Here is a 57,671-nt window from a genome sequence, read left to right on the forward strand (position 1 = left end):
GTAAAGAAGAACGCCTCGAGGAATACGCGCACCCAAAGCCTTGTAGCGCGAAGGATCCTTTAAGAAGTCCTTAATCTCCTCAACCTCTTCAACAGCAGCCTGCTCGCCAGCAACATCTGCAAACTTAGTCTTAGGAGTTTGACCTTCAACAAGCTTTCCGCGACCGCGACCGCCGCCCATTCCAAGCATTCCGCCGCCGGCGCCACCAATGCGACTAAACATGAACCAAATCATGCCAAGGAAGAAAAGAATAGGCACAAGCGAAGTTACAAGATAGGAGAAAATTCCGGAAGATTGCAAGTTTGCAGTCCAACCATTAGACGGCTTAGCTTTTTCAACTTCCTGAATAATCGACTTACCTTGAGCAATAGTGTAGTAGAATTGCACATCCTTGCCGTAATCATGCTTCTGCTTATCTCGCTTATTATACTTACTAAACTTTTTGTCGAGAGTAAGCTTCACAAGCTGCTTGTTATCAATAATTTCGGCATAGTTTGCTTTATGCGAGCGCAATAATTCAATACCGTCTTGGGTATCAATAGTTTGCGAACCTGTTTTTGCAAACATTTGGAAGCCGACCACAGCAAGAAGTACTAGCAGAACAATCCACGTCCATGGAGACTGCCAGATTGGGCGACGAGACTTATTGTTGCCATCATTGCCGTCATTGCCGTCATTATTGCCTTTATTGTTGTTACGCTGGCCGTTATTTCGAGAATTCCTAGGATTTAGCGGGGTTAAGAACGGATTATTTCCGTTATTTCCGCGCCCAGGACCACCCATTGGGCCTTGCGGTGTCATAGGAGAAGCGCCCATGTAATAAGGCTCCTTTCAAACTCCCTAATTTCTATAAAAATTCAGGTAAGAATTTTGAATAAAGAATAAAGTAAGCTCTATACACAAAGCTTAATTGCCATAAACAGATGGCTTTAATACTGCAATACTATTGAGATTGCGGTAACGTTCGTCATAGTCCATGCCAAAGCCGACGACGAAAGCATCCGGAATTTCAAATCCCGTGTAGTCGATTTTAACGTCAACTTCGCGGCGAGCTGGTTTGCTTAGCAGCGCAAAAACTTTAACGCTGTTAGCTCCGCGACCCTTCAACTCGTTTACCAACCAATCAAGAGTTCGACCGGAATCAACAATATCTTCAACAATAAGAATATCTTTGCCACGAACATCCGTACTTAAATCTTCACGAACCTTAATCTGCCCGCTAGTTTGAGTACCACTGCCGTAGCTTGACAAACTCATAAAGTCCATTGGCGCATTAACGCTCAGCTCTTGAGAAAAAACAGCAAGCGTATTAACAGCGCCTTTAAGCACTGCTACGAGCAAAATATTACGATTTTTGTAATCTTCGCTCACTTGCTTTGCAACCTCACGAATACGCTTCATAAGGTCTTCGTGGCTGATCAATTCATAGTCAATGTCATCTCGTATATCTGCAACTTGCATGTTCACTATCTTGGCATAAACGAATGACGATGTTACGAGCGTGCCGCAACGCTTCATAATGATTAGGTAACGAAATAGGCTTTTGTCCGTGCCAATTTACGCTAAGTTCGTCGATTGCTTTTATGTGACTTGACGAAAAACGCAGTAAAAGCGCTGTTAAAGCTCTTGCTATAACACGACGGCGAATTGAAGGATGATACTGCGATAATTTTTTTGCATCCAAAACTATTTCTTGAGATTTTTCGTTAGCTTGCAAAATAGTTTCATAAGCTTCGTCGACTTTAGAATTTATGTAGTCAAGATCATCTTGAGCAAAATCGGCGCCTCGGGAAAGTATAGTCACCATATCTGCTTGTAAAAAGCGAGAAATATAAGGCATAAGAGTGTGTCTAATCCTAGAGCGCAAAGGGTAATTTTCGCAAAGTTCAAGATTTTGTGCAGACGTGTCTCCATTAGTAGGATCATCCCACCAAGAAATTCCCAAATCTTCACAAATTCCAGTAGTTTGATTGCGAGTAAGCTCAATAAGCGGACGCGCAAAACGCACGTTTTGGCGCAAAGTTACAGCTTTCATACCAGCGACTGCTTCTAATCCTGCAGAATCTTTTAATCCAATAAGCACTGTTTCTGCTTGATCGTTAGCAGTGTGAGCTAGTAGAACTACGGCTGCTTTCTGAATTTTTGCGACTTCAATAATAGCTTCGTAGCGCGCAAACCTTGCTGCAGATTCTTCACCTTCGCCAGAATCTTTTACTTGAACAGACTTAATAAAAACGTATTTTTCTTTTATTCCAGCCTGAATACAGCGTTTAGCAGCCTCGAGAGCAACTTGGGTTGAATTAGGCTGAATATGGTGGTCAACAATTACTACGCCGCAACGAAGCCCTCGAGACGCGCAAACAATAGAACTAAGCGCTGTAAGAGCAAGAGAATCCCTGCCTCCGGAGCAAGCTACAAGAACTAGAGGAGCATCGAGTGCAGTCTCATGCGTGCCGTGCTCATTAAAACACGAATCCTGGCTTTGAAGCGAAAGCTTGTCGAAGCAACGATTTATTGCGCCGATTCCTGCGCGCATACAAGACGAGTAAACCATATCGTCTAGTTTAGCGCGATTAGTAGCAGAAAATAACCAAGCAAAATATTAAATATTAGAGGTTTGGAAGCTGAGCCATGAACTTGTTAATCGCCACAAAGGCTCCCCAAAAATCGTAGGGTTGATTTGCAACAACAGCGAAAGTTAAAACGCCACCGCTTTTTCGAGATACGTTTCCAGACATGGAACTTACTTCGCTTAAGGAACCGGTTTTTACGCGCAAAAGTCCTGCAGCGGACTCATCCGCCAAACGCTTTCGAGAAGTGCCAACTAAGCCCGGCAATGACAATCCTTCAGAAGAAGCAGCTCCCCCAGAATCTGCCTTAATATTTAGCACCTGAACTTTTGCCAAAGCTGTAACAAGAACATGAGATTTTGGAGATAATCCCGAGCAATCAGACATATGCAATCCGCGCGTGCTGATTTTAAGCTTATGCAAGCCCTCTTCTACAGCCTGAACTGCACCTTCCGGAGAATTGCTTTTATGAGACGCAATAGCAGTTAAACGGCCAAATTCTTCCGCCAACGTGTTATCTGAAAGTCGAAGCATATAAGACATAACTTCATTAAGAGGCGCTGAAGAAACTTGCGCAAGAAGACGCGAATTTTCGGATATTAGCGGGCGCGTTTCGCTTACTTCAATTTCGGGATTTTGAGAATCTTCCGACTTATTTTCATCTTCGGAATTTTTGCTATTATTCGAGGAGTTTTCAGTAGAATTTTCCGCTTTTTTATCTGTTTTCTCGGAATAATTTCGTACTTCAATTCCTTGCTTAATAAGCAACCTTGCAAAAACTTGGCCTACGCTTAAAGCAGGATGAGGATCCGAAAGCGGAAAATCTGTTATTGCATCGGCATCAATACCAAGAATTTGAAGATCACGCTGTCGAGCATCATCAATAGCCATAGACGAAGTTTCGGCATAAAAACGGCGTTCAGTATCCGTTTCATAAACAAGAGCAGGAGCGCGCTTTGCACCAAAAAGCGAATCATCAAGCGAAAGAGAAACTTCGTGAATATTATCGAGCTTTAAGGCGGCTGCAGTTCTTTTAGCTAAAGTTGTTAAACCAGCCCTACCGTTTACGTGAGACCAGTCGTTTTCACCAACCCCAAGAAGCATATCACCATTGCCGCGAAGCACAATTTTACGTAAGTTTGAGCCTGATTTTGAGCCGGAAGATTGCTCAGAATCTTTAGCTGATTTAGGCAGCAAAAATACTTGAGTATCAAGAGTTGAACCCATATCCAAAGTTCTTGAAGCAACGGCTGCAGTTAGGGTTTTAAGAGTTGACGCAGGTTCTCGAGGAGTATTCGCTTCGTGAGAAGCAATCACACTTCCATTAGCATCCATGATTACTACAGAAGTATTATCACTTATTGAAGGATCAGCAATTAAAGCGTCAATAAGCTTCTGAGATTGCTCGCGATTAATAGGCTTTCCGTAAGTTGCACCTTTTGCTAAAGAAGGAACACTAAGCAAAGCGCGCGGAGAAGACACAACAGTTGATTTGTGTTGCAAGCGCAAAGTTAACGGACCTGGCAAAATATCGCATACGTCAAGCGAAACATAAGTAACCATAATCACAAGGCTAAGTATTGCAGACAAACTTGCAATAAGAAAACGCCAACGAGATGGATACTGGCTTCTTAAAACCATAGCAGCATATTTGCTTGGTTTTTTAGAATCGATTTGTTCTAAAGAATCGCTCGATTTTGGTGCACTCGCATTAAGAGTATTTAAGGCATCGTTTGAGCCTTTACTACTTTCCATGCGAGCACACCTTTAAATCGATTGCAAATACCGCGCTTAACTATACATTGCGCTTGCAACAAAGCGTGCGTAAATTACGCAGTAATCGAGGCGAATCTGCGCAAGTTTTCTACAATGCGAATTATGCGCTTATCCATTACTTTGCCACCAAGAATTACGCCAACAACCAGCACAATTGCGCCGTTCACTATGAACATAATGCTTGCAATCCACAAAAGATTCGGGTTAATAGCCAAAAACGCCATAGCTGCAGCAATAGATGGAATCATGCATACTGCAGCAAGAAGCGTAAAACCTATTGGCGCAAAGGATCTAGCGCCTGCAGAACCTTGCGGCCTAGAAAATGGCTTTTCAATTGATGCCACAGGGTACATTGCAATGCACGAAGAAACTGAGCCAATACCTATGGAAGCAAAAGCTACTCCGATTGGTGAAAGAATCTGGAACATAAACGCATTTACACTTTGTTGAATATTTGCTACAAAGAAGAGGAAAACGTAAAATCCTACTCCAAGAAGAACAAAATACACAACACAAATCACGGACCAAACTATTGAATGCGCTAATCGATCGTTCACGCCTTTTACGCCAATAATCGCGTGCATAGTAAAAGCTGTGCCATCGTATGCAATATTGTTTCCAACAACCATGCCAATCATCAAAGCAGCATACATAAGCCAGCCAGATACGCCTAAACCATCTGCCAAACTCTCAAAGCCTATGCCACCAGCAACACTTGCAGTTGGAACTATCAGCATAAAAAGAGGCATAAGAAGCAAAAATAGTTGGCGCATATCTCTTCTCATAACGCTAATAATTCGCGCAATAATCGCACCGACTGTGTTGTCTGGAACTGCTGCAAATAAGCCAATTCCTTTAGTTTTAACAACTGTTTTTTGTTCACTGCGCAGTAGCTTAGGTTCTAATTTTGCACAAAATACAGAGATTGCAAAGCAAGCAGCAATTGTTACAACGCAAATAAGGAAGCGAGTAGCAAGGGCAAGCCAATTTCCATTAATAGCATCGAGCGGCAAAGCCATAGCTGCACTTAATGGCGTAAAAGCAGATACAGAGCACAAACTTGAGCTGATCAAAATTTTATTTGGTGAACTACCATGCCCGTTCATTGATGCAACAAAAATCATGTACGCTATAAAAATAGCAAAGTAAAAAATGTTTCTTGAATGCTTGTTTATTAAAATAGTGTCTAAAAGTTCAATAAGCATTTTGCTTAAAGACACGATTGTTGCAACGTAAAGCGGAGCCGCGATTACGCTTACTAAAACTGGCACAATTCCAAAGCTTCGGTACGCTAAAGACCACAAAACAAGCGCGATTGTGCTGCTTATAGAAAGCGCTCCAAAAAGAGAGCCAAGAAGCATACCAGCTTGCTGCTTTACGTAAGGAATACCGTAAAGCGCAAAACTACGCGACTTTAGTGTTGTGTCACTTCCAAACATAAACAGGTTTATAAAAAGCGTAAAAATTGACACAATAGACGCAACCATTATTGGAAGAGCTTGGAATTCCTGCCAATTTTTAGTATCTGGAAGCATGCCTGGATCAAGATACTTTCCTGCTTCCCAACCTGCAAAACCAAGAGCGCATATAAGCGCAAGTCCAAAAACAATTGCTATGCCAAAGCCGATTTTTTGCCAAATCGACTTTCGCATAACAGAAAAAGTAAGCGCCCAGCGAAGGCGAACCATTGTAAAAATCATAGACATGATTACTTACCGCCTTTCGCTCACGCGTTGTAATTACTTGCGATTGGTGTTGCGCTATTGCCGCCGTTAAGCCAGTCAATGCGCGCAGCAGCGTGGCGTCCGCCAACAAGCTCCATAAAGCGATCTTCAAGATTCTTGCCTTGAGCCACCTCTTCAAGAGTTCCAGCAGCTGCAACATGACCTTCGTTAATAATTGCCACGTGCGAGCACATTTTTTCGACTAATTCCATAACGTGCGAAGAAATAATCACCGTTCCGCCAGTAGAAACATATTCGGCGAGAATATCCTTCAAATTTGCGCTAGAAACAGGGTCCACTGCCTCAAAAGGCTCATCGAGCACAAGCACGCGAGGGCTGTGGATCATAGCTGTTGCAAGGCAAATCTTCTTAGTCATACCAGTTGAATAGTCCGAAACCATAGTGTTTGCGGCTTCTGTTAAGTCGAAAGCAGAAAGCAAGTCGTTTGCACGCTTTACGGATTCCGCGCGACTCATCTCGCGAAGCATGCCAGCGTAAGTTAAAAGCTGAAGACCGGTAATCGTCTTAAAAATCTCATCTGCTTGAGGCATTAAACCGATTGCGCGCTTAGCGCTATTTACGTCACTCCAAACATCGTTGCCAAAAATCGAAGCCGAGCCAGCATCTGGCATAAGCAAGCCCGTAAGCATCTTAATCGTAGTGGTTTTGCCAGCACCATTAGGGCCTACTAATCCGTAGAAGGATCCTGCTGGAATGCTCAACGAAAGATTATCTACAGCAACTTTTTTGCCAAAAGTCTTAACAAATCCGCGAATAGAAACTGCTTGAACTTCTTCGCTGTCAGCGGCGTAAGTGTTTGCGCCAAAAACTGGAATGCTACCAGCAGAAGCACTTTCTGAAGCACTGCCAGCAGGATTTGCATAAGGAACAGAATCTACCATAGAAACCTCGCAAGATACAGATAAACGCACGCATTGCGCCACATTAATTGCGCAATCGCACGTTTACACCAGGGCTTCTATTATCTCACACTCGCAATTTTTGCGCAATCGCGCCACAGCAAGCAAGAAACTCGCGCCACACTAGAGAATTTGATTCTTTCGCTCAGTGACCGGTGTGCTGAATCGGCTTCCACTCGCTCTTGGAGAAAATAGCCTGGAACGCAATAGGCACGTACGAAAGCATAAAAATCGGGAAGCTAAGAGCGTACGCAAACAGCTCCTTATTCGTGGCCCCAAGCTTATCGTGCTCAACTAAAATCGTAAGAGACACGAACACCATCATTCCAAAAACGCTTGTAACAGTAGTGGTTATAAGGTTTAGCGAAGACTCTATTTGACTCGTCCACGTTACAAAGCCGAAGGCAGCAAACACGAATCCCAAAATTAATCGCACAATCGCCAACACCATAAACGGGCAAAGCATAAGAGTAAAATCAACGGACGAAAAATCGCGTTCTCGAATACCGTGGCGAATAAGAGCTGCTCCATAGTAGCGGAAGACTTGCAAAAAGCCTTTACTCCAGCGAAGGCGCTGTCTCCAACTTTGCCTAAACGACACTGGCTGCTCGTCGTAAAGCACAGCAGAACCGCAGTAGCCAACCTTGTCTCCGTGAAGAATTGAATCCATTGTAAACTCAAGATCTTCGGTAAGAAGATGGAATTTCCATCCGCGATTTCTGTGCATAATTTCACGCGAGAACATGAAGCCTGTGCCACCTGCGTGACAGCTTGACCCAAAAAGCATGCGCGAATTGTTAGTAAAGCGCGACTCTCGAATAAACCAAAGCGCAGATCCGGAAGAAACCCAATTGTCGGAAAGATTTACGGAATTTCGGTAGCTGGTTAAAATCTGGTAGCCAGCGTGGAATCCCTTATTCATCTCCTCAAAATAGTGAGGATCTAGCTTATTATCCGCGTCAAAAACAAAATACGCGTCATAAACCTTATCCGCACCAATTTTCATAATGTGGTCAAGCAAATAGCTGAGCGCAAAACCCTTGCCAATATGCTCTTTATCGAAGCGCTCGATTACATTGCAGCCGGCATCTCGCCCAACTTTAGCGGTTTCGTCTGTGCAATTGTCGGCCACAAGCCAAATATCAATTAGATTATGCGGGTAGGTTTGCGTTTGAATACAGTGAATAAGATTTCCTATTACAGCTTCCTCATTTCGGGCAGAAATAAGAACTGCGTAATGCTTATCCATTGGAGCGTCTGGAAAAACAATAGGCTTAGCAAATAGCGACGCCACAGCACACACACCCTGGTATACAACGCTGCTTATGCCGATAATTATTACTAATACGTCAAATATTGATAGAAAAATCATTGCTTCCAACCGCTCCGTGGATTATTTTTTACGTTATTTTTTACGTTTTTAGTATTTTTTTCGCTACTAGCACGCTGCTTACCACTAGCTCGCTGCTGGCTACCAGTTAGTTTCTTGTGATTCACGCGCTTCCTACTATTCAAAGCAACATCTTTATTTACTTGATCTAATATTTCGCGCGAAATCGGCATCGTTTCTAACGCATCAAGCTGATCCGAATCAGAAGAAGTTGCGTTATCGTCATTCACATCTTCCGAATCAGCAACATACGCTTGCTTGTACCAGTACAAAATATCTTCATTCATAGAAACGCGCGAACTTGTGCCCTTCATAACACGCTGAACACTATCGCTTACAGGCTTCATGAAGTTGCGTCTAATAGATTCAAAGCACTTTACCATAATCGACTTATGCTCAGGCTTTGGATCGTCCATAAGAGGCGAAGAAACCAAATGATACTGCTTCGTGCAAACCTTAAAAATCGCCTGCAAACTTGCAGTAACCGGCAAAGCCAAGAACGCTCCAAGAGCACCAAAAACAGCGCCCAATATAAGAACAGAAAGAAACGCAACAGCAGGATTCAAATCCATAGTTTTTTCGGAAATCTTAGGAGAAATCACCATATTTTCAATCTGCTGATAAATCGTAATAAAAATTAACGTTGCAAGAGCTGCACCAAAACCTTTAGAACCCCAAGCAAAAAGAATCGGCAACGCTCCACCAAGATAAGTACCAACAGTTGGTACAAATTGCGAAACAATTCCGCAGAACAAAGACAAAGGCAACCAGTAAGGAACGCCCATTATTACGAGGAAAATTGCGATTCCAGCTGCGTTGATTGCGGCTAAAATAATTCGCGAAAACAGGAAGCTGGAAATCTGCTCCTGCACAACCGACCAAATAAATAGGAATCTGCGCTGAGACTGAGGATTCATCCAGCGGCACATGCTTCTGCGCATTTTAGGGCCGGCTGCAGAAATGTAATAAGTCACCATAAGAATTGTGAGCAAATCAAGCAAGAAGGTAAGCACACCCCAAGTGGTATTCAAAGCTTGACCAGCAAAATCAACAACCCAAGAAGTCTGCACATGCTTCAAAATTTCCATACCAAGCTGCTCAATATTCGGCATTCTAAAACCAGTGGAATGAAGCACAAATCCAGCAAACTGATTGTATAAATCTGGCAAACCCAAAGCCATAGAAACAGCCTGCTGAGCAAACAAATTACCAAACAAGCCCAAAAGTAAGCCAATAATAGCAAGAAGACCTGTTAGCGTAAAACCGGAAGCAACACCACGACGCCAACCATGCCTAACTAATTTGATTACAAGAGGCTCCATTGCGAGCGCTATAAAAATCGAAATAATAACGTCGAAAACAATGAAGGAAATGCTTCCCCATGCAAACCATAAGAAAATAGACACAAAAGCAACAATTGCAACGTAAATAAGCGCGCGGCCCAGCCAGTCTGGCGGACGCCTATCGTCACCTTTTGCAGGGAAAAGCGAAGCTAAATCTAACTTATTCCCGCCATGCTCACTTGGATTATGCATTTCATGCTCACGCGGCGACTGAGATTGCGATTGCGACTGCGGCTCTTGATACGTCATACGCACTATTGTACTTGTGCGAACTGATGAACAGTATTTACGGCATGTAACGGCGCGTACATAAAAACAACAGCATGTAACACAAACGTAACGAGATAGTCGAGTCGCTGAAATCCAAAAATAAATCTAAAGTTCTAAACTCGTTAATGAGTTTTAAGAAAGGAATGTGTTTCCATGACCACTTTGCAAACGAAAGAAGATGCAGCAGCCCTTATTGAAAAGGAAGGCATCGAGTATGTTTCTGTGAGATTTACTGATTTGATTGGCGTGCAGCAGCATTTTACAGTTCCAGCCGACGAGTTCTTGCACAGCGCATTTACTGACGGAATGGCTTTCGACGGCTCCTCAATGCAGGGCTTCCAAGCTATTAACGAATCCGATATGAAGCTTATTCCGGATGTTGATACTGCCTACATTGATCCATTCCGCAAGCATAAGACTTTGAACGTTGCTTTTTCGATTGTCGATCCTGTAACAGACGAGCCTTATTCTAGGGATCCTCGTCAGGTTGCTATTAAAGCTGAAGCTTATTTGAAGGCTACCGGAATTGCAGATACCGCAAGCTTTGCACCGGAAGCAGAGTTCTTTATTTTCGACAAGGTTCGTTTTGCAAACGACATGCAGCGTTCCTTCTACGAGGTGGACTCCAACGAAGCTCCTTGGAATTCGGGAATTGATACCGAAGACGATGGCAGCAACAACATTGGTTTTAAGAATCGCGTAAAGCACGGCTACTTCCCTGTGCCACCAGTAGATCACAATCAGGATTTGCGCGATGACATGGTTTATAACTTGCAAAAGGTCGGTTTGATTCTTGAGCGCTCTCACCACGAAGTTGGCGGCGCAGGTCAGCAGGAAATCAACTACCGTTACAATACGCTTGTTCACGCTGGCGACGATTTGATGAAGTACAAGTACGTTGTTCACGAAACTGCTGCTTTGGCTGGTAAGGCTGCAACCTTTATGCCTAAGCCAATTGCTGGAGATAATGGCACTGGTATGCACTGCCATCAGTCGCTTTGGAAGGACGGCAAGCCATTGTTCTACGCAGAAACCGGCTACGCTCAGCTTTCTGATATTGCACGCTGGTACATTGGCGGCTTGATTAAGCACGCTTCTTCTGTGCTTGCTTTTACTAATCCTTCGCTTAACTCTTACCATCGCCTTGTTCCAGGCTACGAAGCTCCAGTCAACTTGGTTTACTCTGCTCGTAACCGTTCTGCAGCTATTCGTATTCCTCTTGCTGGAGATGCTCCTGCTGCTAAGCGTATTGAGTTCCGCGCTCCGGATCCTTCTTGCAACCCATTCTTGGCATTCTCCGCTCAGCTGATGGCAGGCTTGGATGGCATTATGAACCACATTGAGCCTCCTGCCCCTGTTGATAAGGATTTGTATGAGCTTCCTCCAGAAGAACATGACGGAATTAAGCAGGTTCCTTCTTCGCTTGGTGAGGCTTTGCAGGCTTTGGAAGAAGATCACGACTTCCTTATGCAAGGAGATGTTTTCACAAGCGATTTGATTGATACTTGGCTTGATTTGAAGCATGGTGAAATGGATATGGCTCGCTTAGCTCCAACGCCTTTGGAGTATGAGCTTTACTTCCACATCTGATTTGCAGTTAAGTTAAGATAAGCTAAGTTAATCTAAGCTAACGAAAAGCCGGCCCTACGATTTCGCGGGGTCGGCTTTTTGTGCTCAAGCAGATTGTCGCGTCAGCTTCTTATTTTCTAGCACGTATTTCACATCAGCTTGAGACGCAACTTTCGAATCGTGCGTAACAACAATCACACATTTGCCATGCTTGATAGCAAGATTCTTTAATATTGAAATAACTTCTTTAGTCGTGGCAGGATCAAGACTTCCCGTAGGCTCATCAGCCAAAATTACCGGCGCAGAAGATACCAATGCTCGCCCAATTGCAACACGCTGCTGCTGTCCGCCGGAAAGCTGCGTAATATTGCGATTTATTTCTTCCTCAGTCAACCCAAGATCTATTAGCACTTGAGCGTCCGCACGCGAATTTACTAATCGCAAATTTTCTAATGGTGTCAAATAGTCAATAAGATTAAAATTCTGGAAAACAAGCGAGATATGCTTTTTGCGATGATCACAATATCCTGTTTTTGCAATATTTTCACCGTTAAAAAGCACTTCTCCACTATACGGAGTATCTAATCCAGCTAAAAGCGAAAGCATCGTAGACTTTCCAGCTCCGGAAGCTCCCATAATGCTGTACATTTTGCCAGTTTCAAACTCCGCATTAACGTCATTTAATACAGCAATATTTGCAGGTCCGTAAGTGTACTTCACATTTTTTAATTGCAATAAATCTGACATAATAAGCTCCTTATTTTTACATAATTTAAATATGATTTATACGATTTGTTTCATTTATGCGATTGCGCTTTTAGTAGAAAATTCGCATACGCAACTACATTTCTGCTAACTCATAGCACTTAGTATTTGCCGAGGCTTCTTTATGAATATAGGCAGTACAGAAATAATTAGCGCAACTATTGAAATAAACAAACCAATAACAAAGGCGGTAAATGTTTGAGTCAATGGCAATACTGGAACACCATCCGCAATAAATGACGAATTTACACTATGCAAAATCGCAGAACCAATAACGCCAGAAAAAGCAGCACCTAATCCCAGCGAAATGACGAATGACACAATGTTGAGTATCACTATTTCAATAAGCAATTGGCTAACTATTACTGCTTTCGACAATCCAATAGACATAAGTACGCCAATCTCGTGCATACGCGCTCTAACCCAGAACACTAGTACAAGTCCAAGCACTAAAACGCCAACAAAACTTAGCGCAACAAAAATCATTCGCACAAGTTGTTGCACAGAATTAACTGAAGTTATTACACCAGACAATTGCGAAGCATTCTGCTCTACATCCGCCCACTCGCCAGAAATACTTTTAGCATCGCGTATTGCGCTAGCTAACGAATCAGAACGCTCAACAGCACAGCGCAAAACACTTCGCTTAGCAGAGCCAGCCAAAGATAACGCCGAACTTAAGTCAGTAAATATGCGATTTTCTGACGTATCCGAAGGAAGCGCTCCCTTAGTTTGCAATTTGCCGGCAAAAATGCCAACAACGCGAACTGTTACATTAACACCTTGCTTAAAAGTTATAGTAGAGCCAATCTTAAGATTATTCTTTTTAGCAAAATCACGATGCACTATTGCGCTACCAGCAGAACGATTAGTAATATGCTCACCCTGCACTAAACGGTACAATCCTTCTTGAAAACCTTGAGATAATCGAGAATCTGTTGTACCAGTAATTCCAGCAGCATGAGCCAAAACATCATCGTCTAGTCTTGGACCCTGCAAAGGAAGCAGAATTTGCTTTCCAACAGGCGTAGCTAAAACATCGCGCTCTTCCACTACATTTTTTACGCCCGAAATCGCAGCAAATTTACGAATTTGACTAGAGTCAATTCCTTCATTCGCGGCTAAATCTTGCGGAATTGGGGAATTAGATACTTTAGCATCGAGATTGGTCTCGGAATTAGAATTTGCATTACTTTTCTCTGGAAGAGTTTCACCTCGAGTTTTTGCTCGTACAGTAAAGCCTAAAGCAATACTGGATTGAAGTCGATCCCTAGCGCTCTCAACAGAAGCACTAATACCAGCTTGTGAAACTAGTGCGCTTAAAACAAGAGTCATAATCAGCACAATTATTGCGTTGCGCCGAGGCTTGCGAAATATTGCAAGCCATGCTCTAGAGCATAAAGAAATTACATCAACAATCATAATTATTCCCAATAAACTTTTATAAACTTTCTAGAACTTGCTAAAACTTGCTAAAAATACGCAATAGTTTTACTTCTGCAATCCAAGCAGTTCTCGAGGAGATTTGCACATCATCGGCAAATAGGACAAAACTACAGAAACAATAACTACCGCACATACTATTGCAGAAACTCCAACAAAGCATTGCAAGTCTACTTGCACTATAAGTTTGTCCAAAGTTCTAGTTGCCAGCGTTGATTCAAGATTTCCACCAGCTTGGCCCATAGTGCTCAAATCATTAACAGCCGCAGATTTTACGGATCCGAGCGCAGCAGTACCCATCCAAGGAGCTATGATTTTTGCAAAAAAGTATCCAACAACTAGCGAAGGTATTGCAATAAGCAAAATCTCAGTAACGTACTGGCCAGCTATAACCAGCTTGCTATTGCCAATCGCCGTAAATACACCAATCTCATGGCGTCGCTCATTCATCCACAGCAAAAGCACCAATCCAAGCGCAATAATAGCGAAAGATATTACAGCAATCGTCGTAATAGTCATCATTGAATGAACGCCTTTAGCTATTCTCAATAATCCAGTAACAAACTGATCGTCACGAGTTAGCTGATAATTTTGCAAATCAATAGGCAATTTAGCAGCCTGCGCAATAATATTATCCGCATTCTCACCGCGCTTTACTCTAAAACTTGCATCCTGATATATTTCTTTTCCTGGCTTATATTTATACAATTCGCGCGTAGTCTGCAAATCCGTATAAACCATATTGGCAGTCAGTTCCGCCCTAGTTGCAACTTGACGCTTATTTGCTCCAGAATAAATTCCAACAATATGAGTTTTTACAGTTGCGGTTGATTGGTTAATATTGTCGGCATCGTAAGGGTTAGCGCGAAGCGTAAGAGTATCTCCTACATTCAACCCATTAGCTTTAGCGAGATCTTCATGAATAAGAGATGCGTGAATATTACTAGCGTGTAAATGCTTACCTTTAGACACAGTTATTGCTTTTGTTCTAAACGCATTAAGACCTGTAGAATTATTAGTGCCCTCAATGTTAACTGCATTGCCAAACTGCTGCTCACGCTTTTGATCATAATCCTGAACGCCTGGAATTCTCGCAGCTTTAGCATTAACTAAATCCGCTGTTACATTTTGGCGAACTACGTACGATGCAACTCCATGCAACTTTGCGATTGCTTGTACATCTTTAGGTTTTACAGTTCCAGCTCCTCTAGGAGTTCCAGGATTTATTTGCGGATTATTTGCAAGTACGAAACTAGATTCCGCTTGAGCTTCAACTTTTTGCCCCTCTTTATTAGCAGCACTCGAGACGGCAGAAATTGCAAATAATAATGTTGATATAAGAAATAGAACAATGAAAACTATTAATGTTTTTATTCGTTTCCTCAGAATGTAGCGTATTGCACGAGAGATAAACGTCATCGACTACCTTTCCTCATCGAAAAAATAATTGTATATAGTATGAAAACATACAGTATGCAAACATACAGTATGCCAGTATAACATATGCACACTTATAATTGCTATATGCAAAAAGCCGGCCCTACGATTTCGCAAGGTCGGCTTTTTACTTAGCTAAAGAAACATTAAGGCATCATACTTCCTACTATTCCTGCAGTCATTACGTACAAAATAACGAAAATAACGACCACAGTAAATACGAAGATAATCCACATCCATCCGCGGTCCATCTTGCGCGTGTATCTCGAATGGCTTACAAACGAGAACGGCAGAAGAAGCAACAAAATTGAAGCAAAGCTCTGCACAAAAATAGAAGGAACTGCTAATGTAACAACGCTTAGAAGCACTGCGCAAATCTGAATTGCAACTATAGGAATCATCTTGTGTGCAAACTGCATATGCAAAATAGGAATAGGAATTTCGTCTCCAAACATTTTTGCACCCATAATCGCCACAGCGAAAGTTATGTATGTGAAAAGAATTGAAGACACAAGCTGCGCAAAGAAGACGGAAATAGGAGGCATTCCGCTTGCAAAACTTGTTGATTGCGCAAACGAAGTTCCAAAATTACCACCTGAGTTAATCAAAGAACTTAATGCAGTCACACCATAGTGTGCTGTTAAATAGGACTGAATGCCAGATAACAATGCACTTACAGCAAAAACACAACCGGCATACACTATAGACACATTGTATTGGCGAGAAGGATTCTTCAAAACATTCATAACCCAAACGAAGAAGTTAATTTCTTGTCCTTGATGCGGCTGATTTGCAGGGAAACCAAATTGGCCCGGCATTGGATGCCCTGGCATAGGTTGTTGCATAGGTTGACCCATCATTGGACGACCAGGCATAGGACCTGGATGGCCAGGCATTTGACCCGGGCGTCCTTGCATTGGCTGACCAGGACGGCCCTGCATAGGCTGACCAGGGCGTCCTTGCATAGGCTGACCTGGCATAGGCTGACCTTGCATCTGGACTGGTCGACCCTGCATAGGATTGCCTGGCATAGGATGGCCAGGCATTGGTTGGCCAGGCATTGGTTGGCCAGGCATTGGCTGGCCAGGCATAGGTTGACCAGGACGGCCCTGCATTGGCTGACCTGGCATAGGCTGACCTTGCATCTGGACTGGTCGACCCTGCATAGGATTGCCTGGCATAGGATTTCCAGGTGCAGGCTGACCGTGCATAGGCTGGCCATGCATAGTCTGACCATGCATAGGCTGATTAATTTGTTGTTCGTTCGTTGGCTTAACATCCGCCTTAGCAGGCTCGCTTTGCTTAGCAGAATCTTCCGGCTTAGCAGAAACTTCTGGCTTCACATCTTCAACAGGCTTAGTTTCTACTGACTTAACTTCCTCAACCGGCTTATCAAGCTTATTTTCCGAAGCTTCAACCAAATTTTGCAAGTTAGAAGCAGACTCACTATTAGGTTGATTAAACTTCTGTGTTTGATCAACACTCATTGGATTAGGCTGAGTCGAAGCATGCATCGGACGCTGCACCGGAAACTGAGTAGTGTACTGAGCCTGAGCCTGCGCTTGCATATTTCCCATTGGAGCCTGATTAGGATGCTGATTAGGAGCCTGCATTGGCACATTCATATTCGCTTGCATCGGCATATTATTTGGCATATTCATAGGTGCGCGCATTGGCTGATTAGTTGGACGCATACCTTGAGGCATCTGTGCACCTTGTGGCATCTGCATGCCTGCACCTTGTGGCATCTGCATGCCTGCACCTTGCTGAGCTGGCGCACCTTGCGATGCCTCTAATTTATTACCGCATCCTTTGCAGAATTTTGCAGCATCAATATTTTGAGTACCGCATTTATTACATACTTTCACTCTTCAATCCTTCTTTAATAACGTAACAATCACGCGCGCATACCTTAAAAAGTAAAAACGCATACAAATATTCTATTACACTATTGCAATGAACAAACTTAATATCGCAAATAATTTTCTAAAATATAAAAAACGATATTCTAGCTACGACTATTACAAAAGAATAAAAGAATAAAAAATATTCAGATTGCAAAACCGAGCGTACGAGCGGCAGCTACTGGAACTGCTTCATCTGCCCAATAATCTTCAAGGTTCTCGTCGGTAGAAAGCGAACGCATTTCCGCACGATCAATATAAAGTTCGCCGCGAAGATGATCAGTTTCATGCTGGAAAATACGCGCAGGCCAACCGTGCAAACGCTCGGAATGTTGTTTGCCGTCCTCATCCTGCCAAGTTGCCTGAACGTCAAGCCAACGCTGACGAACAGCCTGATAGCCGGAAACACTTAAGCAGCCTTCGTAAAAACTGCGAGTTTGAGTACCAATAGGCTCATAATGCGGGTTAATAATAGCTCTAAACGGAAGCTCTGCAATGTCTCGAGGATCGTCTTCATCGTCACGAACATGATCTTCAATAACGGCAATCGCAAGACCTAAACCAATCTGCGGAGCAGCCAAACCAACACCCGGAGCTTCCAACATTGTGCTGTGCATAAGAGAGATAAGCTTAGTAAGAGTTGCACGTGTAAGCTGGCCGTCATACGCAACAGTACGCTGACGAAGAACCGGCTCACCAGCTTGCACAATCGGCAAAATACCGTCCTCTGTAGCGGAATCAAGCAAGCGCTCAACAGCGCGACTGAGCTTAGTATCGACACTTGCGTGATGCGTAAACATAGGACTCCTTTTCACCGTTTTAAGTAACGCGCACAGTAACGCGAAAATCTACAAAATTTACATGCCGCGAGCAGAATTTGAAAGCAGCACTAAAGATATAAGTGTATCAAAATTATTTGCGCACTGCTAGAGCCGAGTGGAATGTGAGCAAATAGCAAACGCAAAAAATAAGCAAACTTATAACTTCAGATTATCAACCACAACTTGAGCAAGACGAGCACAAACCTCATCTGCCTGAGTCTGAGTTGCAGCCTCGCACATAACGCGCACAAGCGGCTCGGTGCCACTAGGACGAAGAAGAACGCGACCTGTATCTCCAAGAAGTTTCGATTCTTTCTCCACCGCTGCAAGAACAGCAGCGTTAGTTTTGGAAGCCATTTTGTCTACATTTGGAACGTTTACAAGAGCTTGCGGAAGCTGAGGGAAGTCTGCAGCCATTTGCGAAAGTTTCTTGCCTGAACGCACAACTTCACGGCACAAAGTCAAAGCAGTAAGAGTACCATCGCCGGTAGTTGCAAATTCGCGATTAATAACATGACCAGACTGCTCACCGCCGAGTGAATAATCATGCTTAAGCATTTCTTCCAAAACGTAGCGATCACCGACGTTTGTTTGAACGGTTGCAATACCCATATCTTTAAGAGCAAGCTTTAAGCCAAGATTGCTCATTACTGTTACAACAAGCGTATCGTGATTCAGCTTACCTTCAGCCTGCTTTGCGCGCGCAAGAATTCCCATAATCTGATCACCATTAACCATATTGCCGTTCTCGTCAACAGCTAAACAACGGTCGGCATCACCATCGAAAGCAACACCCAAATCAGCCTTTGAAGCTTTAACCATAGCCTGTAACTGCTCTGGATGAGTCGAACCTGCATGATCGTTAATATTGTAGCCGTCAGGAGATGCATTAATAACAACAACTTCTGCACCAGCGCGACGAAGAGCCTCAGGAGCTACAACAGAAGTAGCACCATTTGCACAATCTGCCACAACACGCAAACCTGCAAGCGGCTTTGGGCGCGTAGTAGAAGAGTCGCTCAGAGGTGCAACAGCAGAAACTAAATGATCAATATACAAGTTAGTAGCTGTAGTAGTGTCATGGCTGACTCGACCAACACCAGCACCTATTGGGCGCTCCCAATCTTGACCAAGAACAGCCTCAATCTCATCTTCCTTGCTATCTGGAAGCTTAAAACCGCCGCGCGCAAAGAATTTAATACCATTATCTGGCATAGGATTATGCGACGCGGAAATAACCGCACCCATTTCAACGTTTAGCACGGAAGTTAAGAACGCAACTCCAGGAGTTGGGATAATTCCTGCATCAATAACATCAAAACCGCCAGCGCTCATGCCAGCAGCGAGAGCAGAAGCTAGAAAATCTCCGGAAACGCGGGTATCTCTACCAATAAGAGCGCGACGACGAGCGTGAGTTGAGTGAGAACCGTTAACTAAGGATGCATCTTCCTCAGCAGACGAGGTAGATGCAGCAGATGAAGCAGCGCTTTTATCTCCCAAAACGCGCACTGCAGCGTCACCTAAATCCAACGCAAGTTGCGCTGTTAAATCGCGATTTGCCAATCCACGCACGCCATCCGTACCAAACATTCTTGGCATAATAAAGCCTCTTTCGCAAAAATCACTTCATCCTGCGCGCAAGCAAACAACATTGCATACTAGCGCGTCACACACTGCTTGCAATCTTACTCGTAGCATTACATGACGCGCTATAAAAAAATTTCACCGCGCATAGTTGGTAAACAAATGCCAGGAAATTACACGGCAAATGTTTCCCAAATCCGCCAAAACGACAACAAACGCCAGGAAAAATACACGGCATTTGTGGTCAAAAACAGACAAAGCTACAACATTTGCCGGAAAAATCTCCGGCAAATGTTTCAGAATTTAGCGCAAGGAAGCGTTGTAGTGCTGCACCTTAAGAGTACGGCGAGAAGAATCAAGGCTTCCGAGCACCATGCGACGCAAAGCCTGATCCGCATTCTTATGCTCCTCAAGCCACTTTTCACCATGGTCAACCAGCTCGTCTACATCTGCATAATTTGGATACAAGCCTTCAATCAAAGCCTCAGCCATATGGAATGTGCGGTTCTTCCAAATCCACTCAACTTCCGCAAAGTAGCGCTCAACATAAGGCTTAACCAAATCGCCTTTAGCTGTGCTTGCAAATCCAGCAACCACAGCGCCCATTTGCATATTAGTCAAATCGAGATTGCGCAAAGCCTGTTCAAAAGCCCAATCCTTAGCTTCTGCAGTTGAGCGAGCCGCACGAGCCTGATATGCATACTCGCGATTCTCAGTCGTGTCGCGCTTTTGAAGTTCCGCGTCAATTCCAGCTTCATCCAAGGCATTTACGCCTGCGAGCGCAATAAGAATGCTCCAACGCAAGTCGTTGTCGATTTCCAAGCCTTCTAGATTCACGGAACCGTCAAGCAATCCGTTAGCTACGCGCACGAACTCAGCATCTCCAACTTCGCCGTATCCAAGATAAGCCTTGAGTAACTGGAACTGTTCATCCGAGCCAGCATTAGCCGCCAAAGCCAACTGCCAGAGTTCGTGAGCAACATGCTTTGCAACTTGCGCTTGACGCTCTGGAACAACGTAGTGGCTTGCAGTAACCTTTACTTGACCAAGAGCATAGCGGAAAGTAGTTGATTCGCGCTCAGTTGCCAAAGCCTTAAGACTAAGTTCCACAAAGCGTTCTGCTGGGAATTGCGCGTCGCGAGTCATATCCCACAATGCGAGCCAAATAAGCGAGCGCGTCAAAGAATCCTTAAAACGATAAAGATTTTCTGCAGCAAACTCAAGAGACTTTGCGTCAAATCGCAGCTTTGTGTACGTTAAATCGTCGTCGTTTACAAGAATAAGCGCTGGCATTTGCAATCCGCGCGCTTCCGCAACTTCCGTCACTTCACCGTCAACGTCAAGTTCGATTCGCTTTGTGCGCTTAATTTCGCCAGTTGCTTCGTCTACATTGTAGAAACCAACAGCCAAACGATGCGCGCGAAGAACAGGGTGCTCAGCTGGTGCGCTCTGGCGCAAACGCAAAGAAGCAATAGTGCCGTCACCAGCTTCTTCAACTTCAGTAGAAATCGTGTTAATTCCAGCTTTTTCAAGCCACTGAGCACTCCAAGCCTTAAGATCGCGTCCGCTTGTAAGCTCTAACTCGTGCAACAAATCAGCCAAAGTTGCGTTGCTATAAGCGTGCTTGCTTAAATAATTGTGGATTCCTTCAAAGAACTTTTCGCGACCAACATACGCCACAAGCTGCTTTAATACAGAAGCACCCTTTGCGTAAGTAATGCCGTCAAAGTTGACGGAGGTGTCGTTCAAATCGTTGATTGGAGCCACGATTGGGTGCGTTGTTGGAAGCTGATCCTGATTAAGCGCCCAGCTTTTTTCGCCGGAATTAAACGTGCTCCAAGCGTCGTGCCATTCGGTTGCTTCAGCCGTTGCAAGCGTAGACGTAAACTCAGCAAAAGACTCGTTAAGCCAAAGATCGTTCCACCACTTCATAGTTACGTAATCGCCGAACCACATGTGTGCAAGCTCGTGTAAAACTGTTACAACGCGGCGCTCAGCATAAGCGTCCGTAACTTTGGATTCAAACACGTACTGGTCTCGAATGGTAACCATACCAATGTTTTCCATAGCTCCAGCGTTGTATTCTGGCACGTAAATCTGATCGTACTTTGCGTACGGATACGGCACGCCCCAAGTCTTAGCGTAGAAAGCAAAGCCTTTCTTCGTAATATCGAACAAGTAGTCAACGTCTTTTGCAAAAGCGTCTTTAAGTGCTTGACGGCAGTACATTGCCATTGGAACTACGCGGCCATCTTCATTGTTGTAAGATGTATGCCACTCGGCGTAAGGCCCTGCGCAAATAGCAGTTAAGTAAGAGCTCATTTTTGGAGTTAACTCAAACACCCAGCGCTTCATGCCTTCTACTGCACCGTTTTCCAAAGTACCGGCTTCGGTTTGGCGGCCTTCTAACGCTGCTTCGCTTTTAACTGGCATATTGGAAGTTACAATCCAGCTTTCTGGAGCATCCACACTAAAGTCAAAAACAGCCTTCAAATCTGGCTGATCAAACACTGCGTAAACGCGGCGAGCGTCTGGAACCTCAAACTGTGTGTAAAGGTAAACGTTTCCGTCGGAAGGATCAACGCTTCTGTGCAAACCCTCACCCGTGTTGGAATACTGGCAGTTTGCCACCACTTCTACGGTATTATGCTCAAGCAAATTTGCAAGCTCAATTCGACTGTCTGCAAAAACTTTAGAAACGTCAAGAGCAGTACCGTTTAACACCACGGATTCAACGCTGTTTGCAATCAAATCGAGGAAGCTTGTACTACCAGCTTTAGCATCAAACTCAATCTTTGTGTGCGACTTAAAATCGCGGCCACCCTTGCCTAAATCGAGCGCAACATCGTAATGAATTGGCATTTGGATTGCGTCGAAGCGTTCCGCAGCTTCTACACGAGTAAGATTTGCTCCTGGCATATTTTGTACCTTCCTTATATTTTTCTTATTTTTGATTATATTTACGATTATTTTCAGCTATTTACGAATAATTGCGAATATTTTCTTTATTTTTGATATTTTTGATTATATTTGATTATTTTCTGCAATATCCGCAACTACCGGCACAAGCATTGGCTTCCTGTGCAAAGCGCGAGCAACCCAACTACCCAAAGTGCGTCGCATAATCTGCTGCAACTTATGAGTATCATGCTCACCACGCATCATCGCATCCTGCAACTGCTCAACAATCTGGTGACGAACCTTCTCAAAATCAGCCTCGTCTTCAGCAACAGCGTTCAAGAAGATCTTCGGCCCAGAAACAACGTCAGCGTGCTCTGTATCAACTACAACAAAACTCGAAACAAAGCCTTCTGTGCCCAAAATCCTGCGCTTTTCAAGCTCTTCATCAGTAAGCTCACCAACAGAATCGCCATCAACATAAACGTATCCGCATGGAACAGAACCAACAACAGCTGCATTTCCGTGGTACAGGTCCACAACATCGCCATCTTCTGCCAAAACAACGTTCTTTGGATCAACGCCAGTTTTTACAGCAATCAATCCGTTTGCAACCAAGTGACGATGCTCACCGTGAATTGGCATAGCGCACTTTGGTTTCACAATGTTGTACAAGTACAAAAGTTCGCCTTCGTTGCAGTGACCAGACACGTGAATTGCAGCGTTATCTTTGTTAATTACGCGCGCACCCAGCTGCACAAGCTTGTTAATAACCTTATAAACTTCGTGCTCATTTCCCGGAATAAGCGAACTTGCAAGAATAACAGTGTCAAACTCATTAACAGTAATATCTCGGTGATTCCCGTCCGCAATACGCCCAAGAGCTGCCATTGGCTCTCCTTGAGAACCGGTGCACATGTAAACAAGCTTGTCGTCTTGAACATCCTTAGCCTGCTTTAAGTCCACAACCGTATTTTCAGGAATATGCAAGTAACCGAGGTCTGCTGCAATAGACATATTGCGAACCATAGAGCGGCCAACGAACACAACTTTTCTGCCAAACTTGTGAGCTGCATCAACCACTTGCTGCACGCGATGCACGTGACTTGAGAAGCTAGCAACAATAATCTTGCGCGCAGCTTCAGCAAAAGCACGATCCAAAGCCGGACCAATCGAAGTTTCAGGCTTCACAAATCCAGGAACTTCAGCGTTTGTAGAATCAGCCATAAGTAAATCTATGCCTTGCTCACCTAAACGCCCGAACTCAACTAAATCAGTAATGCGATGGTCAAGAGGAAGTTGATCAAGCTTAATATCACCAGTATCAATAAGCGTTCCGGCTGGAGTTTTTACACAAACAGCAAGAGCATCCGGAATGGAGTGAGTCACCGTAATAAACTCAAGATTAAACGGACCTACTTTCATCTTATCGCGGCCTTCAACGCGAGTAAGTTTCGGCTCAATATGATGCTCTTGGCACTTCGCTTCCACAAAGGCAAGAGTAAGCTTAGAGCCAATCAGCGGAATATCCGGTCGCATCTTAAGAAGATACGGTACGCCACCAATATGATCTTCGTGACCGTGCGTCAAAACTAAAGCTTCAACCTTATCAAGTCGATCTTGAATATAGTGGAAATCAGGCAAAATCAAATCAACGCCCGGCTGCTCTTCTTCAGGAAATAGCACACCGCAATCAATAAGAAGTATGTGGCCGTTGTATTCAACTACGTTCATATTTCGGCCGATTTCACCCAAACCGCCTAGCGGAACGATTCGCATTGAACCTTTGCGATATTTTGGTGGAGCAATAAGCGCTCCTTCACGCTGATCGTTCACTACAGGAGGCAGCGCATTTGCATTGCGACGCGAGGAATTACCCTTTTCTTTGCGGGTTTCTGTATTCTTTTTTAATTCAGTTGTCATATTCATCTCACTACATCTTGCGCTATTGCGCACTTCTTTCTAGTGTACCGTTAGGACTCAACTCAGATTTTGCTTCTAAAACGACCTAAACTACTCACAACTGAGTCGTTTAGGTCGAATTTTCTTGCGTAGGCGACATAAACTACTCACGAATGAGTCGTTTAGGTCGGAATTTGGCGTAAATGCGACATAAACTACTCACACTTGCGCAGTTTATGTCGTTTAAGCACAACCACAATAAACCAACCAAACGCGGCTATAGGAATTGCAACCAGCGTAGAAATCCACGGAACCATCATTCCGCCGTGCGAATCCCATGCGTCAATTGCAGTACCGGCCGCCATCGACCCAAGAGATGCTCCTACCGCAGAAGCTGTCGGCAGCCACGAAAGACCTTCCGTAAGCGATTCTTCAGGTACAGTCGCCTTCACAATAAGATTTCCAGTTGCAAAAATTGGCGATACGCAAAGCCCAGAAAGCACTTCAAAAACGCTCATAAGCATAAGCCTGTCAATATTCAAGCTCATAAGCACGTAACCAATAGTCAGCACCGTCAAAAATACAATAAGATGCGACCAGTTAGATCCGCGGAATTTGTGCGATCCAAAAATTATTGCACCCACAAGAGATCCGCACGCAAAAAGTGCAAGCTGCATGCCAATAAAATGCTCAAGACCTTGCGATTTCATTGCAGCCGTCACTGACACGTCAAACGCGCTAAAGCTCATGTTGAACACAATAAACATAAGCACAAGAGGAATAATTCCACGGTATAAAAGCACGTTTTTACCGCTCTTTTTTGCATGATGATTATGCAATTGTTTAAGACTGAATTTGTCAATAAACTTGCGCTTAGAATTTTGTTTTTGCGATTCTGATTCAGATGCAGAGATTTCGCTTTCTTTTTGAGATGCGATCATAACGTCTACATCTCCGGCTGCAGCCGTTGGCACTTCCACGATTTTAATTACTGCCGGCTGAGTATTTTTTAACGAAAAGAACCATGCTCCACCCAACCCGCTCGCTAAAACTGGCACAAATAATTGCGAAACCGGATGCACAGAAGTAGCCAGCCATGCGGCCAAAATAGGGCCTAGAATAAACACAATTTCATCAATTCCAGACTCAAGCGCATACGCAACATTTAGCAGCGAATCGTCATCTTCCGCACGCAGAGTGTAAGCCCAGCGCGTACGCACTAACGCTCCAAAAGCAAATTGCGTCACGCCCATCGCAATCGCAAGAACAAAAAGCAGCGCTAGCGGAACTCTAAACAATGCCGCAAACGCAAACGAAATCATTGCAATAACCTGTGCACTAAGCGCAATAACACCAACTTTTCGCTGACCAAATCTGTCAAAAAGTTTTGCATAAACTGGCGTTACTGCAGCCTGCGCAAGAACGTAGGATGCGGCCATTGCTCCAGCTACAGTCCAATTGTTATACAAATGGTTTAATGCCAAAACAATTCCCAAACCAATCATTGACATTGGCAAGCGCGCAATTGCCCCCGAAATGCAAAACGCTTTAGCGCCGCTCAATGAAAAAAGTCTAGAATATTTAGAAATTATTGAGGATTTCCCCATGTCTTCTTTAGACTTTGCTTTTTCTTTAGACTTTGCTGCCGCTTTAAACGACATAAATTTTATTACTCCTTTTTAATTACCCAACTGTTACTTTTACATTCACAAATAAATTCGCAAATAAACTTACAAATAAACTTACGAATAAGCTTCTCGAAGTTACGTTTACGCTCTAGTTTGAGATCTAGCGGTTGCCATTTTTGCACGCTTTGAACGAATCATTGGCTCACCAGAGTAAATGTACAAGTCATCTACCAAAGATTTCATATTCTTCGCCTCTAGCATATGATCCTCGCGCTTCCAAGAAGCATCTTTTCTAAGCCCGTGATAATCGTAAAAACTCACGTCACAAGCTGAATCTGTGTGCAAATAGTAGCGATTTACACCGTTATTTCTAAGCAAATGCATTGTATGCTTCCACAATCCTCCGCCAACACCGTGCCCGCGAGCATCTGGAGATACAAGGAAAAGCTCCAATTCTGCTTGAGTTAAATTATTAATATGCGATTTTGCTTCAAGTTTTGTTTCCAAAGCGCGCATGCCATGAGCTTCTTCTAAAGCGAGATGGTAATTTTTGTCTGCATTAGCTTTCATAGCAGAATCCTGCTCTAAAAGCATTTGGCTTACTTCTGGGAACAAAACTGGAGCGTCAAAAACGCGCGCCAAAAGCAATCCCATAAACTTTCCGTCGAGTTGTGCAATAGTACCGTGAGTTGAAGGCTTCAAATAGTGCAATACGCAGCGGCGAGAAAGACTTAATGAGGCATCTTCCCCAACTTGTTGCGAAATACCCCAGGTACGTTCGTATTCTTTTACGATTGCGTCAATATCGCTAAGTTTTACAGGACGGAACTCTACGTTCATAATTCTGATTCTTCCTTACTTCATACTCAAATCGATGTTGTGCGTATGCCCGCCCACACACACTGCACGAGGAATCTGCACGTTTTCGAAGTGATGCACGATGCGTTTCAATCGCGGCGCAAAATCTGGCACAGCAAACAAAAATTGCAGCAAATAAATTGCGGCAAAATGATTGCAATAGCAACATTTATGCGTCATCATCATCGAGGGAAATTAACGTGCCAGAGTGTAACTCGGCAAGGATTTCATCTTTTGTTTTTGCTTCGGCATGAATTTCACGTTGTTTTTCATCCGATACGTTCACATAATAAAGGGTGGCATCGATAGCCTCGAGTGGAGCGTTCGTCATAAGCGAAAGAAGCAGACGATACCAGTCAAGCTGACCGAGTTTTAACGCAATATCTTGCGGATCAGTTGGCTTACGACCAGTTTTCCAATCAACTACTGTATACAATTTACTTGAATCTTCTGGATCTAAACCACCTGCAAAGATTGCGTCAATTTTGCCATTAATAATTTGATCGCCTAATTCTGGCACGTGTGCAACAATCGGCTGCTCTGCTGCTATAGGTCGACGATAAGCCCATTTTGAAGTAGCTAAACGTTTTTCCCATATTAATAATTTGTGTTCAGCTGATTTTTCGACTTGCGCAGTTTTTTCGTCTTGCGCAGTTTTTTCGATTTTCGCAAGTTTTTCAGAAATATTTTCAACAACATCATATTGAGTGGAATTTTTATTCAAGCAACCCGCATTTACAAACTGTTCCGCCCAAGCATGGAATCTCGTACCCAAATCAGATGCAGGAGAAGCCGTCCGCGGAATAGGGCGAATAATTGCCATCCACTCGCTTCGCAAACGTTTAGCTTCCTTCGTTTCGAAAGAATTGTTATTTTCATCAGCATTTTTATTAAATATTGCCCTGCGCTGCACAGCCGTAACATTTACATTTTCAACTTTTGAAAGCTGATCCGCCCTATTTTTAAGCGCAACCGTATTGTGATACCAATCAATTTTCGGCATCAAATCTGCATCCTGCAACAAAGCTTTTGCCCTAGAAAGTAGCGAATTTTCGTCAGACTTGTCATTTTCGTAAGCCTTGTCAATTGCACTAATCTCAGCAATTTCAGAATATTCAGCAGACTTATTAAGCGCATTTCGCACATATTCACTCGACGCACTCGGCCAAGCTAATAGCTGTTTGTTGTTTTCGTTAGGGATTTCGCTAGGCTCACTAAATAATTCAGCAAACTTAGAAGCAGATTCGCCAACAGCATAGCCAACTTCATCTAAATCAACTTTTACTTCGGCAACAGATCCGCAAGATTCTTGCATTTCTTTAAATACTTCATTCCAAAAAACAGAAGGCTTTTTTGAGCGCGAAGATGAAGTATTGGAAGCAGAACCAGCAGCGTTTGCTGCACCATTTTCACTATCTTCCCCATTAACATCCGCCGTCATAGCACTAGACTGACTGCACGTAAGCAAAGCCGCAAATTTCGCTCGCGTCAACGCCACATACATAAGATGCCTCTCATCAACATGCAAAGCTCGCCCACGCTCCTCTACTTGCGAAAGAGGAAGAGTTCCGGTTTTCATTGCAGCATCGTAAATTTGACGCGCTTCTACAGGAATTGCTCCTTCTGGGACATCTTCACGCTCGTAGAATTTTTCGGCTAAATCAAGCATTGCTTGCGCGCGAGAACCGTAGATTTCCGCATCGATTTTTTCAACGGTTTCCATATTTCTCAAGGATTCTTGCGGATTCATACTAACGCTCAAATCTGCGTTGTGAGGAAATCGCGGCAAAATATCCGCATCGACTCTAATTGGCACAGGCACTTTTGATGCGATTTCAAGAGTTGCGTACGCGCTTTCAAAATACACGCCATCCTGATTGGTTTGCTTTACGCGCAAACCATCTCCCTGACTACTTGGGAAAGCACCTTCGCTAAGACCCACTATTGCAACAGCAGGCCATTCCAAACCCTTCGACTGGTGAATTGTCATCAAAACCACGTCTGCAGGCTCGTCAACTGAAGCAGGTTGATCGTCAATTTTGTCAATATTTTGAATCCAAGAAATAAATCCGCGCAAAGTAGGCTGCGTAAAATCACTCATTTCTTGCAAATATGCGTCAGCAAGCGAATAAATTGCGTCAAGTGTGCTGTGCATATCGTTAAGAAGCGTTGAATTACTTGAATTGTCGTTCATAAGCGCACGCGAAACAGCCACATCAATATCAATATTTAACGCTTCAACAGCAGTACGAACAACATCATGCAAACTTCCAGATTGAGCACGTTCCACAGCGTCAAGAACTTTGCCTGCGCGAAGAATTGCTGCATTTGCTTTACTACTCAGCTTATTTTTAAGATGATTAAGCGTGTCTTTCGTAGAATTTTTTGCAAATACAGTAGAGTTAAACGCTTCAAGCAGCACATCCGCAATAAACACTCCGCCGTGAACACTATTAGTTTGAGCGCCTTTAGACTGCTGTTCGCGCACAAGCTTCGCCCAAGATGCGCGCGGAGCTTTAGAATCCACTAAACCTGCTTGAGCCAAAGCGTTGAAAACATACTCAACGTTTTCATCGGTTGCAGCATTAGCTAAAGCCTCTAAATCGTCAGTACTAAGCGCAAATCGAGGTGTGGCAAGAAGTCGCATTAGCGCGGAAGTATTCGTGTGATCTGCAACAGCAGAAAGAAGAGCAAGAACGTCTTTTACTTCCGGTTTTTCAAGAAGAGCGGAATATCCAACAGTTAAAGTGCGCAAACCTGCTTTTTGCAAAGCTTCTTCATACATTGCAATATTGGTTTTGCTGCGAAATAGCACAGCTGCTCTCGCTTGTAAGCCAGAAGCTAGAATATTGTCGTTTTGCGCTAAAGCATTTTGTTTTACATATTTTACGAATCGCACAACTGCTTCAATTTCTTGATATTGCGTAGGCATATTTAGCACGCTAACGCTGCCTTGCGGAGCATTTTCAAGATATTGAAGATTTTTGACTTCTACTTCCGAAGCCAACGAACTGCTTTTGCGAAGAGACGGCACACGCAAAGGTTTTGTAATAGCGTTTGCCGCCTGCAAAATAAGCTTAGAATTTCGCCGCGTTTGAGTAAGAGAAAACTCGCTTGATTGGTCAATATTAAGCGCTTGCTGAAGTTTTCTAAAAGCACCCGAGCTTGCTCCTCTAAATGAGTAAATTGCTTGAAAAGGATCTCCAACTGCAGCAATATGTGTTTGCTGATGCGCTAAAGAATTGCCAGCAGAAGTATTCTCGCTATTCTCGCTCTCACTACTATCGCTACTATCCCTATTATCTTCGCTTGCGACTCTTGCATTATGGAACAGAGTTGCAATAAGCATTGCCTGCGTTGTGGAAGTATCTTGATACTCGTCTAACAAAACTTGACTGTACTGCCTTCGATATTGCGCTGCAATAGAAGGAAAATGCGTTACCAAACGGTATGCAGCAATCGTAAAATCGCTAAATTGCGCCATATTTGCGCTACGCTTTGCAGAATCAAAAGATAGAACTAAGTCGAGCAAAGCAGCACGCTTTTTAGCGGCTTCAAATAATTTATTACAAGAATCGTAACACGTATTTTTTAGCGTAATATTTAGGTATTCAACGTATTCTTTTCCGTAATTTTCGCATTTTTTGAAATATTTTTCGTCTGATTCTGTTTTTGCGCGACGCAATTTAACAGCGCTCGGCTTTTTTGCAACAATCGTAGTAGTTTCGGCCGCACTCAGCGCTTTTTGCAAATGTTCAATCCACGCATTATTCCACTTTTGAATTTTTAAAACAGCTGAAGAAGTACTGTCTAAAGACTCACCCCTACTATTTAGACCAATCATCGAGCAGGAAATATCTGCAGCGAGCGCAAGAACGTCGTCAACCAAAGCATCAAACTTATACAATTTAACAATTTCCGGATGCTTATCAACATACTCGTTTACTAGAGGCTTAATTAGTTCGCGCGCTCCAGCGTCGCTAAGAGGCTGAGTATTGTGATCAAAACCAACTAGCAAACCATATTGGCGCACAATTGACTGAAAGAATGCGTCGTAAGTCATTACTTCTGGCTTCAAAAATGCGTTTGAAGAACTTAAAGAATTTGAAGATGACGCACTCGTACCAAAGCTTTGTTTGCTTACGTTTGCATGTTGACTTACGGCTTGCGCAACTCTTGCCAACAATTCCGACGCAGCTTTATTCGTAAACGTAAGTCCTAAAATGCTTTCTGGAGCAACGCCGCGGTCAATAAGATCAATAACGCGACGTGTCATAGTATAGGTTTTTCCACTGCCAGCTCCAGCAACGATAATCATATTCTTGTTTGCGGGCGCTGTAATTGCTACAGACTGTTCTGCACTATCCGTATTTTTGCGAGGAGATTTTGTGCGAACGGCATCTTCGCGAAGAGCTTTTTCGCACAAAGTTTTGTTATTAATTTCATCATCGATCATGATTTACGCACCTCGTATACGGTATCTATGCGGCCTGCGCAAGCTGGGCAGACTTGTTTTGCACGGCAATATTTCAAATGCTGCGAAGTTGGATGCGCAATAATTTGCTTAGATCGAACTGCAGCAGCCGCGTAGAAAACGCGCGAAATCATAGTAAGAGACCATTTTGCAGTTTCACTTAAACACCGGAATGACTGCCAAGCTTGATCGCTTACATTATTTGGGCATGTTTTCATAATTTCTTCCAACTGCGGGCAATCCAGCAATCTTGCCATATTTTTGAATCCAGCTCGACTTTCAAGCGGCTTATTGTTCAAAGCGTCAGCAATGCAAAGAGGCGGTTGATATAAGTTTTCTGCAACACTGTGGTCTTGAGCCGGATAATCGTTGTCAACTACATGGAATAGCACACTTCTTGCAATTGTTGGCGCATTAGAGGCGGAAATAAGTGGATTTTCGTCTGCAAAAAGCAAAGCAAGCTGATAGCAAACTAACTGCAAATCATTAAAAACTCCTGTTGAAGGAGGAACTTTTCCGGTTTTATAGTCAAGTAAGCGAATATTTTCTGAACCGTCCGCATTTTTTCGCTTTTCAAGTCGATCAATTCTGCCGTGAATATGCAATTGCAAATCTTCGCACGCACCATCCGGCCAACCGCCTACCAATGCTCCCATCAACTCGTAACAGTCGCGAACAGAAACGGTTTGCAAATTTGCAGCTTTAAAAGTATTGTTCAACACGCGCGCAATGTCATCAAAACCAAAATGAGCGCTTGTTGGCATCTCACAGCAGGCTTCTAAAAGACTTCCAATGCTACTTTCTAAAGATTTTTCGCTTGGCGTAAGAGATTCAACAACGCCATCATCTGACTTTTTTGCGTCAAAATCGTAAGTTTCCTGACTAAAAGATGTAACGAAATATTGTGCAATCGTATGAAGAGCACGACTTATATTAGATTGCCTAGAAAGCGCAGAATACCGCTCTTTTGCATCTCGAATATCAGCAAGTTCAGGAGCAATACTTTCGTAATACTCCTCCATGCGATTTGCGATTTCGTTTATTCGGCTCACTTGAGCGCAATACTGAGAATACTGGGAATACTGGGAATCATCTACAGAAACTTCTTTAGATTCAACTTCCTTAACAGGCGATTCTTCAAGCACAGTGTCCATAAAATCGTAGTGCTTATTTTCACTAGCCCACCTTGCAGTTTCGTGAATTAACGTACCAAAATACGTTGCAGCACTTCCTGGCTGAGGACCTGCAAGTTGACGATTCAGTAATCCACACACTGGGCAAGCCCATAAACTGTCTACAGCAGAAGGAGACAAGCTCACCACAGTACTGTTAGTTTTAGTAGAAATATTTTCCGCAGAAGAATTTTCTGTAATTTCGCTCATAAAATCCCATTGACTACAATCAGCGCAATCAACTCCAGAGTCTCGCAATAATCGCAATGCTTTAGCAGCGTCTAAAACTCCGCTATTTTCATTCGCATTATCGCAATTATTCTTACCGGCAGCATCTCGCACAAGTTTTGCACGCGCGGCACAAACCAATCCGCGAACATCCATATCTAAGCCTGCGAAAGGAATTTTAAAATCGGTAAAAGGCGTGCGTGAATTTTCGTTATTGTAGTAGCGTTCAGGCAAATAATAGTAAAGAAAATCGCTTGGTACAGCACTATCGCTGTACTGCGCGCTAATATACAAACTTTCAGTGGCACGAGTAAGAGATAGCAAAAAGCTACGCTGCTCACCAGCAAAAACCGCGGATTTATCGTTTGCTGCAAGAAGATTTGCAGATACAAATAAATGTGAATTAGATAATTTATTAGCGTCATTCACATTAAACTGCTGACTCATAGCTCTCTGCTTGGAATCCAACATAATACTTGCCAAACTTTCCGCACCAAACATTGTGCTGCGCGAAGCAAGATTTGGCCACACGCGCTGCTGTAAAGTTGGCATCCAAACAAGCGACCAATGCTTTCCTGCAGCACCTGCAGGAGTTGTAAGCGTTACAGCATCTGGCACAGGAGCTACTCGAGCTAGAGAATCTGCCTCAATTTCCATGCCACGAACCTGCGCTATAAAATCGCTAATATCAGCTGGAAGTGCAGAATTTTCGTCGTCAAAATCTAATGAAACGCTGCTATTTTGCAAATCTGCTTCAAAACCGTAACTTTTCTCATCGCTGTACGAAGAAACGTAGTCAAAAAGACGCATTGCAGCATCAAGTCGATCGTTTGCCCTATAGCCTTCACGATTGTGCTGCAAAGCCATGCGCTGCCAACGTTCAGCAACATTGCAAACATTCCACGCTTCACCAAGAGCATATTTAGCGTTGAGCAAATCTGGGCGAGACACAAACCGCAAAGCCAAAGTCTGCACATTTTTCCAGATTTTTACAAAGGCTGCAACATGAGGATTTCGAGGAGCCATATTTTGCAAAATACTTAGCACTGTTGAATCAGACTGCTGGGAATCAGTATTGCATGCTACATCTGCAAAACAAAGAATATAGCACGCCTCTAGCGAAAGAGCACTCATATCTTCATTAATATCGTCATCTAAATTGATAACTAAATTAACATTAGAATCACCATTGGTGTTGTTATTAGAGGCGTTATTTAGATTACTCCTAAATTCATCCCACGAATCCTTAAGCTTTCTCAAAGGAATATTTTGATTACTAAGCGAATTATTTTCGTCTTTTTGCTCATCTAAAACCGCGGAAAGAGAAGCCAAAGATCGCATAAGCGACTCAACATTTTTAAGCTGCGAAGGAGTTTCAAACTCTAAATCACCATAAGAATGATTGTTATAGTCGCGAGTGGCATAGTCTCGAGTGGAATAGTCGCGAGTGTTACGAACTATTGATGCAAGAGGACTTTCCATAATGCACTTAACGCGAGATTGCATCCAAAATGCTATATTTTTTAAACTTTTGCCGCGCTGAATTTTATACGAAATACAAGATACAAGATTCCCAGAAATGCAACGTTGAGCAAACTGAGCAAGCTCAATAAGCGCAAACAATCCTTGCACGAATGGCTCGTCCTTTAACGGTCGAGTTACCAGCGAGTAACGCACTGGAACACCATCCGCGCGAAGCTGCTCACCAAAAAGACGAACAGTGGAATTATCGTGCGCAATAAGCGCCATATCACTCCACTTGCGACGATTTTTTACATGAGCGTGCTTCATTTGCCAAATAACAGAATCTAATTCTTCACGCTGTGAACGATATAATGCTGTGCGAACAGTGTCGTCTGAGTTGAGATTAGAATTTTTAGGTGGTTCTATAGGCTCAATCGGTAAAGCCCCTGCAAATTTTGGCATTTTCCAAGGGCGATTTGGAAGCGCAACAGCAGTACTTAACTGTGAAGTCAAGGAAAGAGAAACGCGAGCAGCAAGCAAATCACGCATTGAAGGCGCTGGAATCTGATTTGAAGAAGAATCGGAAGTTACCGCAGAAGAAACAGAAAAATCGGAAGAAATCGCATATTCCAGAGTTTGCTCAGCTGCATTAAACACACGCAAAGCAACCGAAATCGCATAATCAGGGTACGCTCCTCTAAATGTCTGCACCGACTCGTCAGGATTGGCAATCAAAACCAAACGCGTACCGAGATTACTCAAAGTTTCCACAAAACTCAAACCGGCAAGAGTAATATCCTGATAATCATCAACAACAAGAAGATCTGGGATTTCTGAAGAATTCGAATTAGACGATTCACCAAGCAAGCGAGCAGCTTTCGAACCTTCAACCAAAAGCTCAGAAGCATCCAAACGGAACGACCCTTTATAAGTGTCTGCAAGCATTTTGCGATACTCAGATCTAAGCGCAAAAACAAGACGCCACTGCGTACTGCGACGGTTAACCAGCAAAGAAGTTGGCAAAATATTTTCAGATTCTGCGGTAGATTTTGCAAAATCAAGCGAATCTAAAACAGACTGTTCGTCGGAAGAATCGTTGATTCCAAGCTCATCCAAACGCGCAAGCATATCTCTAAGCTGATGCATAAATGCGTTGCTAGTTTCAACACTACTATCTTCGTCGTTTCCTGTTTCCACATTGCTATTTTCAACGCTGCTAGTTTCAACACTGACGCTTGAGTCTTTAGAATTTAGCGAAGCATCATAATCATTTCCAACGCCAGTTAAAGGAGAAACCCAAAGCGGAGTCTCGAAATAATCCTGAAAAAGCTGGCAAACATCGCAATCACCATTGTCTCCCCTAAAAACATGCTCAATATGCTCGCGAACAACTTTGCGAAGAAGAGCATCCTGCTCAGCGCCATTAAGAAGCTTAGGATTAGGCTTATGCTGCAACTTACAATTAGCTGAAATAATACGAAAAGCAAGCGATTCCAACGTTCCAACCGGACGCGACTGCTCACTTACTCCAATAGAACGAATAATAATATTGTCAATACTTGCAGCCAAATTTCTGTTTTGCACTGCCATTGCTGTTATGCTATGAGGCCAACGCTGGCATCCCGCAATTGTTGCACGCACAGCAAACTGCGTTTTTCCAGTATTTGGAGCGCCATAAACCAGCAGCGTACTGGTCAAATTCCCAGCACAATTGCGTAACGTGCCATCAAATAGCGCTTGTAATGCAGAATCCTCACACATACGCTCAATTCTACCAATTGGGCAATAGTGGTGCGCAAGTTTTAACTAATTTTGCAAAACAGCTCGAGCGCGCGCATCTTTCAACGCAAGAAATACGCGACCTACACCAATAAAAATAAGCGTAAACACAATAAGCAAATAAGCAACTCCAACACCTAAAGTAGTGGCGTTAAAAGTCTGAGGAGCAAAACCAAACCAGCCTGCAGGAGCACCATAATTAAGGAAATTGTAAGGCGCACGCATTGCGTGAACGCCCCAACGCACACCCGCAAACTCACTAAGAATTGCAGCATAAGCAACATAAGACAAAGGCGGAATCGTAGCAAAATAAATGTGTGCACTGGTTGAACGGAAACGATAGTCAAAAAGTATAAAATCTACGATTGCAAGAAGCGGCGCAATTGCGTGGACACAAAGACTGCTGCAACCGTTGCTCATATACGCACCAACAAAACCTAGCTTATTCGTAGGAGCTAAGAAGCAAAGATAAAGCGTAAATGTGACCGCAATGGCGATTGTCATCATGAATTTAAAAACGTACCAAGCATTGGATTTTGAATCAAACCAAACCGCTAATGACGCTTGAGAATCGGAAGAAGTGTCATATTCTGCAGAATTAGTAGCGCAACTGCGAGCGCGCATAAAAGCTGTAGTATCTAGCACAAGAGAGCCAGCCAAAGCTACACAAATCATAAGATTAGAAAGATTTGTAAAGTAAGTAAAAGTCATAAGACCTTGCAACGAAGCTGCCATTCCGTAAACGGACGCGATTATTGCGATTGCTCGAATTGCTGTGCGCGTGGCGTATTCACGCACATCGAGAGGATTTGCAGCGGCTGTGGTTTGCTGCTCTAGAATGGAATTGTTTGCCATGTTAACTCGCTTTCGTAACGTATGTCGATTAGGTAATGCTTATAAACTACTTACTTACCATATTTATGTTTACACTACCGGAAGGCGAAAATCTGTAGAAAAAGTTGCAAAAATACGGCGCGATTTTTGTAGATACGTGCAATCACTACGCGAACGCAGCGCGACGACTGCGCCAATAACAAAAAACGCGTCTATCCGTTACTAATGCAGCGCGCCAACTGCACCAGTAACGAAAAAACGACGTTATACGTTACTAACGCAGCGCGCCAACTGCAGGAGTAACGAAAAAACGACGTTATACGTTACTAATGCAGAACGCCAACTGCAGGAGTAACGAAAAAACGGTATTGAGCATTACTAATGCAGAACGCCAACTGCGACGTCACTAAGTAGTATGCGAACGATATAGTCGAACTATGGTTCGGAGTGCGCAATCGCCGCAAAATCGCGGGCGGCGCTGAGATTACATCCGTAGGACCTGATCTAGATAGTGCTAGCGAAGGGAAACATTATGACAATAAATAACACTGCAGAAGCAAACAACAGCTCGCAATCAAACTGCGCAAACGAAACAAAAAACTGCGCATCTACTACTAATCCAGCTGCAACATCTGCAAAAGTAGACACACTATTTTCCGTGCGTGCGCGACGCCGAATGTTCCTTAACGACGTTCGCCAATGCATCGAACGCGTACGCGCACAGCAGCCTCTTACACACTGCATAACGAACGTAATCGTACAAGACATAACCGCAAACGCACTGCTTGCCGCAGGCGCCTCGCCAATTATGGTCACAGATCCGGAAGAAGCTCACGCACTCGCACAAATCGCCTCCGGCGTGCTAATAAACGTAGGCACGTTCCATCAGCCAGAAACTTCCGAGTACATGCGCGCAGCTGTTGAAGGATGCGAAAAAGCCGATACCCCATGGGTGCTTGATCCGGTTGGCATTGGCGTGCCAGCACTTGCTCCACGCACGCGCTTTATTCACGAAATTATCAAGCACCACCCTACTGTAATTCGCGCAAACGCTTCCGAAATCATGGCACTTGCAGGCAAAGAAAGTAACGGAAAAGGCGTAGATTCTCACGATAACGTAAACGATGCGCTTCAAGCCGCTCGCGAGATAGCTAAAAAATACGGATCAGTAGTGGCTATTTCCGGCGAAAAAGATGCGATTTACGGCCACGGATGTTTAGCCCGCGTAACAGGCGGTAACAAAGCTATGACCAAAGTTGTTGGCACGGGGTGCGCTTTAGGAGCGCTTGTTGCAGCGTACGTTGGTGCAAATCCGGAACGTCCGCTCGCAGCAACTGTTGCAGCGCACGTGCATGCAGCAGCTGCTGGAACTTGGGCAGCTCGCCAAACCACAGCTCCCGGAACTTTCCGCACGCTGTGGATGGACGCGCTTTCCACTCTTAGCGTAAACGACATGTTTAGTTTGACAAATATTGAGTTCACTGTTGAGCCTGTGGATTGGACACTGTATTTGGTAACGGATCCACGCATGGGAAATCGTCCGGAAGAAGAAGTGGCTGTGGAGTCGGTTGAAGGCGGAGTTACAGTTGTGCAATTGCGCGATAAATATTCCGACGATGATGAGATTTCAGCAAAGGCGAAAAAGTTGCGTCATGCGCTTATTGATTCCGGTCACGGAGACGTGCCTGTTTTTATTGATGATCATGTTGATTGCGCGGCTCATCTTGGTTTCAACTTGCACGTTGGGCAAAAAGATACTCCGTTCGTTGAGGCGCGAAAGTCGATGCCGGCTGAGTGGATGGTTGGTCTTTCTTGCGCTAGACCGGATTTGATGGAGAAAGCTTACCTAGAGTGCAAAGAAAACGACGTTCCACTGCCAGATGTGATTGGAATTGGTGCCGCTTTTGAAACACATACGAAAGCTCATGACGTGCCTCCACTGGGAGTTGATGGAGTGAACGAAGTTGCGAAAGTTGCGCACTCTATGGGCGTAAAAACATTAGCAATTGGCGGAATACACGAGAACACAGTGTTCCCTATTCGCGGTCTTGAGCTTGACGGAGTTTGCACTGTATCGGCGCTTATGTGCGCTGAGGATGCTGGAAAAGTAGCGCGCGAGCTTAAAAGCGTGATTACTAAATAATTACTTAGTTATTACTTAGTGATTACTCAGTGACTACTGAGTAATCACTAATTCTTAAAGCTGTGCACTGGAGCCGGAATACGCCCGCCTCGCGTTACGAAAGCTTCGCAACTGGTCTGATTCACCGGAATAATAGGCGCATACCCCATTAAACCGCCGAAGTTCGCCATCTCGCCCACGCCCTTACCAACTACCGGAATAATGCGCACTGCAGTAGTTTTCTGATTAATCATTCCGATTGCGGATTCGTCAGCAATCATTCCAGAAATAGTAGCTGCGGACGTTTCTCCCGGAATAGCAATCATGTCAAGACCAACCGAGCACACGCAAGTCATTGCCTCAAGCTTTTCAATAGTCAAGCAGCCAGACTTTGCAGCAGCAATCATATTCGCATCTTCTGAAACAGGTATAAACGCTCCAGAAAGACCACCAACGTAGCTGCTGGCCATAATTCCGCCCTTCTTCACCTGATCGTTCAGCATTGCAAGCGCAGCAGTTGTGCCAGGAGCCCCAACCTGATCCAAACCAATCTTTTCAAGCACTTCACCAACTGAATCTCCAACTGCAGGCGTTGGTGCAAGCGACAAATCAATAATTCCAAACGGCACTCCAAGCCTACGAGAAGCCTCTTGTGCAACCAATTGCCCCACTCGCGTAATCTTAAAGGCAGTACGCTTAATCGTTTCGCACAAGAAAGCAAAGTCTTTTCCTCTAGCAGCATCGAGTGCACTAGAAACAACGCCAGGGCCAGACACACCAACGTTAATCACAGCATCACCTTCAGTAACACCGTGGAAGCCTCCTGCCATAAACGGATTATCGTCAGGAGCGTTGCAAAAAGCCACAAATTTAACACATCCGTAAGAATCTTTGTTAGCAGTCGCCTCGGCAATCTTTTTAATCGTGCGACCAAGCAACTCTACGCAATCCATGTCGATTCCAGTGCGCGTTGAGCCAACATTCACAGACGAGCACACAATTTCCGTCTCGCTTAAGGCTTGCGGAAGAGACTCAATAAGCATGCGGTCAGCTGCGGTCATCGACTTAGCAGGAAGAGCGGAATATCCGCCGATTAAATCAACTCCAACTGCGTGCGCTGCCCTGTCTAGCGCGTGCGCAATTTGCACAAAATCTTCAGGCTTTTTGCAAGACGACGCTCCAACAAGCGAAATCGGAGTTACGGTAATTCTCTTATTTACGATTGGAATGCCGTAATCGTGCGAAATATCGTTGCCAGTTTTTACGAGATTTTTTGCAAGACGCGTGATTTTTTCTTCAACATTGCGGCACACATCTTGCAAATTTTCGCAAGCGCAATCAAGCAGGTTAATTCCCATTGTGATTGTACGAACATCGAGCTGTTCTTGCTCAATCATCGAATTAGTTTCGCTTACTTCCATCAGGTTGAGCATGGCGTACTTCCTTACATTTACTTAGATTGCTACGATATTGCTACGAGTTTGCTACGAATTTTAGATTCTGTGCATTGCGGTGAAAATATTGCTACGCTGGCAGCGAATACGCACGCCGATTTCGTTACCGAGCGCTTCCAATCCGTCCGCAAACTCACCAAATTCACAGTCCATAGTCGCCACATCAACAATCATCATCATATTGAAGAATCCGTCAACAATAGTCTGAGAAATATTCAAAATATTGACGTTATGATTAGCCGCATGCGAAGTTACTTTTGCAATAATACCAACGGTATCGCAGCCAACAACTGTAATAATCGCCTTAGAAGCGTCGCATTTAGAAAGCGATTCCTGATTTTGTGCAATTGTAGTATTGGCGACCATATTTGCCTCCTGCTGTATTGCTGTGTGTATTTATTGCTGTGTTAATTTATTGCTGTGTTAATTTATTACTGTGTTAATTTTGCATTAGCTTTTCACTAATTATTTTCATGCGTAAATATTATGCTGCTTCATATCTTCCGGCAGCGCATTTCTAAGTGACACAAGCGATCCGGAACGGAATACGGAACGAATGCCAGCAGCAAGAAGAGGAGCAATCGAAAGAACCGTCATATTTTTAAGACGCTTTTCTTCCGGCACAGGAACGGTATCCGTCACAATAATTTCGCGCGCGCCCGCATCTTTCAAACGCTCAACAGCAGGACCGGAAAGCAAAGCATGAGTTGCAACCAACGTCACAGACTTAGCGCCCTCCTCGCGCAAAGTGCGTACAGCTTCACAAATCGTGCCAGCAGTATCAATCATGTCGTCAACAACAATGCAGTCACGCCCCTGAATATCACCGATAATTCCATGAGCTTCAGCATGATTTGGACGAGTAATATCGCGCGTTTTATGAATAAAAGCAAGAGGCAAATTGCCAAGTTTTGCAGCCCACTGTTCAGAAACTTTAATTCGCCCAGCATCAGGAGAAACAATAGTTGCGTTGTCGAGCTTCATAGAATTACGCACATAATCAATAAGCACAGGCATAGCAGTCAAATGATCAACCGGACCGTCAAAGAAACCCTGCTCCTGAGTTGCATGCATGTCAACCGTCAAAATTCTAGTAGCGCCGGCAGCACGGAATAAATCAAACATAAGTCGCGCTGTAATAGGCTCACGACCCTGATGCTTTTTATCCTGACGTGAATATCCAAAGAATGGCGCAACCACGTTAATACTGCGAGCAGAAGCGCGACGCAAGGAATCAACCATAAGCAGCTGTTCCATAATCCAATTGTTAATAGGATTCGTATGCGCTTGAAGCACAAACACATCCGCTCCACGAACAGGCTGAGTAAAACGCACATACATTTCGCCGTTCGCAAAATCGTAGGCAGTAGTCTCAAGCACATCAATACCAAGATATTTTGCAGTTTCCTCAGCAAGTTCCGGATACGCACGACCGGTAACAAGCATCATCTGCTTTTTTGGATTGCCTTCAAGAATTGTTGACATGATTGCCTTCCCGTTTGCAAACTTGCATGTACAGTGACAGAGTCGCTTTTTATTTTAGCAGGTAACGCGCCGGATTAGACACAGCCGGTGATTTACACATAAATTACGCAAATAATTATTTAATAATTACTTAATAATTACTTAAATTACTTAGAAAAATACGCGCGAATTTCGTCTGCAGTTCCGTAAGAAGCCTGAGCGCCAAAGCGAGTTGCAGCATACGCAGAAACATAGGATGCTAAAGCTGCCGCGTCTGGCAATGACATTGAAGCAGCCAAACCAGCCAAAATTGTACCCATAAACGCATCTCCGCAACCGGTAGTGTCTTGAGCATTAACACGCTGTGCAGCAATACGGCAAACAGGATCTTCCTCAGCATACTGCAAAACAACAGAACCATCGCCGCCTAAAGTCACAACAGCCTCATCAAAACCAAAGTTGTGCATAACTTCAGCAGCATGATTCCAATCAAAACCATCCCAATTGCCATCTTCTGGCTCGTCAATATTAAGCAATTGAGCCATCTCATGCTCGTTTACAAGCAAAATGTCGGCAGCATCAATCAAATCCTTCGGCAAAGTAGGCACAAAAGGAGAATTATTGAGCAAAACTTTTACACCAGCATCATGCGCAATTTTCGCCGCCGCTGTAACAGTTTCCATCGGGCTTTCCAAGCAGAGACCAAGCACCCGAGCGCTAGTCAAAGCACTTTTAACAGACTCAATATACGCAACCGTAACGTGCGCATTAGAACCAGGCGCGTAAACAATCGTATTTTCGCCGCCCTGAGCATCAACTGTAATAACCGTTGCACCGCTAGGAGTGTTGTCGACGCGCAAAATATTAGTGGTGTCAACACCAGCATTGTTCAAAGAATTAAGCAAAAAGTCGGCGTTTTGGTCGCTGCCAACAGCACCAAACATGCGCACGTGCGCGCCAATTTTTGCCGCCGAAACAGCCTGATTTCCAGACTTTCCTCCAGGAAGAACCTTCAATTCGCCACCATTAACTGTTTCGCCTGGTTTTGGAAGACGGTCGGCAACAATCGTGTAGTCGGCGTTCATTGAGCCAACCACTGCAATAGCAGAGTTGGCACAGTCAGCAGCCTTCACTTTTTCTAATACATCCAGCGAGTCTAAAGTATCGTGGTAGCGCATCAAAATTCCTTTCTTTGTTTGATTTTTATTTTATAACCTAAGTCAGTCAGTACGCTTGCACAGAAGAATCATCATTATGAAGATAAGCCCGAAGCCCACAAAATCCGCCCACGAAAAAACAGCGCCCGTAAACATAACGGCCGTAATCGCAGCAGTAACCGGCTCGCTCGCGCCAAGAAGCGTTCCTTTCACAGAACCTACGCGCATAATACCCTCAAGAAACAGCCAGTAAGCGCCAAAAGTGCCTGCAACAACCGTAAAAGTAAACAGCAAAAGCGCGCGCCAATCAAGCGGCGGCATAGTTTCCCACGGACGCACAAACGGAAGCATAATCAGCCCCGAAATAATAAAAGTAATGCCGTTTACAGTAAGATTTCCCCATTTTGCAATCAACTTCACCGGCATAATCGCGAGCGCCGCCGTACTTGCAGCATCTGCCAATCCCCAAAGCAAACCCATAATCGGCAGGGAAAGCGAAGAAAGATTGCCACCCGTTGCCATTAAAGCAGTTCCTGCAAAAGCTAGAACAACGCCAATTGTTTCGCGAATAGTTGGCACGCGGCGAGTATGCAAGCACGCATAAACCAACACGAATAGAAGATTAAGGCTTTGAAGCACAGTTGCGGTTCCGGAATTAGTCCAGTCGATTGTGCACAAGTACGAAACTTGCGTAAGCAACACGCAAACTACGCCAGTAACAGCCATCGAGATCCACGTGCGGCCAGATTTTACTGCTCCTGTAAGCTTTTTCGGCGTGCAAGCTGCTGCAGTAATAGTAAACAATATGCCGGCTGCAATTTGACGAACGCAAGCGATTTGCAAAGGAGATACGCGATACGTTGACATGAGGATTTTTGAAACTGTTGCGTTTGCGCCCCAGAATGCGCCGCCTAAAAGAGTTAGCAAAATGCCAATAAGTATTGCGTTCGTTGAATGGTTGAATGCAGGATTAGGGCGATCAGGCGTACTCGCTATTGCTTTTGCAGCGGATTTTGAAGTGTCGAAAGTTTTAGAGCCAGTTTGTAACTTAAGCTTAGACATATCAGATTCACCTCGCATCCCCAAAACAAGCGATTATGCAGCAATTATTGCACGCGCGCCCAACTAATACTCGGAGCGTATTACGTAAAGTAGGTGCACGCAGCGCAACAACCGGAAAACAAAAAGCTCCCGACGCTAAATCAGCGTCAGAAGCTTAAGCGCGGAGAATACGAGATTCGAACTCGTGAGGCTGTTACACCAACACGCTTTCCAAGCGTGCGCCATAGACCACTAGGCGAATTCTCCAAACTGCTAACTTAGCAAGCAAATCACCCGCTAAGCAAACAACTTAAACAGAATACCACGAATTTGAGATATTGCAAACTCGCGCGCGCCGCGACAACGAAAGTTGAGATTACTTAAGCAAAGGCGCTACTTGCGTTTCGTAAGCGCGCAAAGCCATGTCGATTACGTTGTGCATGTCGTAGTAGCTGTAAGTACCAAGCCTACCGCCGAAAACAGTGTTCGGCTCAGCTGCTGCAAGCTCCGCATAGCGCGCATACAAGGCTTTATCTTCCTCAGTATTCACAGGATAGTAAGGCTCATCCTCACGAGTTGCAGCGCGCGAATACTCCTGCCACACAACAGTCTCCCCAGCTTTCACGCTTTTACCCGGCACGAAATCAGCTTCACCACTAGCCTCACCACTAGCCTCCGTAGAAACCTCTGCGCGCTCTGGATTAAAGTTCTTAAACTCAATCGCGCGCGTAAACGGAACGTCCGCATCCGAATAATTCATAACTGGGCAACCAAAGTGGTCACTCTCCTCGTAACGCACTTCTTTAAAGTCCACGGTACGCCACTTTAACTCGCCAAGCTTATAGTCAAAATACCTATCAACCGGACCGGTATAAACTACCGGCACTCCAGCCTCCGCCAGCGCACGCTTATTAAACGGCTGCGACTCGTCGAAAAAGTCTACTCCAAGCGAAACATGAATGCGCGGATCGTCAATCATGCGCTGCATCCAAGCTGTGTAGCCATCCGTTGGCAAACCTTCCCAAGTGTCTTTAAAGTAGCGATTATTGTAGTTAAATCTCACAGGCAAGCGCTTAATAATTCCAGCAGGAAGCTCGGAAGGATCCGTTTGCCACTGCTTTGCTGTGTAGTTTTTAATAAACGCCTCGTACAAAGGTCGCCCGATTAAACTAATGCCCTTATCGTTCAAATTTTGCGGATCTTTACCAGCCAACTCCCCCGCTTGGCTTGCAATCAAAGCCTTCGCTTCTTCTGGCGTGTAGTGCGCGTGGAAGAATTGGTTAATTGTACCCAAGTTGATTGGCAGCGGATAAACTTCGCCGTCATGCGTTGCATAAACGCGATGCACGTAGTTAGTAAAAGACGTAAAACGATTCACATAATCCCATACGCGCTTGTTGCTTGTGTGGAAAAGATGCGCACCGTACTTGTGAATTTCAATTCCCGTGCTCTCGTCAAAATACGAATAAGCGTTTCCACCAATGTGATTACGAACGTCAATAATTTCAACGCGAGCGCCAGTATGCTCCACTGCTTGCTGAGCTACAGTTAAACCAAACAAGCCCGCTCCAACAACTACTAAATCTGGGTAAGTTGCGTTTTGGGAGGTTGCTGCTTGCGTCATATTATTTACCTTTCGTACTTTCGGTTGTTTTACGCACAATACATTTTAAGAATAGGCTTAAGCGTATATATACGTATATATAATGTCTAATATGACTAAGGCAATGAGTGCAGAAACCAAAGAAACGCAAGACAAGCAGGATATTAGTAACGCAAATAGCAGCAACGAAAGCTGGGAAGTTGTAAATCGCGTTGTTTACCCGCTAAAAGACGCGGAAATTACTATGCCACTTTATGTAATTCCGTGGCATCGCTCCTACTTGCAGCGCACTGTGCTCGATCCTCGCATGAACACGCGCGCAATCGATATAAATAATCTAAATCTCACTGATTTTAAGAAGCTTCTTGCAGATACTAGCAGCCACTTGCCAAACGTTGAAACTCAAGGCGTTTGCACTGTTCTTTCGCGCAACTCGCTTTGCATTGCCGCCGGAAAGCACGTGTCGCTTTGCACTTTCTTTAACGCTTTTCCTGCGAGTTATTGGCAGCATTGGACGCGCGTAAAAACTGTTAAGTTTACAGCGCAAGTTGATGGAGCAGGTGCGTTGCAACTTATGCGCTCGACCGGCCGCGGACTTACGTATCCGGTTCAAAAGTTTGAGTTTGATTCCACTAATAAGCAGCCAACTCAAGGCAATCCGTCAACGCAAGATAAGCAAACACAATCTGCTCAAATTATTAGCTACGAAATACCTATGACAGGTCTTGCAGACGGTGGATATTTTTGGTTTGAAGCTAAAGCAAGCGATTCTAGCTGCCTAACTGTTAGCAGTGCCGAGTGGAGCGTACCATGCGAAAATAAAGTGCAATCAGGAAAACAGAAGCAACCAAATAGTACTTTTTCTATTGCTATTACTACGTTTAATCGCCCTTCGTACTGCCACAATCAGCTAAAGGCAATAGCAGAAAACAAAGCACTTCGCGAGCGCCTTGACACAATTTATTGCACAGATCAGGGTACGGATTTAGTTAAGAATCAGCCTGGATTTAATGAAACAAGCGCAAATCTTGGCAGCCAGCTTACGTATATTCAGCAGGCTAATTTAGGCGGTTCCGGCGGATTCTCTCGCGGCATGTTTGAAACGCTTAAAGCAGGAAAAAGCAGCTACACTATGCTTCTCGACGACGACGCAATCAGCGAAACCGAGTGCATTCTTCGCGCGCTTCAGTTTGCTGATTACACAATTAAGCCTGCTATTATTGGCGGCGGGATGCTTCATCTTGACAATCGCACTGTGCTTTACACTCAAGGCGAACGATTCACTCGCAACAATGTGTGGATGAAGCCTTCACAGAATCTTGATTACAATCATGATTTTGCAGCTATTACTTTGCAAGATTGCCCTGAGCGCCACCAGCGAATAGACACTGATTACAACGGTTGGTGGATGAGTCTTATTCCAACTGCGATTATGAAAGAAATCGGCCTTTCACTTCCTGTGTTTATTAAGTTTGACGACACTGAGTATTCGATTAGAGCACTTGAGCACGGATACCACACGATTTGCCTGCCTGGAGTGGCGGTTTGGCATCAGGCTTGGCACGATAAAGATCCTTCGCGCACTTGGGAAGAGTATTTCTTCCAGCGTAATCGTTGGATTTGCGGACTGCTTCATTGCACTAAACCAAGTTTACGTTTTGCGATTGAGATGCTTCGAAGCGACTTAGCTTCCGGCTTAAAACTTGCGTATTCTGCTATGCATTTGCATCATATGGGATTACAGGATATTTTGCGCGGACCACAATATATTGTTGATTCAATGCCGCAAAAGCTTGGCGAGGTTCGTAAAGCGCGTCAAGCATTTAGTGACACGCAGCCTGTAAGCGACGAAGCGCTTATTAGTGAGGTTTCACGCGAGCACGTAAGTCCGTTTACTGCGCACGATGCTAAGGCTTTGCGTAAGGCGCAGAAGCACGCAACGATTAAAGCTTTGTTTGCTCACGAAAAGCATGTGAAGAATCCTAAAGCAGAAGTTGCTATTCCAGCGCAAGACGTTTCTTGGCCTTCGTTTGTTGGCGTGAATACTGCAATTGTTACGGCTCCAGATGGCACTACTCTGAATCTTTTCCAGCGAGATAGCAGGTTATTCCGTAAAATGTTGCGCGCGGACGTACTTTTGGCGTTAAAAATGTTTAGTAAGTGGAAGAAGCTGTCTAGAGAGTATCGCAGCTACGATATGGCAAGTTTCGAAAGTTGGGATAAAATCTTCCGAACTGCTAATAAGTAGCAACGTAAACTCGCGAGGAGAGAAATCCCCGCGAATGTTTCACACAAATGTTTCACGAAACCTGCTTCACGAAACCTGCTTAATCGTCATCGCACGATCGCTTAGCAAAGCATAATCGCGATTACGACTATCTCTAATCACAAACGTGCAAGCGTTCGCATCCACTGCCACAGCTAGCAAATCCGTGTAGTCGTCCTCAGTTAGGCTAGGAGTGCGCAAAGAAGTAAAAAGCGTAAACTCGCCATTGTTAAACAAATTCAATGGCATTTCAAAATACACTGTTTGGTGTCCGCGCTTCTGCATTTTCAGCACTTTAGAACCAGTGTCGTAAGTAATTCCTCCGCGACGAATGTCGTGTAAAGCAATCGCTAAATAGAAGTCACCCGGCTCGTCGTACTGATATTCCACAGCAAAACGGAAAGTATCGCTGCTCTTATAAATCTTGTCTTCCAAAGCATATGTTCTAAGCAGCGGACATTTTGCATTCAAGCCCTGCGCATACTGTCCCTTTCCTAGCTTCTCACCAAGCTTATTCTGCTTTTCACGCTCTGCCTCAATATTTGCCAAAGTGTACTGATCTGCCACGGACTCAGTGTTTCCAATCGCCGCAACTTCACCGTCGCTAATCATCATCGCACGCGTGCAATAGCGTTTCACGGCGTTCATATCGTGCGTAACAAGAATAACGGTTTTAGTTGGATCTTTACGAATATCTGTAAAGAACGCGTCGCACTTGCGCTGGAAAGCTTCGTCGCCAACAGCCAAAACTTCGTCAAGAACTAGAATATCTCCCTGCGCTTTAATTGCCACAGAAAACGCCAAGCGAACTTGCATGCCCGAAGAGTAATTCTTTAACTTTTGATCCATAAAGTCTTCAAGCTCGGCAAATTCCACAATATCGTCGTACATTGCGTCAATTTCTGCGCGCGTGAAGCCGAGTAGTGCTCCGTTAAGATACACGTTTTCTCGGCCGGTAAGTTCCGGATTAAAGCCAACGCCAAGTTCAATAAACGGCACAAGCTTGCCTTTTACTTTTACACTTCCGGTATTTGGATAGTAGATTTGCGAAATAATTTTTAAGAGGGTTGATTTACCGCCACCATTTCGCCCGACTATTCCGAAGAATTCACCGCGATGCACGTCGAAACTTATGTCTTTAAGAACGTTCTGGATTTTGTAGCCTTTAATACCTTTAGTAAGATTTATAAACGCTTGCTTTAAGCCAGTTGCCTGCTCGGTTGGTAGTTTAAAATACTTACCTACATGATTGACTGATAGAACAATATCGTCGTTGCGCACTTCCGCTTCTTGCGCTTCTTCCTGCAACTTACTCATAAATTCCACTTCCACATCATAACTGTCATAAATATCGTAAAATTTTCATAAATTTAGCACGCTACATAATTTCTACGAAAGTGCGACTATTTTTTCGGAATATATACACTCCAAGCCACACTATTAGCACTGTAAGCAAAAGCGGCACGCAAGACATCCACGAGAATCCAAATTCACTCCACACGGTTGGTTGCGTTTCGGGAGCCAGCATATTGTGTCGAATATCCTGAATACATTGCGCTATAGGATTAAGCAGTTCAAGCTTTGCCAACACCGCAAAAATACCACCCTTATTAATCACGTAACTGAGCGGGTAAATAATCGGCATTCCATAAAACAGCAGCTGCTGAGCAACTTCCCAAATATGCAAAATATCGCGGAAGAACACGTACATAGTAGACATTATTAGTGCCATTCCGATTGCAATTGCATAAAGCTGAATCAAACTTATTGGGAGAAGAATAACTCTCCACGTAAAATGCACTCCGCCAATAATCGCAAAAATAAGCACGACTACTAAATTAATCAAAAAGCTTATTAAAGATCCAACCGTTGCCGAAACCACCACAATGTAGTTTGGAAAATGGATTTTGCGCAGCAAATCGCCGCGATCAACAAGCGAACGCAGGCCAATCGAAGTGGATTCTTGCACAAACTGCCATGCGCTAATTCCCATCAAAAGAACCACAGGGTATGTTGGTGTGCCGTCTGTCATTCGCAAAAACTTGCCAAAAATAAGATACATAACGCAAAACATCATCAACGGCTTCAACGCCGACCACGCTACACCCAAGAAAGAGCCTTGGTAGCGCAACTTAAAATCGGTTTTTACTAAACCGCGAAGCACGATATTTGCATACGCGTACTTTTTACGACAACAAGCCATGAGATTTTTCACGCTCTTAATAATATCAGTTATGTTGTAATTGAAATGATACTTTAGACGAAATGAGCTTATAGTTGAAAATAGGCTTTAGTCATAACAATTGAGCACTGCATTTGAATACGCTGAATCAACATTCATAAACCACTTATGCTAACATCGTACGTATGCCGAAAGTATCGATTATTGTTCCAATTTATAACGTTGAAGCTTTTCTACCAGAATGTTTAGAGTCTATTCAAAATCAAACTTTTAAAGATTGGGAATGTTTGATGTTTTCGGATGGAAGTAAAGATGGTTCCATCGATATTATGAAGTCTTTTGCAAAAAAAGATAGTCGCTTTGTGGTAATTGAAAAGGAAAACGAGGGCTACGGAGCTACTTGCAATCGCGGTTTGGAACGCGCTAAAGGCGAGTGGATTAGCATTATTGAGCCTGATGATTTTATTGATCCGCATATGTATGAGCGTTTGCTAAGTAATATTGAGATTGCTGGAAAAAATCCGAACGAAAACGGAAAAACTGGCGAAACCCTCGATATTATCAAAGGCGGATACTGGCTTTTTTATGACGGCAAAGATGGTTATAAGTCGGCTGTAGAAACGCCAAACTTGTGCTATTTCATGCCTGAGCATCGCACTATTTTTAATCTTAGCGAATTTGCTGAGCCTTTCTACCATCATCCTTCTATTTGGTCGGCTATTTACCGCAAAGATTTTCTTAACGGAGATAACCGCAATCACGAAATCATACGTTTTAAGCCAATTCCTGGAGCCGGATGGACCGATAATCCTTTCTTTGCACAAACAATGGTTTTAGCAAATAAAATCTGCTGGAATCCTGGAAAGTACTACTATTATCGTCAAACTAATCCGGGCGCATCTAGCTTATTGAAGGATTTCCATCTTCCTTTCGACCGTTTGCGAGATATGCGCGAGTTTCTTAGTAAGCAGAATATTTCTCGCGAAATTTTGCACGCTTTTTATTCTCGCGAATTTGATTACGTAAACTCCTTGATTACAGAGTTTGGTTTTGACGATAAGAATCCGGAAATCCGCAAACTTATTTATGAAGTTTTTAGTTCCATGGATTCAAAAGAAGTTTTCCTTATGGCATCACGCCTTAAGCCAGAATTTATGGATTATTACATGGATTTCCTCGGCTCGTCATACGAAGTTAAGCCACAAAAAGCGGAGGCAAATCCTAAGCTTTCGCTCGTAATATTTACGCATAATGCTCATTCTTGGATTGTTGATTCGCTTAAAGCTTGCAGCTCAATAAGCAGTATTCCTTGCGAATTTATTATTGTTGACTCGCATTCAAACGACAGTACGATTGCAATTGCCAAAAAATTTACTAGCAAAGATAAGCGTTTTACAATTCAGTCGCATGAAGATACCGCAAGTATTAAAGATATGCTTTCTAAAGCAATTTCTTACGCTCACGGCACATACACAATATTTATGCCTTCAAGCTACATAATTAACGAAAAAGTGCTATCTGAAGCGCTAAATCAGGTGCAGTATTATAACGAAATTTGTGCAAAAAATGGAGAAGACGCGGCTAAATATGCAGCCAAAAACGCTGCCCAAGTCACGACTAAAAATGCTAGTAAAACAGCCAGCGTCGACCTCGCTTTCTTCAACAATAAAAGCAAACACAGCGATTATTTGATTGATTGTGCATTAAAAAATAGAGAAAAAACTAAAGAATCTAATATTTTGCGTCAGCAGTTTATTATGCCAACAAATTCGGAAGATGCTAATAAAGACGTAAGTTACGGTCTTTATAAAGCTAGCGATATTCCGGAACTTTTGTTAGACAGCTGCTACAGTTACGGTTGGCAAAAAATTTGGCGAACCGACTTTTTGAAAGCTTCTAAAGCTGAAGCTGGAGAACACGACCTGCCTTCAACTTTAATGACTTTTACAACTCGCGCAGCATTAAAAGCACAGAAAATACTGTATTGCGATTTGTCTAAAACTTACGAAGATGCTTATGGAAGATTCAGTGTTGGAGCTGACGAAGGATTCGAAAACCTTCACCACACTAATATTCCAGACAACTTCTGGCTTTCTATTGAACGTCACGCAGTTCAAGATGAAGCTCCTCTTGAAGTTGATTCCGTAATTGAAACCGGAGAATGGCTTAAAAGCGAAGGCTTGCTTGATCAATACAATCGCGGATACGTAAATTCGCTTGTGAACAGTTTTGTTCACGACTGCCATACGCGAGTAACGTCTGAATCTTTGGCAGATATTATTCACGATAAGCTTCAAGAAGTAATGCAAATTATGGATTATGATAAAGTTTCTAAGAATTTGCCAAGCTACTTCTACGATGAGCTTTCGTATAACGAATTCCAAAAGTTGCAGCTAAATACAGCTTCACGCACTTTGTGGCTTAAAGAGCGTATGCTTAAATTTGAGAGCAAAACTCTAAACTATGCGCAAGAAATTAGCAGTATTCGCACTTCTGCACGCTACGTTATTGGCGAGAAAATCGTGACGGCAGCAAAAAAGATAACTCTTCCTATGTTTATTGCAAAATTGCAGAAAAAGTTCCGTCTTATGAGGCGAAATAGCAAATAATTTACTAAAGCTAAGCGTAAGCTCGAACGTACTTACGTATTTGCCTACTTGCGCGCGTAGGTACGCACCTACGTAACTACGTAACTACGTACCTACCGTACCTACTGTACTTACGTACCTACTTACTTACACATGCGAGAGTTTACTTAGTCGCGTAAGGATTTGTTGCTATATCTTCCTCAATCGCATTTATAGTGCACTGATTTTCGAGGCAATCGCGACTAACATGCTGGAAGTGCGAGAACATGTCTGCTGGAAGCTGATAAATATTCCCGTAATAACTGTACAGAACTTTTTGCGCATCATTTGGCACGCATACTGAAAAATCTTCAAATTGATCTTGATTTAGCGGGAACATGTTTTTGCAGCTAACCATATATATGGATTCTGCATCAACATTATCAATACCGTAAATAACACCATAAGTTTCATTAGTTGAAGATTTAGAAATAATATTTTCGTCTTGCGCAATTTTGCGATACTTTGTAAAAATACTTTCGATTTCTCTAGTAAACTTAGCACCGTCTTCACGATACCCACCTTTAAGCCACTCATCATAGAATGGCTGCGAGCGCAAATCATCTTGCAAAGTTTTACGAATCTCAATAAATCTTCGTCTAATCTGCTCATTGTACTCAGGCAAATAATCGTAGAAGAAAATATCAATAAAGCTAGGATCGTCCGGATTTTTGTAGCGCAAACGCAACTGCCTGCAGCATACGTAAGGATCAAAAACAAGAACTGCACGGTAGCGTTTCGACAATTTCTCATCATTTTGAAGAAGATTTAGTAAGGTATCAATATCTTCTCTAATCATTCCAAGATCAACATCATCATCCCACGGAATAAATCCGCGATGACGAACAACACCAAGCAAAGTTCCAAAATCAGCCCAATATTGAAGATTATGCTCGCGCGCAATTTCAGCAAACTCACTTAAAAGACTAGCGCAGCCGCGTTGAATAAGTCGCACAGAACCTGTTGCTTTAGGAAGCGAATAGTAAAAACGCTTACGCGCGTCCAAATCACTTTCATTGTCACGCCTGTAATTAGACCAACCTAAAAGTGACGAATGCTCACGATTCGTAAGCATATCGACGTGAATATTGCGTTGGTTTTCAAGAATTTGCGGCAATTGCTCGTCTAACACACGTTGCATACAATCTATGCTGTTCTGCAAATCGCTAACTTGTTCGCGAAGATTTCTTATTGAACGTTTAGATGAGGGGCAACGGTCAATAAGCCCACGGAATAATCTACGAAATACTGACGCCATAATTCACACCTTCTGTATGTTTCTCCACTTTTACTCTCGATAAGTCATATGGTTATTCATTATATACGTTTTGTTGCTTGCGGGCGACCTATTCTTTACATAGCTGAGTCGTTTTGGTCGGATTTATACTCTCACTGTTCAAAATAAAGATTCAATAGCTATTTTTGAACGCTTGTTATATAATGAGCAAAACACCAATCACAATCGAGACGCGCATGGCTATTAATCACAACGAATTTATGCTACTTACTGCCCTACTAAATAACACCAACAACTCGCAGCAAATAAGTCAGCGAGATATTGCCGCTCGCGCAGGAATTTCGCTCGGAACAGTCAATTCTTCAATCAAAAGCGCAGAAAATAAGCATCTTATTGAAGCGTCAGAAACATTGAAAATTACACCTAAAGGTCTTGCTGAACTTGAACCGCACAAAGTTAAAAACGCTATTATTATGGCCGCAGGATTTTCGTCAAGATTCTCACCAGTTTCGTACGAAACTCCAAAAGGCTTGCTTACAGTAAAAGGCGAAGTTCTTATTGAGCGCCAAATAAAGCAGCTTCGCGAAGCTGGGATTAACGATATAACTGTTGTTGTTGGCTACAAACAAGAGCAGTTTTTCTACTTAGAAGACGCTTTTAACGTAAAAATCGTGCCAAATAGCGAATACAACACTCGCAATAATAACAGTTCAATTATGGCAGTAGCAAACCAGTTATCGAACACTTATATTTGCTCATCTGACAATTATTTCGACGAAAATCCTTTTGAAAAATACGTTTGGAAAGCTTACTATTCCGCGCAATTCCAGCAGGGTTACACTAAAGAATGGTGTATGACTTGCGGAGCACATAATCGCATTACAAAAGTTACGATTGGCGGAAGTGACGCTTGGTACATGATTGGTCACGTGTATTTCGACACCGAATTTTCTAAGCGATTTGTGCAAATTCTTCGGGAAGAATACGATTTGCCGCAAACTGCAGGAAAACTTTGGGAAGATATTTTTATTGAACATATTGACGAGCTAGATATGCAAATGCGCAAATACGATCCGCCAATTATTCACGAATTTGATTCCATTGACGAGTTGCGCGAATTTGATCCGCTTTTCCTAGAAAATATTGATAGCGCAATTTTTGATCATATTACTCAAACGCTTAACTGCAAGAAATCCGATATTTATAACGTTTATCCGCTTAAAAAAGGTCTTACTAATTTATCTTGCCATTTTTCGGTTGACAATAGCGAATACGTTTATAGGCATCCTGGCGTTGGCACAGACGTGCTTATTAACAGACAAGCCGAAGCTGAAGCTTTAAGGTTGGCTCAAAAACTTGGTTTAGATGGCACCTTTATTACAGCAGACGCTAAAGAAGGTTGGAAGATTTCACGATTTTTGCCAGATTGCAATATTGCAAATATGCACAATCCTAGCCAATTACAAGAAAGCTTGAAATTAGTTCGTTCTTTGCATGAAAGTAACGAAAGTGTGCATCGCAACTTTGATTTTTACGCAGAATCTCAGCGCTATATGAAAGAACTTAATGATAGAAATGTAGAAATACCGCAAAAAATCATCGACCTAAGTGTTCTAGCTGACGAGCTTCATAACTTTGTAATTACTAAAGACGGCTCACATACCTGCCTTTGCCATAATGACATATTAGGTGCAAATATTCTAATAGATCAAAACAATCGATACCATCTTATTGACTGGGAATATGCCGGAATGTCTGATTATGCGCAAGATTTTGGCACGTTATGCGTTTCGGACGAATTTAGCGATACTGAAATAAACGAAGCTATGCCTATTTATTTAGCACACACTCCGTCAACTCAAGAAAAGCGTCATTTACTGGCTTTTGTGGGATTTGCAGGATGGTGTTGGCATTTGTGGTCACTTGTTAAAGAAGCGGAAGGCGAGAACATAGGAACTTGCATGTATACATACTACCGGTACGCAAAACGCTATATTAATGAATCTCTTAAAATGTACGACAATTAAAACACGAAATTAGGTACTTATGAAATACGCGTTTTTAAGCGGATTCCTTTGGGGAATTGACACTGCCCTACTTGCAGTTTTAACCACATTTCTTAGCTATAACAGCAGCACTAATTCAGTAATATTCGTTGGTATTCTTGGAGCTCTACTCCACGACGCTGTATGCGCAATTTTTATGTGGATTTACATAAGTACTCGAAAAAAATGGCATAAAACGCTTGAAATACTAAATAAACCACGGATTCTGGCACTTATTATCGTAGGATCTTTACTTGGCGGACCTATTGGAATGAGCGGATACGTTTTAGCAGCAAGCAATATAGGAGCTGGATACGCTGCTGCAATTTCCGCCTTCTACCCTGCAGTTGGAACCGTACTTTCTGCGCTAATACTTCGCGAGCGCTTAAGTGCGGCAAAATATGCAGCTTTTGCGTTAGCTCTTATTGCGGTTTCTGCTTTAGGATACTTTTCTTGCGCTCAAGATGCTCAATCTTACGTAAATTCAAACACAATACTTGGTTTAGCTGGAGCAATTTTAAGCGTAGTCGGTTGGGGAAGCGAAGCAGTTGTGTGCGCTTGGGCTACGCGCCAAAAAAGCATAGACGACGAAATAATACTTCATATTCGCCAAACTACATCCGCATTTGCTTACGTTATTATTGCGATTATTGCCATTGTTTCTAGTATATTTGTCTCTTCTACAGGCACTTCTACAGGCGCTTCTGCAGGTACTTCCACAGGATTAGAATCATATATTTCACTAAGCACAAGCTCGCTTCAAGCTTTCAAAATAGCAGGAATGGCGATTATTGTCGGCCTTCTTGGAGTGAGCTCGTACCTTTGCTATTACCGCGGTATTGCGAAAGTTGGAGCATCGCGCGCAATGGCTGCAAACGTTACTTACGCAGCTTGGAGCATGATAGTAACAGCAATAATCTCATGCACAATGCCGTCAGTCTTGGCTTGGATTTGCTGCATTACTATTATGTGCAGCACGGTTTTCGTAGCACGTCAGTAACATGTCAAAGCCACGAGCTGCAAACGGAATCATAAGCAAATACGCAGGAAGAATGTACTGAGACTGCGCTTCCCAAACAATGTATAACACGGCCATTCCTAGCACTATAACAAGCGGAGTCAAAAGCGTAGTCAAGTATTCGTAAGAAAATTCGCAAGAAATCTTAGGCAAAGAAGAAGGAGACTTTCTTTTACGCAACAATACGAACAAAAATACTGCCGTAAACGCAACAAGCATAAATTGAAGAGCATCTAGGAAAGTAAAAACAACCATATTTAACTTTCCTGAATAAAGCGAGCGCAAAGCAGGATTCATTTTGCGATCGATTAAAATCTGCCTGTACGGACCATTCCACTTCCAACTGCTTGCAAGCAAAGATTCGTAAGTTGGTTCAAGCCACTCTCCCGCAAACTTTTTAGTAAAGAAACTAAGTAAATCGGATGGATTATTTGCAAAATGCTTAAGATTATTTTGTAAAAATTCCGTAGATTCCTTCTTTATAGTCTCTTTATTGTAGCTTGCAACATCAAAGCTAGTTGGGTACCCATTATACCAGCCAGGATTATTTGGACCGCCTTTTCTGGCAGGATCCGTTGCCATTGCAAGCCAAACTGTAGAAGGCAAACCATCTTTTGCATTATGGTCGAAAGAAGCAGCTGAACTTGCCACAGCAACATTACTTAAAGCAAAGAACGCGATTGCAAGCAACACGCAAACAGC

Annotated in this window: 37 protein-coding genes, 1 tRNA gene and 1 riboswitch (2 of these 39 running past the window's edge); of the genes, 6 read left to right on the forward strand and 32 right to left on the reverse strand. The window is 43.5% G+C overall.

Annotated features, from left to right (window positions below; translation table 11 throughout):
• The 8 genes from ftsH to HXT35_RS02415 all read right to left on the reverse strand — a co-directional run.
• Positions 1 to 816: the 5' end (the start) of an ATP-dependent zinc metalloprotease FtsH gene (gene ftsH, locus HXT35_RS02380; protein ID WP_410313559.1), read on the reverse strand. Its footprint begins 1,326 nt before the window's first position; the window shows 816 of its 2,142 coding nt (coding positions 1-816); the start codon lies at positions 814 to 816; its stop codon lies beyond the left edge, outside the window.
• 90 nt (positions 817 to 906) lie between these two features.
• Complete coding sequence (hpt, locus tag HXT35_RS02385; RefSeq protein ID WP_004136780.1) at positions 907 to 1,461, reverse strand: hypoxanthine phosphoribosyltransferase; 555 nt, start codon at positions 1,459 to 1,461, stop codon at positions 907 to 909.
• A complete protein-coding gene (tilS, locus tag HXT35_RS02390) occupies positions 1,436 to 2,554 on the reverse strand; it encodes a tRNA lysidine(34) synthetase TilS (protein ID WP_308583296.1) in 1,119 nt (372 codons plus the stop codon). Before tilS ends, hpt begins: the two co-directional genes overlap by 26 nt.
• A 55-nt stretch (positions 2,555 to 2,609) precedes the next feature.
• The gene (locus tag HXT35_RS02395; protein ID WP_421788333.1) at positions 2,610 to 4,325 is read right to left on the reverse strand and encodes a D-alanyl-D-alanine carboxypeptidase/D-alanyl-D-alanine-endopeptidase; all 1,716 of its coding nucleotides are present in this window, start codon (positions 4,323 to 4,325) and stop codon (positions 2,610 to 2,612) included.
• Positions 4,326 to 4,399: 74 nt separating this feature from the next.
• Positions 4,400 to 6,052 (reverse strand): hypothetical protein, encoded by a 1,653-nt coding sequence (locus HXT35_RS02400; protein ID WP_421777509.1) that lies wholly within the window; start codon positions 6,050 to 6,052, stop codon positions 4,400 to 4,402.
• Positions 6,053 to 6,072: 20 nt separating this feature from the next.
• Positions 6,073 to 6,972, reverse strand: coding sequence for an ABC transporter ATP-binding protein (locus HXT35_RS02405; protein ID WP_050543260.1), 900 nt, complete (start codon positions 6,970 to 6,972; stop codon positions 6,073 to 6,075).
• A 163-nt stretch (positions 6,973 to 7,135) separates the two neighbouring features.
• Positions 7,136 to 8,362 carry a glycosyltransferase family 2 protein gene (locus tag HXT35_RS02410; protein WP_116794233.1) on the reverse strand — a complete coding sequence of 409 codons (1,227 nt, stop codon included), beginning with the start codon at positions 8,360 to 8,362 and terminating at the stop codon, positions 7,136 to 7,138.
• Positions 8,359 to 9,915 carry an AI-2E family transporter gene (locus HXT35_RS02415; protein ID WP_421777705.1) on the reverse strand — a complete coding sequence of 519 codons (1,557 nt, stop codon included), beginning with the start codon at positions 9,913 to 9,915 and terminating at the stop codon, positions 8,359 to 8,361. The genes HXT35_RS02410 and HXT35_RS02415 overlap by 4 nt, the downstream gene beginning before the upstream one ends.
• A 231-nt stretch (positions 9,916 to 10,146) precedes the next feature.
• On the opposite strand from HXT35_RS02415, the gene glnA reads away from it, so the two are divergent.
• Complete coding sequence (glnA, locus tag HXT35_RS02420) at positions 10,147 to 11,583, forward strand: type I glutamate--ammonia ligase (RefSeq protein ID WP_004127691.1); 1,437 nt, start codon at positions 10,147 to 10,149, stop codon at positions 11,581 to 11,583.
• Positions 11,584 to 11,667: 84 nt separating this feature from the next.
• Here glnA and HXT35_RS02425 read toward each other — a convergent pair whose 3' ends face one another.
• From HXT35_RS02425 to HXT35_RS02485, 13 genes are all read right to left on the reverse strand, one after another.
• Positions 11,668 to 12,309 carry an ABC transporter ATP-binding protein gene (locus HXT35_RS02425; RefSeq protein WP_004127694.1) on the reverse strand — a complete coding sequence of 214 codons (642 nt, stop codon included), beginning with the start codon at positions 12,307 to 12,309 and terminating at the stop codon, positions 11,668 to 11,670.
• Positions 12,310 to 12,414: 105 nt separating this feature from the next.
• Positions 12,415 to 13,749, reverse strand: coding sequence for an ABC transporter permease (locus tag HXT35_RS02430; protein WP_421788335.1), 1,335 nt, complete (start codon positions 13,747 to 13,749; stop codon positions 12,415 to 12,417).
• A gap of 69 nt (positions 13,750 to 13,818) precedes the next feature.
• On the reverse strand, positions 13,819 to 15,189 hold the full coding sequence (locus HXT35_RS02435; protein ID WP_004127700.1) for an ABC transporter permease: 1,371 nt from the start codon (positions 15,187 to 15,189) through the stop codon (positions 13,819 to 13,821).
• Positions 15,190 to 15,353: 164 nt separating this feature from the next.
• Positions 15,354 to 17,075, reverse strand: coding sequence for a hypothetical protein (locus HXT35_RS02440; RefSeq protein ID WP_421788337.1), 1,722 nt, complete (start codon positions 17,073 to 17,075; stop codon positions 15,354 to 15,356).
• A gap of 182 nt (positions 17,076 to 17,257) precedes the next feature.
• Positions 17,258 to 17,911, reverse strand: coding sequence for a peptide deformylase (locus HXT35_RS02445; RefSeq protein WP_004127356.1), 654 nt, complete (start codon positions 17,909 to 17,911; stop codon positions 17,258 to 17,260).
• A 177-nt stretch (positions 17,912 to 18,088) separates the two neighbouring features.
• On the reverse strand, positions 18,089 to 19,531 hold the full coding sequence (gene glmM, locus HXT35_RS02450; RefSeq protein ID WP_004127359.1) for a phosphoglucosamine mutase: 1,443 nt from the start codon (positions 19,529 to 19,531) through the stop codon (positions 18,089 to 18,091).
• A 288-nt stretch (positions 19,532 to 19,819) separates the two neighbouring features.
• Positions 19,820 to 22,435, reverse strand: coding sequence for an aminopeptidase N (pepN, locus tag HXT35_RS02455; protein WP_004127362.1), 2,616 nt, complete (start codon positions 22,433 to 22,435; stop codon positions 19,820 to 19,822).
• A 105-nt stretch (positions 22,436 to 22,540) separates the two neighbouring features.
• A complete protein-coding gene (locus HXT35_RS02460) occupies positions 22,541 to 24,337 on the reverse strand; it encodes a ribonuclease J (protein WP_032843424.1) in 1,797 nt (598 codons plus the stop codon).
• 194 nt (positions 24,338 to 24,531) lie between these two features.
• Positions 24,532 to 25,977: an MFS transporter gene (locus HXT35_RS02465; RefSeq protein ID WP_004127367.1), complete on the reverse strand. Its 1,446-nt coding sequence runs from the start codon at positions 25,975 to 25,977 to the stop codon at positions 24,532 to 24,534.
• Positions 25,978 to 26,085: 108 nt separating this feature from the next.
• Positions 26,086 to 26,784: a GNAT family N-acetyltransferase gene (locus HXT35_RS02470; RefSeq protein WP_004127370.1), complete on the reverse strand. Its 699-nt coding sequence runs from the start codon at positions 26,782 to 26,784 to the stop codon at positions 26,086 to 26,088.
• A 187-nt stretch (positions 26,785 to 26,971) separates the two neighbouring features.
• Positions 26,972 to 31,258, reverse strand: coding sequence for an ATP-dependent DNA helicase (locus HXT35_RS02475; RefSeq protein WP_421788341.1), 4,287 nt, complete (start codon positions 31,256 to 31,258; stop codon positions 26,972 to 26,974).
• Complete coding sequence (locus HXT35_RS02480; RefSeq protein ID WP_004127375.1) at positions 31,255 to 35,901, reverse strand: PD-(D/E)XK nuclease family protein; 4,647 nt, start codon at positions 35,899 to 35,901, stop codon at positions 31,255 to 31,257. The genes HXT35_RS02475 and HXT35_RS02480 overlap by 4 nt, the downstream gene beginning before the upstream one ends.
• Positions 35,902 to 35,946: 45 nt before the next feature.
• Entirely contained in the window at positions 35,947 to 36,774 is an 828-nt protein-coding gene (locus HXT35_RS02485; RefSeq protein WP_004127378.1) for a hypothetical protein, read from the reverse strand.
• A gap of 412 nt (positions 36,775 to 37,186) precedes the next feature.
• Positions 37,187 to 37,296: riboswitch (TPP riboswitch) on the forward strand.
• Between the two features lie 133 nt (positions 37,297 to 37,429).
• Here HXT35_RS02485 and thiM point away from each other — a divergent pair.
• Positions 37,430 to 38,896, forward strand: a complete 1,467-nt coding sequence (thiM, locus tag HXT35_RS02490) for a hydroxyethylthiazole kinase (RefSeq protein WP_419185103.1) — start codon at positions 37,430 to 37,432, stop codon at positions 38,894 to 38,896.
• Between the two features lie 47 nt (positions 38,897 to 38,943).
• Here thiM and HXT35_RS02495 read toward each other — a convergent pair whose 3' ends face one another.
• The 7 genes from HXT35_RS02495 to HXT35_RS02525 all read right to left on the reverse strand — a co-directional run bounded on the left by HXT35_RS02495 (position 38,944) and on the right by HXT35_RS02525 (position 45,615).
• Complete coding sequence (locus HXT35_RS02495; RefSeq protein WP_004127381.1) at positions 38,944 to 40,308, reverse strand: PFL family protein; 1,365 nt, start codon at positions 40,306 to 40,308, stop codon at positions 38,944 to 38,946.
• 60 nt (positions 40,309 to 40,368) lie between these two features.
• Complete coding sequence (locus tag HXT35_RS02500; protein ID WP_004127382.1) at positions 40,369 to 40,695, reverse strand: ACT domain-containing protein; 327 nt, start codon at positions 40,693 to 40,695, stop codon at positions 40,369 to 40,371.
• A gap of 105 nt (positions 40,696 to 40,800) precedes the next feature.
• Positions 40,801 to 41,814 (reverse strand): ribose-phosphate diphosphokinase, encoded by a 1,014-nt coding sequence (locus HXT35_RS02505; RefSeq protein ID WP_004127383.1) that lies wholly within the window; start codon positions 41,812 to 41,814, stop codon positions 40,801 to 40,803.
• 146 nt (positions 41,815 to 41,960) lie between these two features.
• Positions 41,961 to 42,971: a ribokinase gene (locus HXT35_RS02510; RefSeq protein WP_004127384.1), complete on the reverse strand. Its 1,011-nt coding sequence runs from the start codon at positions 42,969 to 42,971 to the stop codon at positions 41,961 to 41,963.
• A gap of 42 nt (positions 42,972 to 43,013) precedes the next feature.
• Complete coding sequence (locus HXT35_RS02515) at positions 43,014 to 44,012, reverse strand: DMT family transporter (protein ID WP_004127386.1); 999 nt, start codon at positions 44,010 to 44,012, stop codon at positions 43,014 to 43,016.
• 161 nt (positions 44,013 to 44,173) lie between these two features.
• Positions 44,174 to 44,258: transfer RNA gene (locus HXT35_RS02520), tRNA-Ser, on the reverse strand.
• A 109-nt stretch (positions 44,259 to 44,367) separates the two neighbouring features.
• Positions 44,368 to 45,615: a UDP-galactopyranose/dTDP-fucopyranose mutase family protein gene (locus HXT35_RS02525; RefSeq protein WP_004127387.1), complete on the reverse strand. Its 1,248-nt coding sequence runs from the start codon at positions 45,613 to 45,615 to the stop codon at positions 44,368 to 44,370.
• A 91-nt stretch (positions 45,616 to 45,706) separates the two neighbouring features.
• On the opposite strand from HXT35_RS02525, the gene HXT35_RS02530 reads away from it, so the two are divergent.
• A complete protein-coding gene (locus HXT35_RS02530) occupies positions 45,707 to 47,842 on the forward strand; it encodes a glycosyltransferase (protein ID WP_050543257.1) in 2,136 nt (711 codons plus the stop codon).
• Positions 47,843 to 47,908: 66 nt separating this feature from the next.
• Here the strand turns inward: HXT35_RS02530 and HXT35_RS02535 are convergent, their stop codons facing one another.
• Positions 47,909 to 49,177 (reverse strand): ABC transporter ATP-binding protein, encoded by a 1,269-nt coding sequence (locus HXT35_RS02535; RefSeq protein ID WP_004127390.1) that lies wholly within the window; start codon positions 49,175 to 49,177, stop codon positions 47,909 to 47,911.
• Between the two features lie 61 nt (positions 49,178 to 49,238).
• Positions 49,239 to 50,063, reverse strand: a complete 825-nt coding sequence (locus HXT35_RS02540) for an ABC transporter permease (RefSeq protein ID WP_004127393.1) — start codon at positions 50,061 to 50,063, stop codon at positions 49,239 to 49,241.
• A gap of 164 nt (positions 50,064 to 50,227) precedes the next feature.
• On the opposite strand from HXT35_RS02540, the gene HXT35_RS02545 reads away from it, so the two are divergent.
• Positions 50,228 to 52,651 (forward strand): glycosyltransferase family 2 protein, encoded by a 2,424-nt coding sequence (locus HXT35_RS02545; RefSeq protein ID WP_004127396.1) that lies wholly within the window; start codon positions 50,228 to 50,230, stop codon positions 52,649 to 52,651.
• 142 nt (positions 52,652 to 52,793) lie between these two features.
• Here HXT35_RS02545 and HXT35_RS02550 read toward each other — a convergent pair whose 3' ends face one another.
• Positions 52,794 to 53,927, reverse strand: a complete 1,134-nt coding sequence (locus HXT35_RS02550; protein WP_004127397.1) for a LicD family protein — start codon at positions 53,925 to 53,927, stop codon at positions 52,794 to 52,796.
• Positions 53,928 to 54,142: 215 nt separating this feature from the next.
• Between HXT35_RS02550 and HXT35_RS02555 the strand changes: the two genes are divergently transcribed.
• Together HXT35_RS02555 and HXT35_RS02560 are read left to right on the forward strand one after the other, a co-directional pair.
• A complete protein-coding gene (locus HXT35_RS02555; RefSeq protein ID WP_004127398.1) occupies positions 54,143 to 55,933 on the forward strand; it encodes a phosphotransferase in 1,791 nt (596 codons plus the stop codon).
• A 19-nt stretch (positions 55,934 to 55,952) separates the two neighbouring features.
• Positions 55,953 to 56,951, forward strand: coding sequence for an EamA family transporter (locus tag HXT35_RS02560; protein WP_004127399.1), 999 nt, complete (start codon positions 55,953 to 55,955; stop codon positions 56,949 to 56,951).
• Here the strand turns inward: HXT35_RS02560 and HXT35_RS02565 are convergent.
• Positions 56,886 to 57,671 carry the 3' end of a glycosyltransferase family 39 protein gene (locus tag HXT35_RS02565; RefSeq protein WP_421777522.1) on the reverse strand. 891 nt of this gene lie beyond the right edge of the window, so 786 of the gene's 1,677 nt are visible here — the last part of the coding sequence; its start codon lies off the right edge, out of view; it ends in the stop codon at positions 56,886 to 56,888. The two genes, HXT35_RS02560 and HXT35_RS02565, sit on opposite strands and share 66 nt — an antisense overlap.

Source organism: Gardnerella sp. DNF01141, assembly GCF_049244255.1.
Lineage (GTDB): Bacteria > Actinomycetota > Actinomycetes > Actinomycetales > Bifidobacteriaceae > Bifidobacterium > Bifidobacterium vaginale_E.

What these genes read in the sequence shown, in the direction of transcription:
- pepN (WP_004127362.1), bottom strand. Translation starts at nt 22,435, where the DNA reads ATGCCAGGAGCAAATCTTACTCGTGTAGAAGCTGCGGAACGCTTCGAC.
- HXT35_RS02435 (WP_004127700.1), bottom strand. Translation starts at nt 15,189, where the DNA reads ATGACGTTTATCTCTCGTGCAATACGCTACATTCTGAGGAAACGAATA.
- HXT35_RS02415 (WP_421777705.1), bottom strand. Translation starts at nt 9,915, where the DNA reads ATGCATAATCCAAGTGAGCATGGCGGGAATAAGTTAGATTTAGCTTCG.
- HXT35_RS02400 (WP_421777509.1), bottom strand. Translation starts at nt 6,052, where the DNA reads ATGTCTATGATTTTTACAATGGTTCGCCTTCGCTGGGCGCTTACTTTT.
- HXT35_RS02480 (WP_004127375.1), bottom strand. Translation starts at nt 35,901, where the DNA reads ATGTGTGAGGATTCTGCATTACAAGCGCTATTTGATGGCACGTTACGC.
- HXT35_RS02470 (WP_004127370.1), bottom strand. Translation starts at nt 26,784, where the DNA reads ATGAACGTAGAGTTCCGTCCTGTAAAACTTAGCGATATTGACGCAATC.
- HXT35_RS02560 (WP_004127399.1), top strand. Translation starts at nt 55,953, where the DNA reads ATGAAATACGCGTTTTTAAGCGGATTCCTTTGGGGAATTGACACTGCC.
- glmM (WP_004127359.1), bottom strand. Translation starts at nt 19,531, where the DNA reads ATGCCAAGAATGTTTGGTACGGATGGCGTGCGTGGATTGGCAAATCGC.
- HXT35_RS02525 (WP_004127387.1), bottom strand. Translation starts at nt 45,615, where the DNA reads ATGACGCAAGCAGCAACCTCCCAAAACGCAACTTACCCAGATTTAGTA.
- glnA (WP_004127691.1), top strand. Translation starts at nt 10,147, where the DNA reads ATGACCACTTTGCAAACGAAAGAAGATGCAGCAGCCCTTATTGAAAAG.
- hpt (WP_004136780.1), bottom strand. Translation starts at nt 1,461, where the DNA reads ATGCAAGTTGCAGATATACGAGATGACATTGACTATGAATTGATCAGC.
- HXT35_RS02545 (WP_004127396.1), top strand. Translation starts at nt 50,228, where the DNA reads ATGCCGAAAGTATCGATTATTGTTCCAATTTATAACGTTGAAGCTTTT.
- HXT35_RS02535 (WP_004127390.1), bottom strand. Translation starts at nt 49,177, where the DNA reads ATGAGTAAGTTGCAGGAAGAAGCGCAAGAAGCGGAAGTGCGCAACGAC.
- HXT35_RS02405 (WP_050543260.1), bottom strand. Translation starts at nt 6,972, where the DNA reads ATGGTAGATTCTGTTCCTTATGCAAATCCTGCTGGCAGTGCTTCAGAA.
- HXT35_RS02485 (WP_004127378.1), bottom strand. Translation starts at nt 36,774, where the DNA reads ATGGCAAACAATTCCATTCTAGAGCAGCAAACCACAGCCGCTGCAAAT.
- tilS (WP_308583296.1), bottom strand. Translation starts at nt 2,554, where the DNA reads ATGGTTTACTCGTCTTGTATGCGCGCAGGAATCGGCGCAATAAATCGT.
- HXT35_RS02515 (WP_004127386.1), bottom strand. Translation starts at nt 44,012, where the DNA reads ATGTCTAAGCTTAAGTTACAAACTGGCTCTAAAACTTTCGACACTTCA.
- HXT35_RS02495 (WP_004127381.1), bottom strand. Translation starts at nt 40,308, where the DNA reads ATGCTCAACCTGATGGAAGTAAGCGAAACTAATTCGATGATTGAGCAA.
- HXT35_RS02530 (WP_050543257.1), top strand. Translation starts at nt 45,707, where the DNA reads ATGACTAAGGCAATGAGTGCAGAAACCAAAGAAACGCAAGACAAGCAG.
- HXT35_RS02540 (WP_004127393.1), bottom strand. Translation starts at nt 50,063, where the DNA reads ATGGCTTGTTGTCGTAAAAAGTACGCGTATGCAAATATCGTGCTTCGC.
- HXT35_RS02465 (WP_004127367.1), bottom strand. Translation starts at nt 25,977, where the DNA reads ATGTCGTTTAAAGCGGCAGCAAAGTCTAAAGAAAAAGCAAAGTCTAAA.
- HXT35_RS02430 (WP_421788335.1), bottom strand. Translation starts at nt 13,749, where the DNA reads ATGATTGTTGATGTAATTTCTTTATGCTCTAGAGCATGGCTTGCAATA.
- HXT35_RS02555 (WP_004127398.1), top strand. Translation starts at nt 54,143, where the DNA reads ATGGCTATTAATCACAACGAATTTATGCTACTTACTGCCCTACTAAAT.
- HXT35_RS02510 (WP_004127384.1), bottom strand. Translation starts at nt 42,971, where the DNA reads ATGCGCTACCACGATACTTTAGACTCGCTGGATGTATTAGAAAAAGTG.
- HXT35_RS02505 (WP_004127383.1), bottom strand. Translation starts at nt 41,814, where the DNA reads ATGTCAACAATTCTTGAAGGCAATCCAAAAAAGCAGATGATGCTTGTT.
- HXT35_RS02475 (WP_421788341.1), bottom strand. Translation starts at nt 31,258, where the DNA reads ATGATCGATGATGAAATTAATAACAAAACTTTGTGCGAAAAAGCTCTT.
- HXT35_RS02460 (WP_032843424.1), bottom strand. Translation starts at nt 24,337, where the DNA reads ATGACAACTGAATTAAAAAAGAATACAGAAACCCGCAAAGAAAAGGGT.
- thiM (WP_419185103.1), top strand. Translation starts at nt 37,430, where the DNA reads ATGTTCCTTAACGACGTTCGCCAATGCATCGAACGCGTACGCGCACAG.
- HXT35_RS02410 (WP_116794233.1), bottom strand. Translation starts at nt 8,362, where the DNA reads ATGATTTTTCTATCAATATTTGACGTATTAGTAATAATTATCGGCATA.
- HXT35_RS02425 (WP_004127694.1), bottom strand. Translation starts at nt 12,309, where the DNA reads ATGTCAGATTTATTGCAATTAAAAAATGTGAAGTACACTTACGGACCT.
- HXT35_RS02550 (WP_004127397.1), bottom strand. Translation starts at nt 53,927, where the DNA reads ATGGCGTCAGTATTTCGTAGATTATTCCGTGGGCTTATTGACCGTTGC.
- HXT35_RS02445 (WP_004127356.1), bottom strand. Translation starts at nt 17,911, where the DNA reads ATGTTTACGCATCACGCAAGTGTCGATACTAAGCTCAGTCGCGCTGTT.
- HXT35_RS02395 (WP_421788333.1), bottom strand. Translation starts at nt 4,325, where the DNA reads ATGGAAAGTAGTAAAGGCTCAAACGATGCCTTAAATACTCTTAATGCG.
- HXT35_RS02500 (WP_004127382.1), bottom strand. Translation starts at nt 40,695, where the DNA reads ATGGTCGCCAATACTACAATTGCACAAAATCAGGAATCGCTTTCTAAA.